The sequence below is a fragment of the Vagococcus humatus genome, from assembly GCF_003950325.1.
GTDB classification, from domain to species: domain Bacteria; phylum Bacillota; class Bacilli; order Lactobacillales; family Vagococcaceae; genus Vagococcus_C; species Vagococcus_C humatus.
The window spans coordinates 346,029-403,699 of record NZ_PXZH01000002.1; the positions used below are offsets into that span (position 1 = coordinate 346,029).

General features: G+C 34.9%; 55 protein-coding genes, 1 tRNA gene, 1 pseudogene and 1 other annotated feature (2 of these 58 cut by a window edge). Of the genes and pseudogenes, 47 read left to right on the top strand and 10 right to left on the bottom strand.

Annotated features, from left to right (window positions below; genetic code table 11):
* On the bottom strand, positions 1-38 hold the 5' portion of the coding sequence (locus C7P63_RS06650) for a fructose-1,6-bisphosphatase (protein ID WP_243640809.1). The gene continues 1,912 nt to the left of window position 1, outside the view; 38 of the gene's 1,950 nt are visible here — the first part of the coding sequence; the start codon lies at positions 36-38; its stop codon lies beyond the left edge, outside the window.
* Positions 39-211: 173 nt separating this feature from the next.
* Between C7P63_RS06650 and C7P63_RS06655 the strand changes: the two genes are divergently transcribed.
* Positions 212-895: an O-methyltransferase gene (locus C7P63_RS06655; RefSeq protein ID WP_125943376.1), complete on the top strand. Its 684-nt coding sequence runs from the start codon at positions 212-214 to the stop codon at positions 893-895.
* 44 nt (positions 896-939) lie between these two features.
* Here the strand turns inward: C7P63_RS06655 and C7P63_RS06660 are convergent.
* Positions 940-1,013, bottom strand: a tRNA-Arg gene (locus C7P63_RS06660).
* Between the two features lie 317 nt (positions 1,014-1,330).
* Here C7P63_RS06660 and C7P63_RS06665 point away from each other — a divergent pair.
* The 14 genes from C7P63_RS06665 to recN all read left to right on the top strand — a co-directional run bounded on the left by C7P63_RS06665 (position 1,331) and on the right by recN (position 11,465).
* Positions 1,331-1,963: a TetR/AcrR family transcriptional regulator gene (locus C7P63_RS06665; protein WP_125943377.1), complete on the top strand. Its 633-nt coding sequence runs from the start codon at positions 1,331-1,333 to the stop codon at positions 1,961-1,963.
* An 87-nt stretch (positions 1,964-2,050) separates the two neighbouring features.
* Positions 2,051-2,127 (top strand) — a sequence feature (ribosomal protein L21 leader region).
* Positions 2,128-2,146: 19 nt separating this feature from the next.
* The gene (gene rplU / locus C7P63_RS06670) at positions 2,147-2,455 is read left to right on the top strand and encodes a 50S ribosomal protein L21 (protein WP_125943378.1); all 309 of its coding nucleotides are present in this window, start codon (positions 2,147-2,149) and stop codon (positions 2,453-2,455) included.
* 21 nt (positions 2,456-2,476) lie between these two features.
* Positions 2,477-2,821, top strand: a complete 345-nt coding sequence (locus tag C7P63_RS06675; protein ID WP_125943379.1) for a ribosomal-processing cysteine protease Prp — start codon at positions 2,477-2,479, stop codon at positions 2,819-2,821.
* Between the two features lie 13 nt (positions 2,822-2,834).
* On the top strand, positions 2,835-3,119 hold the full coding sequence (gene rpmA / locus C7P63_RS06680; protein ID WP_125943380.1) for a 50S ribosomal protein L27: 285 nt from the start codon (positions 2,835-2,837) through the stop codon (positions 3,117-3,119).
* A 121-nt stretch (positions 3,120-3,240) separates the two neighbouring features.
* The gene (locus C7P63_RS06685; RefSeq protein ID WP_207852997.1) at positions 3,241-4,305 is read left to right on the top strand and encodes a M24 family metallopeptidase; all 1,065 of its coding nucleotides are present in this window, start codon (positions 3,241-3,243) and stop codon (positions 4,303-4,305) included.
* A 113-nt stretch (positions 4,306-4,418) separates the two neighbouring features.
* Positions 4,419-4,976: an elongation factor P gene (efp, locus tag C7P63_RS06690; protein ID WP_125943381.1), complete on the top strand. Its 558-nt coding sequence runs from the start codon at positions 4,419-4,421 to the stop codon at positions 4,974-4,976.
* 20 nt (positions 4,977-4,996) lie between these two features.
* Positions 4,997-5,422, top strand: a complete 426-nt coding sequence (locus tag C7P63_RS06695) for an Asp23/Gls24 family envelope stress response protein (protein WP_125943382.1) — start codon at positions 4,997-4,999, stop codon at positions 5,420-5,422.
* The gene (nusB, locus tag C7P63_RS06700) at positions 5,415-5,861 is read left to right on the top strand and encodes a transcription antitermination factor NusB (protein WP_125943383.1); all 447 of its coding nucleotides are present in this window, start codon (positions 5,415-5,417) and stop codon (positions 5,859-5,861) included. The genes C7P63_RS06695 and nusB overlap by 8 nt, the downstream gene beginning before the upstream one ends.
* A 106-nt stretch (positions 5,862-5,967) precedes the next feature.
* A complete protein-coding gene (gene xseA, locus C7P63_RS06705; protein ID WP_125943384.1) occupies positions 5,968-7,308 on the top strand; it encodes an exodeoxyribonuclease VII large subunit in 1,341 nt (446 codons plus the stop codon).
* Positions 7,309-7,310: 2 nt separating this feature from the next.
* Positions 7,311-7,541, top strand: coding sequence for an exodeoxyribonuclease VII small subunit (locus C7P63_RS06710; protein WP_125943385.1), 231 nt, complete (start codon positions 7,311-7,313; stop codon positions 7,539-7,541).
* On the top strand, positions 7,538-8,458 hold the full coding sequence (locus C7P63_RS06715) for a polyprenyl synthetase family protein (protein ID WP_125943386.1): 921 nt from the start codon (positions 7,538-7,540) through the stop codon (positions 8,456-8,458). Before C7P63_RS06710 ends, C7P63_RS06715 begins: the two co-directional genes overlap by 4 nt.
* Positions 8,459-9,280: a TlyA family RNA methyltransferase gene (locus C7P63_RS06720; RefSeq protein WP_125943387.1), complete on the top strand. Its 822-nt coding sequence runs from the start codon at positions 8,459-8,461 to the stop codon at positions 9,278-9,280.
* A 21-nt stretch (positions 9,281-9,301) separates the two neighbouring features.
* Positions 9,302-9,751, top strand: a complete 450-nt coding sequence (locus tag C7P63_RS06725) for an arginine repressor (RefSeq protein WP_125943388.1) — start codon at positions 9,302-9,304, stop codon at positions 9,749-9,751.
* A gap of 16 nt (positions 9,752-9,767) precedes the next feature.
* Positions 9,768-11,465 (top strand): DNA repair protein RecN, encoded by a 1,698-nt coding sequence (gene recN / locus C7P63_RS06730; protein ID WP_125943389.1) that lies wholly within the window; start codon positions 9,768-9,770, stop codon positions 11,463-11,465.
* A 12-nt stretch (positions 11,466-11,477) separates the two neighbouring features.
* Here recN and C7P63_RS06735 read toward each other — a convergent pair whose 3' ends face one another.
* Together C7P63_RS06735 and C7P63_RS06740 are read right to left on the bottom strand one after the other, a co-directional pair.
* Positions 11,478-11,594, bottom strand: coding sequence for a DUF4044 domain-containing protein (locus tag C7P63_RS06735; protein ID WP_125943390.1), 117 nt, complete (start codon positions 11,592-11,594; stop codon positions 11,478-11,480).
* 59 nt (positions 11,595-11,653) lie between these two features.
* Positions 11,654-12,604: a magnesium transporter CorA family protein gene (locus C7P63_RS06740; RefSeq protein WP_125943391.1), complete on the bottom strand. Its 951-nt coding sequence runs from the start codon at positions 12,602-12,604 to the stop codon at positions 11,654-11,656.
* A 145-nt stretch (positions 12,605-12,749) separates the two neighbouring features.
* On the opposite strand from C7P63_RS06740, the gene C7P63_RS06745 reads away from it, so the two are divergent.
* The 17 genes and pseudogenes from C7P63_RS06745 to ileS all read left to right on the top strand — a co-directional run bounded on the left by C7P63_RS06745 (position 12,750) and on the right by ileS (position 30,544).
* Positions 12,750-13,118, top strand: a complete 369-nt coding sequence (locus tag C7P63_RS06745; protein WP_125943392.1) for a DUF3397 domain-containing protein — start codon at positions 12,750-12,752, stop codon at positions 13,116-13,118.
* Between the two features lie 167 nt (positions 13,119-13,285).
* A complete protein-coding gene (gene mraZ, locus C7P63_RS06750) occupies positions 13,286-13,717 on the top strand; it encodes a division/cell wall cluster transcriptional repressor MraZ (protein WP_125943393.1) in 432 nt (143 codons plus the stop codon).
* Between the two features lie 29 nt (positions 13,718-13,746).
* Complete coding sequence (gene rsmH / locus C7P63_RS06755) at positions 13,747-14,694, top strand: 16S rRNA (cytosine(1402)-N(4))-methyltransferase RsmH (RefSeq protein ID WP_125943394.1); 948 nt, start codon at positions 13,747-13,749, stop codon at positions 14,692-14,694.
* 22 nt (positions 14,695-14,716) lie between these two features.
* A complete protein-coding gene (locus C7P63_RS06760) occupies positions 14,717-15,091 on the top strand; it encodes a cell division protein FtsL (RefSeq protein ID WP_125943395.1) in 375 nt (124 codons plus the stop codon).
* On the top strand, positions 15,088-16,980 hold the full coding sequence (locus C7P63_RS06765; RefSeq protein WP_125943396.1) for a penicillin-binding transpeptidase domain-containing protein: 1,893 nt from the start codon (positions 15,088-15,090) through the stop codon (positions 16,978-16,980). Before C7P63_RS06760 ends, C7P63_RS06765 begins: the two co-directional genes overlap by 4 nt.
* Positions 16,981-16,993: 13 nt before the next feature.
* Positions 16,994-17,959, top strand: a complete 966-nt coding sequence (gene mraY, locus C7P63_RS06770) for a phospho-N-acetylmuramoyl-pentapeptide-transferase (protein WP_125943397.1) — start codon at positions 16,994-16,996, stop codon at positions 17,957-17,959.
* Between the two features lie 14 nt (positions 17,960-17,973).
* Positions 17,974-19,350, top strand: coding sequence for a UDP-N-acetylmuramoyl-L-alanine--D-glutamate ligase (murD, locus tag C7P63_RS06775; RefSeq protein ID WP_125943398.1), 1,377 nt, complete (start codon positions 17,974-17,976; stop codon positions 19,348-19,350).
* 2 nt (positions 19,351-19,352) lie between these two features.
* Positions 19,353-20,441: an undecaprenyldiphospho-muramoylpentapeptide beta-N-acetylglucosaminyltransferase gene (gene murG, locus C7P63_RS06780; protein WP_125943399.1), complete on the top strand. Its 1,089-nt coding sequence runs from the start codon at positions 19,353-19,355 to the stop codon at positions 20,439-20,441.
* Between the two features lie 24 nt (positions 20,442-20,465).
* On the top strand, positions 20,466-21,539 hold the full coding sequence (locus C7P63_RS06785) for a cell division protein FtsQ/DivIB (protein WP_125943400.1): 1,074 nt from the start codon (positions 20,466-20,468) through the stop codon (positions 21,537-21,539).
* A gap of 215 nt (positions 21,540-21,754) precedes the next feature.
* Entirely contained in the window at positions 21,755-23,074 is a 1,320-nt protein-coding gene (gene ftsA / locus C7P63_RS06790) for a cell division protein FtsA (RefSeq protein ID WP_125943401.1), read from the top strand.
* A 21-nt stretch (positions 23,075-23,095) separates the two neighbouring features.
* Positions 23,096-24,068, top strand: a pseudogene (gene ftsZ, locus C7P63_RS06795) (cell division protein FtsZ); the annotation flags it as partial.
* A 296-nt stretch (positions 24,069-24,364) separates the two neighbouring features.
* The gene (locus C7P63_RS06800; RefSeq protein ID WP_125943403.1) at positions 24,365-25,039 is read left to right on the top strand and encodes a YggS family pyridoxal phosphate-dependent enzyme; all 675 of its coding nucleotides are present in this window, start codon (positions 24,365-24,367) and stop codon (positions 25,037-25,039) included.
* 15 nt (positions 25,040-25,054) lie between these two features.
* A complete protein-coding gene (locus C7P63_RS06805; protein WP_125943404.1) occupies positions 25,055-25,645 on the top strand; it encodes a cell division protein SepF in 591 nt (196 codons plus the stop codon).
* Between the two features lie 15 nt (positions 25,646-25,660).
* On the top strand, positions 25,661-25,948 hold the full coding sequence (locus C7P63_RS06810) for a YggT family protein (protein WP_125943405.1): 288 nt from the start codon (positions 25,661-25,663) through the stop codon (positions 25,946-25,948).
* Between the two features lie 33 nt (positions 25,949-25,981).
* The gene (locus tag C7P63_RS06815) at positions 25,982-26,764 is read left to right on the top strand and encodes a YlmH family RNA-binding protein (protein WP_125943406.1); all 783 of its coding nucleotides are present in this window, start codon (positions 25,982-25,984) and stop codon (positions 26,762-26,764) included.
* Positions 26,765-26,780: 16 nt separating this feature from the next.
* Positions 26,781-27,476: a DivIVA domain-containing protein gene (locus C7P63_RS06820; protein WP_125943407.1), complete on the top strand. Its 696-nt coding sequence runs from the start codon at positions 26,781-26,783 to the stop codon at positions 27,474-27,476.
* A 269-nt stretch (positions 27,477-27,745) separates the two neighbouring features.
* The gene (ileS, locus tag C7P63_RS06825) at positions 27,746-30,544 is read left to right on the top strand and encodes an isoleucine--tRNA ligase (protein ID WP_125943408.1); all 2,799 of its coding nucleotides are present in this window, start codon (positions 27,746-27,748) and stop codon (positions 30,542-30,544) included.
* A 76-nt stretch (positions 30,545-30,620) separates the two neighbouring features.
* Here ileS and zwf read toward each other — a convergent pair whose 3' ends face one another.
* Both zwf and C7P63_RS06835 read right to left on the bottom strand, forming a co-directional pair.
* Complete coding sequence (gene zwf / locus C7P63_RS06830) at positions 30,621-32,147, bottom strand: glucose-6-phosphate dehydrogenase (protein ID WP_125943409.1); 1,527 nt, start codon at positions 32,145-32,147, stop codon at positions 30,621-30,623.
* A gap of 127 nt (positions 32,148-32,274) precedes the next feature.
* The gene (locus C7P63_RS06835) at positions 32,275-32,925 is read right to left on the bottom strand and encodes a metal-dependent transcriptional regulator (RefSeq protein ID WP_125943410.1); all 651 of its coding nucleotides are present in this window, start codon (positions 32,923-32,925) and stop codon (positions 32,275-32,277) included.
* Positions 32,926-33,105: 180 nt separating this feature from the next.
* On the opposite strand from C7P63_RS06835, the gene C7P63_RS06840 reads away from it, so the two are divergent.
* From C7P63_RS06840 to C7P63_RS06860, 5 genes are all read left to right on the top strand, one after another.
* Positions 33,106-33,858 carry an acyl-[acyl-carrier-protein] thioesterase gene (locus tag C7P63_RS06840; RefSeq protein WP_125943411.1) on the top strand — a complete coding sequence of 251 codons (753 nt, stop codon included), beginning with the start codon at positions 33,106-33,108 and terminating at the stop codon, positions 33,856-33,858.
* Positions 33,859-34,049: 191 nt separating this feature from the next.
* Positions 34,050-35,252: a betaine/proline/choline family ABC transporter ATP-binding protein gene (locus C7P63_RS06845; RefSeq protein WP_165863793.1), complete on the top strand. Its 1,203-nt coding sequence runs from the start codon at positions 34,050-34,052 to the stop codon at positions 35,250-35,252.
* Positions 35,252-35,884 (top strand): ABC transporter permease, encoded by a 633-nt coding sequence (locus C7P63_RS06850; RefSeq protein WP_125943413.1) that lies wholly within the window; start codon positions 35,252-35,254, stop codon positions 35,882-35,884. Before C7P63_RS06845 ends, C7P63_RS06850 begins: the two co-directional genes overlap by 1 nt.
* Before the next feature lies 1 nt (position 35,885).
* Complete coding sequence (locus tag C7P63_RS06855) at positions 35,886-36,821, top strand: osmoprotectant ABC transporter substrate-binding protein (protein ID WP_125943414.1); 936 nt, start codon at positions 35,886-35,888, stop codon at positions 36,819-36,821.
* Between the two features lie 8 nt (positions 36,822-36,829).
* Positions 36,830-37,483, top strand: coding sequence for an ABC transporter permease (locus C7P63_RS06860; protein ID WP_165863796.1), 654 nt, complete (start codon positions 36,830-36,832; stop codon positions 37,481-37,483).
* 20 nt (positions 37,484-37,503) lie between these two features.
* Here the strand turns inward: C7P63_RS06860 and C7P63_RS06865 are convergent, their stop codons facing one another.
* Positions 37,504-38,103: a CDP-alcohol phosphatidyltransferase family protein gene (locus tag C7P63_RS06865; RefSeq protein WP_125943416.1), complete on the bottom strand. Its 600-nt coding sequence runs from the start codon at positions 38,101-38,103 to the stop codon at positions 37,504-37,506.
* Between the two features lie 242 nt (positions 38,104-38,345).
* On the opposite strand from C7P63_RS06865, the gene nagA reads away from it, so the two are divergent.
* Complete coding sequence (nagA, locus tag C7P63_RS06870) at positions 38,346-39,497, top strand: N-acetylglucosamine-6-phosphate deacetylase (protein ID WP_125943417.1); 1,152 nt, start codon at positions 38,346-38,348, stop codon at positions 39,495-39,497.
* Positions 39,498-39,509: 12 nt separating this feature from the next.
* Positions 39,510-40,112, top strand: coding sequence for a sugar O-acetyltransferase (locus tag C7P63_RS06875; protein WP_125943418.1), 603 nt, complete (start codon positions 39,510-39,512; stop codon positions 40,110-40,112).
* A gap of 66 nt (positions 40,113-40,178) precedes the next feature.
* On the opposite strand, the gene C7P63_RS06880 is transcribed toward C7P63_RS06875, so the two are convergent.
* The gene (locus C7P63_RS06880; protein ID WP_125943419.1) at positions 40,179-40,703 is read right to left on the bottom strand and encodes a hypothetical protein; all 525 of its coding nucleotides are present in this window, start codon (positions 40,701-40,703) and stop codon (positions 40,179-40,181) included.
* 25 nt (positions 40,704-40,728) lie between these two features.
* Positions 40,729-41,433, bottom strand: a complete 705-nt coding sequence (locus C7P63_RS06885; RefSeq protein ID WP_125943420.1) for a DNA/RNA non-specific endonuclease — start codon at positions 41,431-41,433, stop codon at positions 40,729-40,731.
* 135 nt (positions 41,434-41,568) lie between these two features.
* Here C7P63_RS06885 and C7P63_RS06890 point away from each other — a divergent pair, with 135 nt between their 5' ends.
* From C7P63_RS06890 to clpB, 7 genes are all read left to right on the top strand, one after another.
* On the top strand, positions 41,569-42,270 hold the full coding sequence (locus C7P63_RS06890; RefSeq protein ID WP_125943421.1) for an ABC transporter ATP-binding protein: 702 nt from the start codon (positions 41,569-41,571) through the stop codon (positions 42,268-42,270).
* Between the two features lie 15 nt (positions 42,271-42,285).
* On the top strand, positions 42,286-45,705 hold the full coding sequence (locus C7P63_RS06895) for an FtsX-like permease family protein (RefSeq protein WP_125943422.1): 3,420 nt from the start codon (positions 42,286-42,288) through the stop codon (positions 45,703-45,705).
* Positions 45,706-45,864: 159 nt separating this feature from the next.
* Positions 45,865-47,346 (top strand): aldehyde dehydrogenase family protein, encoded by a 1,482-nt coding sequence (locus C7P63_RS06900; RefSeq protein WP_125943423.1) that lies wholly within the window; start codon positions 45,865-45,867, stop codon positions 47,344-47,346.
* Positions 47,347-47,480: 134 nt separating this feature from the next.
* Positions 47,481-48,350, top strand: a complete 870-nt coding sequence (locus C7P63_RS06905) for a class II fructose-bisphosphate aldolase (protein WP_125943424.1) — start codon at positions 47,481-47,483, stop codon at positions 48,348-48,350.
* A gap of 182 nt (positions 48,351-48,532) precedes the next feature.
* Complete coding sequence (locus C7P63_RS06910; RefSeq protein ID WP_125943425.1) at positions 48,533-49,003, top strand: Rrf2 family transcriptional regulator; 471 nt, start codon at positions 48,533-48,535, stop codon at positions 49,001-49,003.
* A gap of 20 nt (positions 49,004-49,023) precedes the next feature.
* A complete protein-coding gene (locus C7P63_RS06915; protein WP_125943426.1) occupies positions 49,024-51,741 on the top strand; it encodes a YhgE/Pip domain-containing protein in 2,718 nt (905 codons plus the stop codon).
* A 106-nt stretch (positions 51,742-51,847) separates the two neighbouring features.
* Positions 51,848-54,448, top strand: coding sequence for an ATP-dependent chaperone ClpB (clpB, locus tag C7P63_RS06920; protein ID WP_125943427.1), 2,601 nt, complete (start codon positions 51,848-51,850; stop codon positions 54,446-54,448).
* Positions 54,449-54,522: 74 nt separating this feature from the next.
* Here clpB and C7P63_RS06925 read toward each other — a convergent pair whose 3' ends face one another.
* On the bottom strand, positions 54,523-55,749 hold the full coding sequence (locus C7P63_RS06925) for a GNAT family N-acetyltransferase (RefSeq protein WP_125943428.1): 1,227 nt from the start codon (positions 55,747-55,749) through the stop codon (positions 54,523-54,525).
* Between the two features lie 169 nt (positions 55,750-55,918).
* Here C7P63_RS06925 and lepA point away from each other — a divergent pair, with 169 nt between their 5' ends.
* Positions 55,919-57,671, top strand: partial view of a translation elongation factor 4 gene (lepA, locus tag C7P63_RS06930; RefSeq protein ID WP_125943429.1) — the 5' portion only. It continues 83 nt past the right edge of the window; only the first 1,753 of its 1,836 coding nucleotides appear in the window; its start codon is at positions 55,919-55,921; the stop codon falls past the right edge of the window.

The following is a 57,671-nucleotide window of genomic DNA, read 5'->3' on the forward strand; positions in this document are numbered from 1 at the left end:
GTCATTCCTTTTTGAAACCAATCTATTTTATTTTTCATAAGTCACCTCAAGCATACCAATTTTTTACTGACGTTTATATAATAGGGTGTTTATCTAATTATGTCAACTATACCATTTATGTATTTTATACCTTAATTCTTTTACTTATTTAGAAATTGCGCTTTGAAATAGTTTTTCGTATAATAACAACGTATGTAAAGGAGAGAAATGAATGCAAAATAGAATGATGGACTTACCTGTTGTCCAAAAAAATGTGTTAGAGGCAATGCGAACGAAACAAAAACCTTTAACAGGCAAGTTAAAAGAATTAGAAGAACGAGCTCATGAAGAAAGAATTCCCATTATTCCTCATGAAACAGTGGTGTTTTTACAGTTTTTATTAACACAAGTGAAACCTAAACGTATTTTAGAAATTGGAACAGCGATTGGGTTTTCTGCTAGTTTAATGGCAGAATGTTTACCAGAGGATGGACAAGTGGTGACCATTGACCGATTTGATGTAATGATTAATAAAGCTAAACATACGTTTAAACAAATGGATAATGAAGACAAGATAACTTTGTTAGAAGGCCAAGCTTCTGATATTCTGCCAGAAATAAAAGAGATGTACGATTTTATCTTTTTAGATTGTGCTAAATCAAAATATATTGAATTTTTACCTATTTGTTTAGAACATTTACGAGTAGGTGGTGTCATCATGATTGATGATGTTTTTCAGGGCGGAACAGTTTTTGAGCCGATTGAATCTATTCACCGAAGTCAAAGGGCGATTCACCGAAAACTAAATGAGTTATTTGATAAAACCTTAAACCATCCGGATCTGACTGCTAGTTTATTACCATTAGGGGACGGGGTGTTACTTTTAACAAAGTTGCAAGAGGATATTGTGTTATAAAAATAAAAAAAGAGTTTGGCTTAAGCCAAACTCTTTTTTTATGACGTCACAGGAGGGATTCGAACCCCCGACCGTTCGCTTAGAAGGCGAATGCTCTATCCAGCTGAGCTACTATGACAAATTTTTAACAACAGGTATATTGTATGCAATAAAACAAGAAATGTCAACAAAAAAAATAAAAAAATGTTTTTTTATTTTTAACCTGGATAATTTAAAAGTAAATAAACAGCTCATTTATACTTGGACAAGTGAGAAAGTAACTAGACAATTATTAGAAATTGGTCTAGCTATCAGATAGTTTAAGATTGTGTTACAATGTTTGGAAAATGTAGACAAATCGCTTTTTCCCCTATATACTAGTTAAGAAATTATGAGAAGCTTTTTATGTTCATTCTCATAGTTAACGCTTTATAGAAACAGAGAAGAGGAACAAAGATGATAAAAGTTGATCCACGTGTTATAAAAACTAGAAACAAATTACGTGAAGCCTTTTTAGACTTGTTAAAAACCCATAAACTTAGTCAAATGAATGTAAAAGATGTGACCAATAGTGCTCGTGTTACTCGAGGAACTTTTTATTTGCATTTTAAAGATAAAACTGAATTTGTCCATGTGATGATGGAAAGTCTAATTGAAGATTTTGTCCAAGCTCTTACAACTCAGTCAAACAAGTCGTCGTCTTCATTATCAGATGATTTGTCAGACACTCAACCAACTGCTGAGTATCCTGTCATCTATTTACAAAATGCCTTTGATTTTGCAGAACAACATCCTACTTTTATAAGTGCTCTACTAACAGAGGAAGCTCGTCCTTATTTTTTAGTGATTAAAAACAAATTAGGTGAATTGATACAAGAGTACATGAGCTTTCAGGAAAAAAGTAATAAAAAATATCCAGAAGATTTATTGTATAGTTATTTGACTTATACCTTAATTGGCGGCTTAAATAGCTGGCTAAAAGAAGGTAAAATTTATGCTAAAGGCTATATGGCACAAAATGTGTATGATATTTTACAGTCCAATATGATTCATGACTTACATTTAACAGAATTTTTTCAAATATCTTAGAAAAAGAAATGAAAAAGAGCAAACTGTCAAATTATTCATTGACTTGTCTGCTCTTTTTTGGTATGATTTTTTTGTTGTATTGTGGGCACCACACTACAACCGCACAAAATAAGTATTCAGTACACAAACCTGTGTCGCTTACGCTGGCGAGTCTAAGTAAATTATAAGGAGGTGCTTTGAATAATGTACGCTATTGTTAAAACTGGTGGTAAACAAATCAAAGTTGAAGTAGGTCAAGCTATTTATATCGAAAAACTTGACGCTGCTGCAGGCGAAAAAGTAGTATTTGATGAAGTTATCTTAGTTGGCGGCGAATCTACTAAAGTAGGTACTCCAGTCATCGAAGGAGCAACTGTTGAAGGAACTGTTGAAAAACAAGGAAAACAAAAGAAAGTTGTTACTTACAAATACAAACCAAAAAAACATACTCATCGTAAACAAGGTCATCGTCAACCATATACAAAAGTTATGATTGATGCGATCAACGCATAAGAATGAAAGAAGGCAATGGATATGATTCAAGGGAAGATTATTCGTGAAACTGATGGTCGTGTCGTTAGTTTTGAACTAACAGGTCACGCAGAGGCTGGTCCTTTTGGCAGTGATATTGTATGTGCAGCTACTTCTGCTTTAACAATTAACGCAGTCAATGGGGTAGAAGCTTTAGCTGGCTTTACTCCGCTGGTGGAAACAGATGAACAAAATGGAGGTTATCTTCGTTTTGAAACTGTAGAAGATATCACCCAAGAACAATCTAATATTGCCCAAATCATTCTAGAGAATTTAGTGTTAGGTTTAACTAACATTGAAGAACAATATTCTGAGTATATACAGATTCAGACATATACTAAGCACTAAGGAGGTGCAACACATGTTAAAAATGAATTTACAACTTTTTGCCCATAAAAAAGGTGGCGGTTCTACTGCCAACGGACGTGATTCTCAATCAAAACGTCTAGGGTCTAAAAGTGCTGATGGCCAAACTGTAACAGGTGGATCAATTTTATACCGTCAACGCGGAACTAAAATTTACCCAGGTGTGAATGTTGGTAAAGGTGGAGACGACACATTATACGCAAAAGTTGATGGTGTTGTTCGTTTCGAACGTAAAGGCCGGGATAAAAAACAGGTTTCTGTTTACCCAGTTGCCCAATAATAATGACTAAAACTAAGAGTAACCTTTAAAAAGGTTGCTCTTTTTTGTTTGGTAGTGTTAATCTGGTAGCTATTTTGATATAATGAAAATGATATAAAAAAGTAGAAAGAGGGTAGACTAGATGATTCATCGTATTGAAAAATTAAGAACTGAAATGAGACAAAAGAACATCCCGGCTTTCTTAGTAACTAGTCCATATAATTTACGCTATGTTACTGGCTTTACAGGGACAACTGGTTTAGCCGTTATCACTTTAGATAAAGCGTATTTTGTCACTGATTTTCGTTATACAGAACAAGCAAGCAGTCAATGTGAAGGATATGAGATTGTCCAAAATAAAGGACCTATCTATGATGAAGTAGCTGATATCATTGATCAAGATCATTTAGAAGGAATAGCCTTTGAGGAAGATCATGTGTCTTTTGCTACCTATACTCGCCTAGATGAGATGTTTGGTTGTGAGTTAATTCCTGTTGCTGGCATTATTGAAACGTTAAGAGAAGTGAAAGAAGAAGTAGAAATTTCTACCATTAAACAGGCTTGTGCTATTGCAGATGAAGCCTTTCAACATATCTTAACCTTCATTAAGCCAGGTGTAACAGAAATAGAAGTAGCTAATGAGTTAGATTTTTATATGCGCTCTAAAGGAGCTTCAGGTGTTTCCTTTGAAACCATTGTAGCAAGTGGTTTACGTTCAGCTATGCCTCATGGTGTGGCAAGTGAGAAAGTCATTGAACGTGGAGATTTAATCACGATGGATTTTGGTTGTTACTACAAAGGTTATGTGTCAGACATGACTAGAACGGTTGCTTTAGGAGATCCAGGAGAGAAATTAAAAGAAATCTATCAATTAGTATTAGATGCTCAGTTGAAAGTGATTGACGTCGCAAAACCGGGTATGACTGGTGTAGAATTAGATGCTGTTGCGCGTGATTATTTTGCTTCTAAAGGGCATGCAGAAGCTTTTGGCCATTCTTTAGGTCATGGCATTGGATTAGAGATTCACGAAGGACCAAATGTTTCTAGATTAGCTGAAAAGAAATTTGTTCCAGGAAATGTAATTACAGACGAACCAGGCCTTTATTACTCAGGACTTGGCGGGGTAAGAATAGAAGATGATTTATTAATCACTGAAACAGGTAATGTTGTATTGACCCATTCACCGAAAGAATTAATCATTTTATAAACTTAACTAAAGTAAGAGAAGTAGGGCTGATTTAATTAAGTAAAGTTTTTCATGGCAATGGTAAAAAAATCATGATAAACTAAGCTACAGATTAGTTTAGTAGGAGGAAATATATGATTTCTGTAAATGACTTTAAAACAGGTTTAACAATTGAAGTAGATGGCGGAATTTGGCGTGTGGTAGATTTCCAGCACGTTAAACCAGGTAAAGGTGCTGCATTTGTTCGCTCAAAATTAAAAAATTTACGAACAGGTGCTGTCCAAGAAAAAACTTTCCGTGCAGGTGAAAAAGTTGCTAAAGCACAAATAGACAATCGTCAAATGCAATATTTGTATGCTGATGGAGATAGTTATGTTTTCATGGATACAGAAAATTATGAACAAATTTCATTAAGTGAAGATCAAATTGAAAATGAATTGAATTACTTGTTAGAAAATAGTACATGTCAAATCATCATGTACGGAACAGAAACAATTGGTGTTTCATTACCTAACACAGTTGAATTAGAAGTAAAAGAAACAGAACCAGGTATTAGAGGAGATACATCTTCTGGTGGTTCAAAACCTGCAACAATGGAAACTGGCCTTGTAGTACAAGTTCCTTTCTTTGTTAATGCTGGGGATAAACTAATTATTAATACAGATGATGGGTCTTATGTTTCTCGTGCTTAAAAAGATAAGGAGGGGTATGTATGGCAGTTGATACAAACCTTGTGCTTGAGAACGGACAAGAAAATTTAGAAGGCGAAATTATTATTGCGCCTGAAGTGATTGAAGTAATTATTGGAATTGCAGCCAGCAAAGTTGAAGGGGTCTACGCAATGCGAGGCAACCTTGCGAGTAATGTTGGAGAGTTATTTGGTAAATCAGCTCATGGTAAAGGCGTTTATTTAGACGTTGAAGAAGATGGGTTAAAAGTTAATTTATATTGTTATCTAGATTATGGAGTATCTGTACCAAAAGTTGCATTAGACATGCAAGATAAAGTAAAAGAACAAGTTTTATTTATGACAGATATTGAGTTAGTAGAGGTTAACGTTCACGTTGTGGGCATTGTACCGGAAAAAATAGCTAGTCCTAGTTTAGAAGACTTATTAGGTACAGAAGAGGATGAATAGTGTGAAGTTAACTCGTAGAGAAATTAGAGAGAAAGCTCTTCAAGCTTTATATCCATTTGATTTTAATCAAGAACTAACTAAAAGCGAAACAATTCGCTATGCTCTTGAATATAATCAAGAAGAGATCATTAGTGAAGATCAAGAAGAGTTTATCCCTCAGTATTTGGATCAATTAGTTTCAGGTGTTTGTGAGCATCAAAAAGAATTAGATGAAAAAATACAAGCTAATCTAAGAGGTTGGTCTTTACCAAGACTAGCTAAAACTGATGTCATTATTATGCGAATTGCTATATATGAAATGCTTTATGTGGAAGATGTTCCTACTAAAGTAGCTTTAAATGAAGCAGTAGAATTGGCTAAAAAATATAGCGATGATAAATCAAGAAAGTTTGTTAATGGTGTTTTATCTAATGTTGCGAAAATTATAGAAGAAGCGTAATAAAAAGCACGTACATTTTTTGATGTATGTGCTTTTTTTATGGCGTAGTTAGTGAGAAGATATGCTAGAATATAAGACGACATGGATTTTAGAAAGAGGTGAGTAAATGGAAACTAATTATTTAACGGTAAGTGCTTTAACTAGCTATATTAAATATAAATTTGATGCTGATCCTTATTTAGGTAAAGTTTTTTTGACTGGGGAAATTTCTAATTTTCGCTTACGGGCAAATGCCCATCAATATTTTAGTTTAAAAGACGATCGAGCTAAAATTTCCGCAATTATGTTTAAGCAAGCTTTCCAAAAGTTACCATTTGAGCCAAAAGAAGGAATGAAAGTTTTGGTAGTTGGTAGAATCTCTCTTTATGAGCCTAGTGGCAATTACCAAATTTATGTAGAACGAATGGAACCAGATGGAATCGGTGCTTTGTATCAAGCTTTAGCTGAGAGAAAAGAAAAATTACAAAAAGAAGGCTTATTCTCAGGGCCTAAAAAGATATTACCTCGTTATCCTAAAAAAATAGCCATTGTGACAAGTCCAAGTGGGGCAGTTATTCGAGATATCATCACAACAGTCAAGCGGCGCTATCCAATTGTTCAATTGGTACTATATCCAACAGTGGTGCAAGGAGATAAATCTGCTAGTAGTATTTGTCAAAATATTCAAAGAATCGAAGCAGATGGCAGCTATGATACCTTGATTTTAGCTAGAGGTGGCGGCTCTATAGAAGATTTGTGGCCGTTTAATGAAGAACAAGTGGCTAGAGCTATTCATGAAGCTAGTGTACCTGTTGTTTCATCAGTAGGGCATGAAACAGATACGACTATTGCTGATTTGGTAGCGGATGTTCGTGCTGCAACCCCTACTGCAGCTGCAGAATTGGCTGTTCCTGTTTTGTCAGAAGAGCTGCAAAAAATTAACTTACTTGAAAATAGATTGACGCAAGCTTTTTCTTATCAGTTAAAAAAAGCGAATCAACAGTTAATGACTTATCAGCATTCATATATATTTGAGCAACCTCAACGGCTATACGAAGGATTTTTGGTTAAGTTAGATTTATATAATCAACAACTAAATCGGCAATTTTCTAAACATATCGGAAAAAATAAAGAGGAGTTAACTCAATTAGACCGTCGACTTATTCACTTAAATCCTCAACCTAGTTTAGACAGACAGGGGCAACAACTTGCTTACTTAACCGAACGTCTACAAAAAAGTATGGAACACTTGCTAGTTTATCAGCAAGATCGACTAGCCAATGAAATCGCCAGCTTAGATATGCTAAGCCCTTTAAAAACAATGGCAAGAGGCTATACTTATGTGACAGATGATAAAGAACAAATCATATACTCAGTTCAAGATATGAAAGAAACAGATACGATTACTATCCATCTTCACGATGGACAAGTTACCGCGAATGTATTACAAACTAGAAAGGATGACTAAATATGAAACAAGATATGACGTTTGAAGAAGCCATGGCTTCTTTAGAACAAATCGTTCAATCTCTTGAAAAAGGAGATGTGCCTTTAGAACAAGCTCTTACTCAGTTTCAAGAAGGAATGAAATTAAGTAAGTTTTGTCAGGATACCTTAAATCATGCAGAAAAAACGTTGACTCAAATGATGACTGAACAGGGGGAACCTGTTATTTTTGATAAAAATGAGGAAATCGAATGATTACTCAAAAAATATTTCAAAAGGAATTAGTCGCATTAGATGAATGGCTAGTAACCTATTTAACTAAAACAAGTACAGAGCCGGTTTTATTAGAGTCCATGCTTTATTCTATTCAGGCAGGAGGTAAACGATTTAGACCGTTACTGTTAATGGGAACTGTTGACTTTTTTGGTGGAACCATTCATCCAGGAGTTATTCAAGTGGCGGCGGCTCTTGAGATGATTCATACCTATTCTTTGATTCATGATGATTTACCTGCGATGGACAATGATGATTTAAGAAGAGGAAAACCAACTAATCATATTCAGTACGGAGAGGCTATCGCTATTTTAGCAGGAGATGGCCTACTAACTGAAGCGTTTCAAATGATTGGAGAAAGTCTGGATTTGACAGAACAAGAAAAAGTTTGGTTAATGACTGGTTTAGCTAAAGCAAGTGGCACTAAAGGAATGGTTGGGGGACAAGTAGGAGATTTAGCTGGAGAACATCAGCAGCTTACTGTTGAACAGTTGGCTAGCATTCATCACCGAAAAACAGGTGCGTTAATCGAATACGCTGTTGGAGCTGGAACTTATTTAGGGTTACCACAGGAAAATTTTACCTGTTCTAATCATCAGATTATGGAAGATATGACGTGTTTTGCCCAACATTTAGGATTAGCTTTCCAAATTAAAGACGATATTTTAGATGTGACAGGTTCAGAAGCCTTGTTAGGTAAACGAGTACAAAAGGATCAAACCTTAGAGAAAAATACTTATCCTGCTCTACTCGGTTTAACAGGGGCTAAGGCTAGTTTAACCAATGAATTAGCTAGTGCTAGAAAAGCACTTCAAACAGTAGAGAGTCTAATAAAAACCAGTAGTAATCATTATTTACATCAATTAATTGATGGTTTAGAAGAGAAAGATGGCGAATAAATGAAAAAAGAACGAGTAGATGTATTGGTGTTTCAACAAGGATTAAGCGAAACACGGGAACAAGCGAAACGATTAGTTATGGCTGGTTTAGTTTATGATATGAAAAATGAGCGTATGGATAAACCGGGAGACAAAATTCCAGAGGGAACTGTTCTGCAGTTAAAAGGAGAAGGTATTAAATATGTTTCTCGTGGCGGGTTAAAACTAGAGAAAGCCTTAGAAGTGTTCGATATTAGTATGCAGGATAATATCTTGTTAGATATTGGAGCTTCTACAGGAGGTTTTACAGATGTTGCCTTACAAAATGGGGCTATCATGAGTTATGCTTTAGATGTTGGATATAATCAACTATCTTGGAAATTAAGACAAGATCCTCGGGTTATAGTTATGGAACGAATGAATTTTAGATATGCTAAGCCAGCAGACTTTACCGAAGGAGTACCAGACATTGCAACGATTGATGTGTCTTTTATTTCTCTAGAACTTATTCTACCGGTACTTAAAACTATCTTAAAAAGTGAAGGAGATGTGGTGGCATTAATAAAACCACAATTTGAGGCAGGTAAAGAATTTGTTGGAAAGCATGGGGTAGTAAGAGATAAAGAAGTTCATGATTTTGTTATTCGGAAAATATTGAATTTTGCGATATCAGAAGGCTATGAAGTGCTAGCTCTTGATTACTCTCCTATTAAAGGTGGAGAAGGAAATATTGAGTTTTTAGTCCATTTACGCTGGCATGAACAATTTGTGCCAACTGAAATCAAGGTCGAGGAGCTAAGTCAACAAATTGTTACGAAAGCTCACGAGCAGCTTCGTAAATAAAATAAATAAGGGGAGTGTTATATGAAAAAGTCAGAACGTCATGAGTTAATGCGTCAGTTAGTGACAGATTATCAAATTGAAACCCAAGAAGATTTTGTCCTTTTATTAAACCAAAAAGGAGTCCTTGTGACGCAAGCAACGATTTCAAGAGATATTAAAGAATTACAGTTAGTCAAACAAAATCATAACGGACGTTTTTACTATACACTCCCCGTAGTGAAGCCTTTAGGCAATAAACAAAAGTTGCATAAAATGTTACAAGATTCCTTAATTCAAAACAAACAAATGGATAAATTAGTTGCTTTAAAAACAATCCCAGGAAGTGCTCCAGCTTTGGGGTTGTTGATTGAAGACATTTATGATACCCAATTATTTACCCTATTAACAGACGATAGTAAAGTTTTGATAATCTGTTATACAGAAGAGTCTGCTAAAAACCTACACGATATATTTGAACAAATAAGAGTTTAATGAAGGTGATTGAGTTATGTTACAAGAATTATCTATTCAAAATTTTGCTATTATTTCAAGTTTGTCCGTATCTTTTCAGCAAGGAATGACGGTATTAACAGGAGAAACAGGGGCGGGTAAATCAATTATTATTGATGCAGTCGGCTTACTTGTTGGTGGTAGAGGTTCTGTGGATTTTATTAGAGAAGGGGCCAACAAGTGCATTATTGAAGGTCAGTTTCTTTTACCAAAGCAAACAGAATGTTTAGATTTACTAGAAAAACTAGAAATTGATACCTCAGATCAGATGTTAGTGATTCACCGCTCCATTGATAAAAATGGTAAAAATGTTTGCCGAGTGAATAATTCCTTGGTAAATATTGGCACATTGAAACAAATTGGTGTTTATTTGATAGATATTCATGGTCAACATGAACATCAGGAATTACTTAATCCAGAGAGTCATTTAAATTTATTAGATACATATGGTACGTTGAAATTAGCGTCACTAAAAAAAGAGTATCAAGACGTATATGTTAAGTATGTGGAAAGTCATAAGAAAGTTTCACATTTAAAAAATAATGAACAAGCTTTTGCTCAGCGTTTAGATATGCTGCATTATCAATGTGAGGAAATCGAAGCTGCCGAACTTCAAGTGGGAGAAGAGGCTGCCTTAGTTGAGGAAAGACACCGCTTATTGAATTTTCAAAAAATTGCCGATGCTCTAGGGAAAAGCTATGCCGCTTTACAAGAAGGTGAATTAAGTGGGATAGACCGAATTGGTGTAGCTATGAATGAGATGCTAGACATTGAATCTTTGGATTTAGAATTTAAAGCTATTTCAGAGTTACTACAAACTAGCTATTATCAATTAATGGAAGCCTCTAGTCAGATTTCAGGCTCTTTGGAAAACATGGAAATGGATCAAGAACGGTTGGAAGATATTGAAGGACGTCTAGATTTGTTAAGACAATTAAAAAGAAAATACGGTCATACAGAAGAAGACATATTGGCTTATTATGAAAAAATCACAGAGGAATTAGCTGTTGTTCAATCAGATGAGTCTCATTTGGATGAATTAGAGCAAGAATGCCAGTTGCTTTTTGCTCAAGCTAAAGAGTTAGCAAGGAAACTAAGTGATAAAAGACAAGAAGTCGCTAGAGAATTAGAAAAAGAGTTAATGAAGCAATTGCAAGAGTTGTATATGGAAAAAACGGTGATTCAAGTTCAGCTAAAAGCACAGCCAGACAAACTAACTGATAGTGGTTTTGATAAGGTTGAATTTTTTATCTCGACAAACTTAGGAGAGTCGTTAAAACCATTGGCGAAGATTGTTTCCGGAGGGGAATTATCTCGAATTATGTTAGGGATGAAAACCATTTTTTCTAAAAAACAAGGTGTTACGAGTATTATTTTTGATGAAGTGGACACAGGCGTGAGTGGACGTGTAGCCCAAGGGATTGCTAATAAGATTTACCGAATTTCTAAAAATTCTCAAGTGTTGTGTATCACTCATTTACCTCAAGTTGCAGCTATGGCAGATACTCAGTATTATATTGCTAAACAAGTTGAAAAAAATCGAACTATTACCCAAGTAAGCCAATTAACCAAAGAAGAACGAATTCAAGAGCTATCTAGAATGTTAGCTGGGGAGCAGATTACTCATTTAACCCAAGAACATGCAGAAGAATTATTACAATTAGCTGATGCAGAAAAGAAAAAGGAAGAAGCCTAGGCTTCTTCCTTTTTAATTCATAATAGCAATAATCGCAGAGACAACAGCTGAACCTAACATGGAAATTAACATAATCCAAATAACAATTTTAGTAATTTTTTCTAATTTACTTGGTTTCTTCTTGTTCATAGACGCACTCCTTTATATACACCTAAATTATACCGATAAACTGATTTTTCGCAACTAAATTAAAAAAATTTATGGAATCTTAACCACCAAATAGTTAAAATACTTAGAGCGAAAGTGGCAAATGTGAGCCACCAAAACATATTATCTTCATTAGCAAAAGGTAATTTAACATTCATGCCGTAAACCCCACCAATAATCGTTGGAATGGTTAACACAATAGTAATAACAGTTAAAACTTTCATGACAATGTTCATGTTATTAGAAATAATGGCAGAAAACATATTGCCTAATTGATTTAAGACTTGAGCTTGAATGTCTGCTGAACTGATCGCTTGTTTAGTTTCAATCATAATATCAAATAATAAAGCATGTTCTTCTTTAGTATGGAATAAAATAGGGGAAGTACTCATTAAGCGGTAAATCGCTAAGTTTTGTTCTAAGGCCGCATCAAAGTAAATCAAGCTTTTTTGCATATCCATGAGTTGATATAATTGCTTGTTCTCAGTGGCATTTTGCAATTCTGCTTCTAGTAAATCTGTTTCAGCACTAATCGTTCGAATGTAGTAGTTAAAAAGACTAGCAAAATACCAAGATAATTTTAGGGTAACCGCTTCATATAAGTCGATATTTTGCGGTAGTTTTAATTTTGAGGCAAACATCTCTTGAATAGAAAGAGATGTATTAGAACTAGTAACAATAATATTTTGGGTAAAAATGATACTAAATGGCAAAGTTTCAAATTGTTTATAACCGCTTGGACTAGTTCCGGCTGTAGGGTATTGTAAAATTAATAAAACAGGATGATCAAAGCTTTTTTGGTTCAAGTGCTCTTGTCTGGAAATTTCTTGATTATCTAACACAGCGGTTAAGTAGTCCAAAGGTAAATGATAAGTCGAAGTTAATTCTTCTATTTCCTCTAGAGTTGGTTTTTCTAAGTGAATCCAATTAGTTTTTTCAGGAGTGGACTCACTTAATTGAAGCTGCTTATTTAAGGCATAATAACTTTTCATTAGTTGCTCACCTCTTGAGTATGATAGTATAAATGGTCATTAGGGAATTTTTTTGTTTTTATTACAACCTAGTCATCTAATTGATACAATTTTGTAACCAAGATTGGGTATACTAGGTTAGTATAAATTAGAAAGGATCATGTATATGAAATCTGTTTCATTTATTTTGCTTTTTTGGTATATATTTCCAGCAATTTTGTTATTTGCTTGTAATTATATTGTCCAAAGAATGTCTTTATTTAAAAAATATAAAATTAAATCACCAGACATAGCTACGCCATTTCTTTTTATTGGGTTAAGTCAAATATCAACCTTAACATTTTCTGTATCAGCAATCCCTTATCTAGTGCTAATGATTAGCTTGTTAGGAATCATTATAGCAGTTAGCTATGCTAGATATTACGGATATATTCAGTATAAGCGTTATTTTAAATTGTTTTGGCGAAGTGTGTTCCTACTAGTTTGTTTATTTTACTTGATATTAATCGTAACAAGTCTATTCTATCACAAATAAACATCTAATAATAAGTAACTAATCAAGTTAAGTTACTTGTTGTTTAAATAATCAAAAAACCCTCTTTTTATTTTTTAAAGTTTTTCTTTTTCTTCTAATACTATGTGGTAGAAAGTGGGGGAATGTGGTAGACTAGATTTATTAAGTGGATAATTGAGGGAATCTATATGTTTATGGGAGAATTTCAACATAATATAGATACAAAAGGAAGACTAATTATACCTGCTAAATTCCGTGATGAATTAGGGGCTCAATTTGTTATTACTCGAGGCATGGATGGTTGTTTGTTTGGCTATCCTTTAACAGAATGGCAAAAACTTGAGAAAAAATTACAAAGTCTCCCTTTAACTAAAAAAGATGCTCGCGCTTTTGTTCGTTTTTTTTACTCAGCTGCAACTGAAACTGAGTTAGATAAACAAGGACGAGTCACTTTACCTTTAACACTTAGAGAATATGCAACTTTAACTAAAAACTGTGTCATTATCGGGGTTTCTAACCGAATAGAGATATGGAATGAAGAAAAATGGCAAGAATTTTCAGCTGCAACAGCTGAAAACTTTGATGAAATTGCCGAAACAATGATAGATTTTGATTTTTAAATGCAAATTTAGAAGGGATTATCGACATAATGGAAGAGACTTTTGAACATAAGACAGTTCTGTTACATGAAACAGTAGATCAATTAAATATTAAAGAAGATGGCATCTACGTTGATTGTACATTGGGGGGAGCAGGACATAGTCGGTATCTATTGTCTCAGTTGTCTGATTCTGGACATTTATATGCTTTTGACCAAGATAAAACCGCAATTAAACATGCTGAAATAGAATTAAAAGAGTTTGTAGACCGAGGAATGGTAACCTTTGTTCATGCTAACTTTAGACAGATCAAGGAAAAATTATCTGAATTGTCTGTTACAGAAGTAGACGGTATTTTATATGATTTAGGTGTATCTTCTCCGCAGTTGGATGAGGCAATGCGTGGTTTTAGTTACCACCAAGAAGCGCCTTTAGACATGAGAATGAATCAAGAAGCAGCTTTAACTGCTAAAGAAGTAGTGAATCATTATACCTATGAACAACTAGTTAAAATTTTCTTCCGTTACGGAGAAGAAAAATTTTCTAAACAAATTGCTCGTAAAATCGAAAAAAGACGGATGGAACAGCCGATTGAAACGACAGGAGAGTTGGTAGAGTTAATCAAAGAAGGTATACCTGCTCCAGCCAGACGTAAAGGTGGTCACCCAGCTAAGCGTGTGTTCCAAGCAATTAGAATTGAGGTAAACGATGAGCTTTCTGCTACTGAAGATTCTCTTGAACAAGCGATTGAGTTGTTAAAACCTACTGGACGGATTAGTGTAATCACTTTCCACTCTTTAGAAGACCGCTTAGTTAAAACGATTTTTAGAGAATACAGTCAACCGAAAGACACACCACCAGGTTTACCGGTGTTACCAGAAGACTACCAAGCTATTTTAAAACTTATTAATAGAAAGCCAATTCTTCCAAGTGAAGAGGAATTGATTCAAAATAACCGAGCTAGAAGTGCAAAACTAAGAGTTGCTGAGAAGCAATAAAAATTAGAAAGGGGACACACCAGTGGCTGAACTAAAACAACAACATCATTTTGAATACAACAACACCCCCCTTCCACGAGAAGAACAACAATTAGAAGTAAAACAACATCCGAAACTGATAAAAAATAAATTTTCCAAATTAGAAAAAGTAATCGTATCCGTTATTTTAACGGTCTTTTTGATGTTAGCAGTAGCAACTGTAAGATTAACTACCACTATAGCCAAATCTGAAGAAACTATTTCTCAAATTCAGTCAGATATTTCAACTAAAGAACATCAAATTAGTGAGTTAGAACAACAAAAAAATGAATTGTCTAGTGTTGAAAGAATTAAACAAGCAGCTGAAAAATCTGGCTTGGAAGCTCATGAAGAAAGCATAAGGAAAGTGACAAAATGATTTTTTTGAAAGAAATACCAAACTATGTTAAAAAACATATTAAAGAGAAAAAATTGCCTGCAAGTGAAAATAGGTATCGTTTTGGCTCTCTTTTAATTTTACTCAGTGGCCTTATCTTTTTTTTCTTTATTGTCAGATTTGTCTATATTGTATCTGTTGGCCGTGTAGGAACAGCTTCATTGAATGAAAAAACCCAACAACTATATCAAGGTAGTAGCGTTGTTAAAGCAAAACGGGGCACCATCTATGATCGGAATGGTGAACCAATTGCTCAAGACGCTACTTCTTATTCGTTATACGCAGTATTAGATAAAAAACACTTAGGAATAGCCCAATCTAATGGTAAACGAGAAAAACTGTATATTCAAGAAAAGAGCATAGAAGATGTAGCCAAGGTACTACATAAAATTTTAGGCATAGATAAAAAATTAGTGCGTAAACAACTTGCACAAGGTAAAAATGGGGTTAAGCAAGTCGAGTTTGGCTCTAAAGGGAAAAATATTTCATTTGCTAAAAAACAAGAAATAGAAAAAGCGTTGCAGAAAAGTCAAATCAAAGGGATTTACTTTAATGATCACCCAGCTAGAATGTATAAAAATGAAGTATTTGCCTCTCATTTAATTGGTTATGCACGATTTGCAGATGAAGATAATGAAGAAAAAGGGCTAGTTGGCGTGATGGGACTTGAGCAAGCTTACAATAAAGAATTAAGTGGAACAGACGGAAAAGTCGTGTACCAAAAAAATAACCGCCAAGAGCGCTTGCCTGGAACTGTAGTAGTAGATAAAGAAGCAGTAGATGGTAAAGACGTGTATACAACTCTTGATACTGGAATGCAAATTTATTTAGAAGACTTGATGAGTCAGGTTTATGATGAATATCAACCAGAAGGAATTACCGCAACTTTGATGGAAGCTAAGACAGGTAATATCTTAGCAGCTAGTCAGCGCCCTACTTTTAACCCACAAACAAAAGAAGGATTAGAAGGAGGAGAAAGTGCACCTTGGCGTAATTTGCTGATTGAGGAGCCTTTCGAACCAGGTTCAACGATGAAAGTATTCACCGTTGCCTCAGCAATTGATCAAGGAAAATTTGACCAAAATGCAGGGTTTATGACAGGTAAAATCGATGTGGACGGGACACCTATTAATGATCACATCATAGGTGGACGTGGTTGGATGTCCTTTAGACAAGGATTTGCTTGGTCTAGTAACGTTGGAATGGTTCATGTTGAGCAAAATATGGGGGCAGGTTGGCAAGAATATCTTAAACGTTTTAAATTTGGCCAAAGTACTAATTCTCATTTAGCCAATGAAAATGCTGGATTAATTCAAACTAAAACTAGTGTAGATAGAGCCATGACCTCCTTTGGACAAGCAATTTCTGTAACTAATTTTCAAATGCTACAAGGATTTACAGCGATTGCTAATCAAGGTAAAATGATGAAGCCGAATTTTGTGGATCGAATTGAAAGTTCTACTGGTAAGAAAAAAATGATTGGACCACAACAAGTTGGCCAACCAATTAAGTCAAGTACTTCTAAAGAAGTGTTAGATATGATGACAGATGTTGTAGAAGATGAAAATTTCGGAACAGGTTATGGCGTGTATAACATTGATGGTTATAGAGTATCAGCTAAAACTGGAACAGCCCAAATTTTTGAAAATGGGCGCTATATTCCAGGACATTATTTACAATCAGTGGTCCAAATAGCTCCTACTGAACACCCAGAATATATTGTCTATGTAACGATTAAAAAGCCAGCAGTTGGCGCTCCTGCTTCTAAAATGGTTGCTACTATTTCTAATGCTATGTTGAAACGGGCTTTAGATACAGATGTTAGTCATTTACATACAAAAGTCAAATATCAAAAAGAAAAAAGTAAGTAATGGGAGATTAGTTATGGAGTGGACAAAAATTTTTTTACCAATTGCAATTAGCTTTGCAATAACAGTGACAATTATGCCGTTTTTTATCGGCTATTTTCACAAGAAAAAACAAGGACAGTCAATTAGAGAAGAAGGACCTAAATGGCATCAAGTTAAAGCAGGTACCCCTACAATGGGAGGGTTTGTATTTTTAGTTGCTATTTTAGTGACCTCAATTATTTTTGCTTTTGCTTTTCGTGTGTTTAGTCCAAGTTTATTAATGGTGTTGTTTATTTTAGTTTTATATGGAGCTTTGGGTTTTTTAGATGATTTTATTAAAATATTCAAACATCGGAATATGGGACTGAATTCTAAGCAAAAATTAGTCGGACAAATTGTAGGTGGAGTAGTTTTTTATTTTATCTTTAAGCTACAAGGGTTTCCAGATGTTCTTTACCTACCTGGCTTAGGAGATATTCATTTAAGTCTGATATATGGGTTGTTTATGCTATTTTGGTTAGTTGGTTTTTCTAATGCAGTCAACCTGACTGACGGACTAGATGGTTTAGTTGCCGGTTTAGGAACAATTTCTTTTGGAACTTACAGCATTATTGCTTGGAACCAACAACAATTAGATGTGTTCGTTATCTGTTTAGCTACAATGGGTGGTTTACTAGGTTTCTTTTTATTTAATAAAAAGCCTGCCAAGATATTTATGGGAGATGTAGGGTCTTTAGCTTTAGGTGGTATGTTAGCAGCTATTTCGATTTTACTACACCAAGAATGGACTCTTTTATTAATAGGTTTGGTTTATATAATAGAAACTTTAAGTGTGATGATTCAGGTTACTTCGTTTAAGTTAACAGGTAAACGAGTGTTTAAGATGAGTCCAATTCATCATCACTTTGAGATGTCCGGTTGGTCAGAATGGAAAATTGATATTGTTTTTTGGATAGTAGGATTAGTGATGTCCACTATTACTTTAATGATTTTATACTAAGGGGAGTAAACATAATGAAATCAGTAACAACATATGAAAATGAAAAAGTTTTGGTATTAGGATTAGCTAAAAGTGGCGTAAGTGCAGCCAAATTGCTTCATCAATTAGGAGCAATTGTAACAGTCAACGATGCTAAAAAATTTGAAGATAACCCAGAAGCGCAAGAGCTTTTAGAACTGGGTATTCGTGTTGTTACTGGTGGACACCCAGTAGAATTATTAGATGAAGATTTTTCTTTATTAGTGAAAAATCCAGGGATTCCTTATACGAATCCTATTCTCGAAAAAGCAATGGAACAAGGAGTACCGATTATGACAGAGGTTGAGTTAAGTTACCAAGTTTCTGAAGCGCCTATTATTGGGATAACTGGAACAAATGGTAAAACCACTACGACAACCATGATAGGCAAAGTTTTAAATCAGGGAGAAGAAACACCTAAAGCTTATTTATCTGGTAACATTGGCATTCCTGCAAGTGAAGTGTGTCAAAAAGTTAGTCAGAAGGATTTATTAGTGATGGAGCTATCTAGTTTTCAATTACTAGGAATCGATAGTTTTCATCCTCATATCGCTGTGATAACTAACTTATATGAAGCTCATTTAGATTACCATGGAACTAGAGAAGAGTATGTTAAAGCAAAATGGCGCATACAACAAAATATGACAGAGAAAGATTATTTAGTGATTAATGCTAACCAAGAAGAATTAAGAGAGCTATCTAAACAGACTAAGGCGACAGTTATTCCATTTTGTACCAATGGGTGGTCTGAGCAAGGAGCCTATGAATTAGGGGGAGAACTTTTTTACCAACAAGAAAAAATTATGTCTGTATCTGATTTAGGAGTTGTAGGTCAACATAATGTGGAAAATGCATTAGCTGCTATTGTGGTAGCTAAATTAAATCACACAGCTAACGCTTCTATTAAAGAAGCGTTGTCAACGTTTACTGGAGTACCTCACCGTACTGAGTATTTAGGTATGAGTCAAGGCCGAAAATTTTATAATGATTCGAAAGCAACCAATATTTTAGCGACTGAGAAAGCGTTAAGTGGTTTTGATAATACTAAAGTGATCCTATTAGCTGGTGGATTGGATAGAGGAAATAGCTTTGAAGAATTAGAACCTAGCTTGGCTGGTCTTAAAGGCTTAGTTGTCTTTGGTGAAACGCAAGATAAACTAATAACAGCAGGGCATCATGTTCAGCTGCCTTTTATGAAAAAAGTTAACACAATGGAGGAAGCTGTTCAAGTAGCGGTTGACTATAGTCAGTCAGGAGATACTATTTTACTATCTCCTGCTTGTGCAAGTTGGGATCAATATCCTAATTTTGAAATTCGTGGAGATCGGTTTAGACAAGCAGTAGAAAAAATAATGAAAGAAATGAGTCTATAAATATGAGAGTAGTTGTATCAGGGGGAGGAACTGGTGGACATATTTATCCAGCTGTTGCTCTAGTTAAATATATTCGTCAAGTAGATCCCAAAGCTGAATTTTTATATATCGGTACAGATAGAGGACTAGAAAGTAAAATTGTGCCAGAATTAGGTATTCCTTTTAAAACCGTTAAAATTCAAGGGTTTCGTAGAAAATTATCTTTAGATAATTTTAAAACTATTCATTTGTTTGTTAAAGCAATTGCTAAATCAAAAGAAATATTAAAGGAGTTCCAACCAGATATAGTAATTGGAACAGGGGGCTATGTGTGTGCTCCTGTTGTCTACGGAGCCCATCAATTAGGCATAGCAACCATGATTCATGAACAAAATAGTGTGCCTGGTTTAACCAATAAATTTTTAGCCCGATATGTGGATAAAATAGGCATTTGTTTTGAAGAAGCTGCTGAGTTTTTTCCAAAAGAAAAGGTTAGTTATACAGGAAATCCTAGAGCTCAAGAAATTGCTAGTGAACCTAAAAATCAGTTATTAACAGAACAATTTGGTTTAACTAAAGCATTACCGACTGCTCTTATTTTTGGTGGTAGTCAAGGGGCATTAAGAATAAATGAAGCTACAATGGAACTTTTACCTAAGGTTCCAAACAAACCTTATCAAGTTTTATATGTAACAGGTAAACGTTACTATGATGATGTTATGAAAAAGTTTCCTAATGAAATATCTCATGTTAAAATTGTTCCTTTTATTTCTAACATGCAACAAATTTTACCTAATGTGTCTGTAGTAGTAGGACGAGCAGGTGCAACCTCCTTAGCAGAAATCACTGCTTTAGGTTTACCTTCCATATTAATTCCAAGTCCTAATGTTACAAATGATCATCAAACTAAGAATGCTATGAGCTTAGTGCAAGCTAAGGCTGCTAATATGATAAAAGATCAAGAACTAACAGGAGATAACTTACTTAATGCTTTAGATGAGATTTTACTGTCCCCTGATACTTGTGAAAAGATGGCTATAGCCTCTCAAACATTAGGCGTACCAGACGCATCAGAGCGTTTATATCAGCTTATAAAACAGGTGATAGCTTAATATAACAAAAAGGAGGTAAGCATCATGGATAAGGAAGTGGAGTCAAACAAGCCTGGGGAAGAATCAAACGACAAGATGCTTACACCTTGGCAAAAAGCCAATATGACTTATTTAAAAGAAAAAGGGAAAAAGCCTACTTGGTTAAAAAAAACTGAGACAGAAGCAGCAGATGAAGCAGTAGAACAAACTCAAGGGGAAGTAACCCAAGCTCCAACTAACACTTGGAAGAATTTACCTAAAAAAATTTCTTTTGCTGATAAATTACCTAAACTTAAAACTTACCGGCAAAAACAATTACGAAAAAAATTGTTTCCAGTTTTTCTGGTGTTTGGGTTAGGCGTGATTATTTCTCTTTATTATATCTCACCCCTATCTCGGTTAGATACAGTAGTTGTAGCTGGTAATGCTACTGTACCGAAAGAAGCCATTGTTCAGGCAACTTCTCTGAAAAAAAACATGGATTTTTGGCAAGCACGACTTGATCAAGATATTCCAACAGAAATTAAACAAGAACTTCCTCGTATTAAATCAGTCAAGGTTTCAACTACACACCTAAATAGTGTGAAGTTAACAGTGGAAGAATATGATGAAGTGGCTTATGTTAAAACCAAACAAGGGTACCAACTAGTTTTAGAAGACGGTACGCTAGAGAGGTCTGTTATAAATGATCAAAAACTAAATCAGACCTATCCTATTTTGATTGGATTTAAAAGCAACAAAATGCGAGTTAAGTTAATCCAAATGTACAACCAAATCAGTCCTTCTATTCAAAAAAAGATTAAGGAAATCCATTATACACCTACTAAAAAGAATCAAGAAAAAATCACTTTATATATGAAAGATGATAATCAAGTTATTGGGTCAATTTTTGATTTAAATGACAAAATTGGTTATTATCCAGAAGTGGTTAGAGAAATGGAAAAAAATGGAGACATTCCTGGAGTTGTAGATATGATTGTAGGGATTTATTCTTATTCTTTAGAAACTAAAGAAAAAGAAGAGTTGGAAAAAAAAGAAGCTAACAAAGAAAAAGAAGATAATGAAGCAGTTCAATCTACTTTAGAAGATACAAATGAATTAAATGACCTCAATCCATAAAAAATAAAGAACGATTTAAGATAGTCAAGGTTAAAGTATGGAAAATTAACGAATAATTTATGATTTCTTCTTTTGTATTGTTACTAATTTATGGTAGAATTGGTAAGAGTAAGATGTATTTTAATACTTGGGTATTTATATATTTTTATGCTTAGGATAATAATAACTAAAGATTAATGAAAAAGATAATAAGTATGTAGGAGGGATTACCTTTCATGGCAAAAACTGGCATTTATGTTGGCCTTGATATTGGCACAACATCAGTTAAAGTTGTTGTAGCTGAATATATTGAAGGACAAATTAACATTATTGGAGTAGGTAATGCGAAATCAGAAGGGTTAAGTCGAGGAATTGTTGTAGATATTGATAAAGCAGTACAATCAATTAAACGAGCAATTGCCCAGGCTGAAGAAAAATCAGGTATCCAAATTAAACAAGTGAATGTTGGTTTACCTGCTAATTTATTAGAAGTTGAAAATTGTGAAGGTATGATTGCTGTTAATTCTGAAGCAAGAGAAATCACAGATGAAGACGTTCGAAACGTGGCTTCTGCAGCGATTGTCCGCTCTACACCGCCAGAACGTCAAATTATTACGTTAATTCCGCAAGAATATAAAGTTGACGGATTTGATGGAATCAAAGATCCTAGAGGCATGATTGGCGTGCGTCTAGATGTGAAAGGATTAGTTTATACTGGACCTAAGACCATTGTGCATAACATTAAAAAGTGTGTCGAAAAAGCTGGCTTGGAAGTAGCAGAATTAATCATTACTCCTTTAGCTTTAGCTGAATCTGTCTTATCAGATGGGGAAAAAGATTTTGGTACAATTATTGTAGATATGGGTGGAGGCCAAACCACTACTTCTGTTATGTACGGGGACGAATTACGCTTTACTCATGTTGAGCAAGAAGGCGGAGAATTTGTAACAAAAGACGTATCAGTCGTATTAAATACGTCATTAAATAACGCCGAAGCATTAAAAATTAATTACGGAGATGCTTATCCAGATAGAACGTCAGAAAGCGAAGAATTCCCAGTGGATATCATTGGTCAAAATGAACCAGTTAAAGTAGATGAACGTTACTTATCTGAAATTATTGAAGCCCGTATGGAACAAATTTTTGCTAAATCTCGCAATGCAATTGGTAGTATCGATGCCCTTGATTTACCAGGTGGCGTGATTCTTTCTGGAGGAAATGCAAGTATTCCAGGAGCGGTAGAACTAGCTACTGAAGTATATGGCACACATGTAAAATTACATGTGCCAAATCATATGGGGTTACGAAACCCAATTTTTGCTAATGTTATTAGCATTGTGGAGTATGCAGCTGAGTTAAGCGATATTTATCATATTTCTAAATCAGCGGTGACAGGTGTTAGAACGACTAAAAATGAAAATGTTCGTTATGAAAAAGCACCAGTTATTGACATGCCAACAGAAGTTATGGACATGGAAGAACCAAAAGAAGAACCTAAATCAAGTGAAAGTGTCACGGATAAATTAAAAGGGTTCATTTCAAATATATTTGATTAAATCACTAGGAGGATTAGAAACATGGAATTTTCTATAGATAATAACGTAGAAAAAGGCGCAGTAATTAAAGTTATTGGTGTCGGTGGTGCGGGTGGTAACGCTGTGAACCGCATGATTGAAGAAAACGTTAAAGGCGTTGAGTTTATTGTTGCCAATACAGATGTACAAGCTTTAAAAGATAGTCAAGCTGAAACAGTGATTCAATTAGGACCCAAGTATACACGTGGTCTAGGAGCTGGTTCTCAACCAGAAGTTGGACAAAAAGCTGCTGAAGAAAGTGAAGAACAAATTTCAACTGCCCTAGAAGGAGCAGATATGATTTTTATTACAGCTGGTATGGGTGGCGGAACTGGAACAGGTGCTGCACCGATTGTCGCTCGAATTGCTAAAGACTTAGGTGCTTTAACTGTTGGTGTAGTTACTCGTCCATTTAGTTTTGAAGGACCTAAACGTGGCAGATTTGCTGCTGAAGGAATTTCCTTATTAAAAGAACATGTAGACACACTTTTAATCATTTCAAACAACCGTTTATTAGAAGTAGTGGACAAAAAAACACCTATTTTAGAAGCTTTCAAGGAAGCTGATAATGTGTTACGTCAAGGGGTACAAGGAATTTCAGACTTAATTACAGCTCCTGGCTATGTCAACTTAGACTTTGCTGACGTTAAGACTGTAATGGAAAATCAAGGAACTGCTTTAATGGGAATTGGTTCAGCTAGCGGTGAAAATCGTGTGATTGAAGCAACTAAAAAAGCAATTGCTTCTCCTTTACTTGAAACCTCAATTGATGGGGCAGAACAAGTCTTGTTAAACATTACAGGTGGCTTAGATATGACATTATTTGAAGCACAAGACGCTTCAGATATTATTACAAATGCAGCCGCTGGTGATGTGAATATTATCTTAGGAACTTCTATTAATGAAGACTTAAATGATGAAATTGTTGTGACAGTTATTGCAACAGGTATTGATCCAACAAAAAAGGAAAAAAAAAATTCTCAACACGCTAGAATTTCACCCAACAAAGCGGTAAATCCGACTAATTCTATGCCATCACGTCCAACAATGGATTTTGATCCAGTTCCAACAACTGATGAAGAAGATAGTTCTTTTGGAGATTGGGACATTAGACGTGAACCAAGTCAACGTCAAGTAGTAGAAGACCCACAACTTGATGCAGTTGATCAAACAGAATTAGAAAGTTTTCAACCTGAAGAAAAGAAAAAAGAAGATGAATTAGATACACCACCATTTTTTAGAAAAAAACGATAAACAAAGGAGCTAGAGAAGATGCTTGAGAAAAATCTGGAAGTTATTCAAGAAACTGTTTCTAAAGCATGTGCCTCAGTTAATCGTTCTCCTAAAGAAGTGACATTAATCGGTGTCACTAAGTCAGTCACAAGTAATCAAGCTAGGTTGCTTGTGCAACAAGGAGTAACGAACTTGGCTGAAAATCGTGTGGATAGTATGCTTGAAAAACAAGCTCAGTTAGTTGATATACCAGAGATTACTTGGCACTTAATAGGCACTTTACAACGAAGAAAAGTAAAAGATATTGTTAATCAGATTGATTATTTTCATGCGCTAGATAACATAAAATTAGCTAAAGAAATACAAAAAAGAGCTGATCATTGTATTGCTTGTTTTGTTCAAGTTAATGTGTCAGGTGAAGAATCTAAACATGGTTTAAATCCTCCTGAAGTCTTGGAGTTTGTCAAAGAGTTACAAAGTATGGACCGGATTAAAGTAGTAGGATTGATGACCATGGCACCAATCGATGCAACAGAAGAAGAACTGTTGCAGTATTTTACACAATTGAAAGACTTGCAACAACAAGTGAAAGATTTAGAGTTATCTTCAGCACCTTGTTTAGAGTTAAGCATGGGAATGAGTCAAGATTATCCAATTGCAATTAAAGCGGGTGCTACCTGTGTCAGAATTGGACGCGCTTTTTTTAAAGAATAGAAATTGAGGGATGAAATGATGGATCTATCAACTGCTACAGAAAAATTACAAAAATTTTTTGGGCTGAGTGATTCTGATGATGGAGACACTTCCTATGTAGTACAAGGGAACACAGCGCCCAAAGTGAATCAGTCACAGGATAAGCAATCTCGCCCATTTCAACCAAGCCGTCAAGAAGAACGTCAAACTAATTATGTGAAGTCTAATCCACCAAAAAGTCGTGTGAAAGAAACACCGGCAACAGATATGTCTTCCTCATTTATGAATAATAAAGTTGTACAAATGAATCGTTCATCTCACACTTCTCGATCTGAAAAAACTAAAGCTACTTCACAAAAAATTACTTTAGTTGAGCCTCGTACTTATATGGAAGCTAAAGAAATCGCCAAGGGAATTTTTCGTTCTGAGATAGTTATTGTGAATTTTAGATTAGTGGAAGAAGCTCAAGCAAGACGGATTGTTGATTTCCTAACAGGAGCAGTTTATGCTTTGGACGGAGATATTCAACGTATTGGGGATGAAATGTTTATCTGTACACCACCTAATGCTGAAATTGATAGCAAAGTGGCAGAAAATTTAATGCAATCACAGTTTACGGAATTTTAAGGGAAGTGGAAAGTTATGACTGGACTACTATTTAATTTAGCTCGCTTAATTCAACGTTTAGCCGAAATTTATTCTTTAGCTTTAATGTTATATGCATTGTTGTCCTGGTTTCCAGGAGGTTATCAATCAGGAATTGGGCAATTTTTAGCTAAGATATGTGATCCGTTATTGAAAAAATTACAACGATTTAATTTAAGTATTGGCTATGTTGACTTTACTATTGTTGCAGCTATGATAGGGGTTAACTTTATAGCTCGCATAATTAGTCGCATTATATATAGTCTAGCAGGCTTTGGTTTTTAATTAAATTTGAATGATGAGAAAGGATGTATCTAAATGAATGTCAATGTTTATCAACATTTTCGGAAAGAAGAGCATCCTTTTGTTGACTTTGTTTATGGCTCTTTAGAACAAGTGGATTCTCAATATTCTCCTTATTTAACAGATTTTTTGGATCCAAGACAGCAATTTATTTTGGAAACGATTGTTAGAAATCGAGAAGAGTTTCGTTTTAGCCTGTTTGGAGGCTATCCAGATGCAGAACGAAAGCGAGCACTGATTTATCCAGACTATTTTGAAGTGAAAGAAGAAGATTTTGAAGTTTCATTGTATCAAGTGAACTATCCTATGAAATTTACAGAATTATCTCACGGAAAAATATTAGGAACGCTTATTGGAACAGGGATTACTAGAGAACATTTTGGTGATATTATTACTGATGGTAAGCAATGGCAAATTATGATGGATGAAAAAATTGCTTCTTATGTCGAATTACAAATGGATAAGATTGGCAAAGTAAGTGTTCGGTTAGAAAAATTAACAGCTTTAGACCGATTAAATCCGACCAATGATTGGGAAACAGAGGTGAATACCTTTAGTTCACTTCGAGTGGATACGGTAATCTCTACTTTGTTTAATATTTCCCGTCAACGAGCCAAAACATTAATTGAGTCGGGAAAAGTTAAAATTAATTGGACAGAAACAACTAGACCAGATAGTTTATTAGCCATTAAAGATATGATTTCAGTGAGAGGGTTTGGCCGAATTCAATTAGTTGAATTTTTAGGTGAAACCAAAAAAGAAAAGCTTCGGATAGAAGTTAGTATAATTCGAAAATAATTAAGAGGTGGTAAATGTGGCTTTAACTCCATTAGATATTAAGAATAAAACATTTGAAAAGAAAATGCGGGGCTATAATACCGATGAAGTAGATGATTTTTTAGACATTATCATTAATGACTATGAACAACTGTTAAAAGAAAAAAAAGACAGTGATAAATCATTGAAACACGCAGAAGAAAAATTAACTTATTTTAATGAATTAAAAGATGCTTTAAATCAATCGATTATTGTGGCACAAGACACAGCAGATAAATTAAAAGACAGTGCAGAAAGAGAATCTGATATTGTTGTAACAACTGCTAATGCAGATGCTAAAGCAATTATTGCTGCAGCGAATGCAGAGGCTGAAGCGACCATTAGAGATGCTAATAACCGAGCAGAAGAGATTCTAAATGATGCTACTAACCGAGCTATGCAATTAGCTCACGAAACAGATGATTTGAAGAAAAAAACAAGAGATTTCCATCGCAATTTAACTTTATTATTAGAATCTCAATTAGAGATTGTTCGTAGTAAAGAGTGGAAAGAAATTTTAAAACCATTTGCTAGTTATATGGATGACTCTCATGTTAATGTAAAAGAATTACTAGATAGTGGACTTGACAAAGAAATGTCTTCTCATGTAAAATCAGAAGGACATACTGAAGCAATTGATTTATCTGATGTGTCAGATAAATCAGAGGAAGATACTTCAACTATTACAGATTAATATCAAGCTATTATTGGAACAGAAAAACTTTCTACCATCCTTACCAGCGAGCTACTGATAGTGAAAGAGTAGTAGGCCCTAGTAGAAAGAAAGATCCTCCAATTAGACGTAACTCTGAATGTTTTAGTAAGAGTTGCCGAGTCATTCACGTTACGAATTCAAGAGAGAATGGCAACATTCTAAATTTGGGTGGTACCACGAGCACTTCGTCCCTTTACCGGGAAGGAAGGGCTCTTTTTTTGACAAAAATTTAAAAGGAGTTGCAGTCCATGAAAGTTAAAGATACATTAAATTTAGGAAAAACTGCTTTTCCGATGCGTGGAAATTTGCCAAATCGTGAAGCAGATTGGCAAAAAGAATGGGAAGAGAACAAGGTCTATGAGCGTCGCCAAGAATTAAATGAAGGAAAACCAACATTTATTTTACATGATGGACCTCCTTATGCAAATGGAAATATTCACATTGGTCATGCTTTAAATAAAATTAGTAAAGATATCATTATTCGTTCTAAATCTATGTCTGGTTTTAGAGCACCTTATGTACCAGGATGGGATACTCACGGTTTGCCTATTGAACAAGTATTAGCTAATAAAGGGGTAAAACGTAAAGAATTGCCGCGAGCTGAGTATTTAGAAAAATGTGAAGAATATGCTTTGTCACAAGTAGACAAACAACGAGCAGATTTTAAACGTTTAGGAGTAGCTGGGGATTGGGATCATCCTTACGTGACGTTAACTCCTGATTATGTAGCAAACCAAATCCGAGTATTCGGTAAAATGGCTGAGAAAGGCTATATTTATAAAGGATTAAAACCAATTTACTGGTCACCATCTAGTGAATCATCTTTAGCAGAAGCAGAAATTGAATATAAAGATGTTAAATCTCCTTCTATTTATGTAGCATTTGGAGTGAAAGATGGTAAAGGGTTATTAGATTCAGATACTTCCTTTATTATTTGGACGACAACACCTTGGACATTACCTGCTAACTTAGGGATTTCTGTTAATGCTAATTTCCAATATGTGTTGATTGAGGCAGACGGACGTAAATTTGTTGTAGCTAAAGACTTACTGGAAAAAGTAGTTGCAGAAATTGGTTTCGAGCAAGTCACTGTCTTAAAAGAGTTTAAAGGGGAAGAAATGGAATACATGACTGCTATGCATCCATTTTATGACCGGACATCTCTTGTAATGTTAGGAGACCATGTAACTTTAGAAGCTGGGACTGGTTTAGTTCATACTGCTCCAGGACACGGGGAAGATGACTATATTGTTTCTAAAAAATATGGGATTGAACCTTTATCTCCAGTTAATGCAAGAGGACTTATGACCGAAGAAGCACCAGGATTTGAAGGGGAATTTTATGATAAGATTAATCCAAAAGTAACGGATTTATTAAAAGAAAAAAATGCCTTATTAAAATTAGAATTCTTTACGCATAGTTATCCTCATGATTGGCGCACAAAAAAACCAGTAATTTATCGAGCAACAACCCAATGGTTTGCTTCTATTGATAAATTTAGAGAACAAATTTTAGCAGAAGTTGAAAAAGTTGATTGGTTAAATCCATGGGGACAAGTTCGTCTTTATAACATGGTTAGAGATAGAGGAGACTGGGTTATCTCTCGTCAACGTGCTTGGGGAGTTCCTTTACCTATTTTTTATGCTGAAAATGATGAACCGATCATGACAGAAGAAACAATTGAACATGTGGCTCAGTTATTTGAAACACATGGTGCAAAAGTTTGGTTTGAAAGAGAAGCTAAAGAGTTATTACCAGAAGGCTTTACTCATCCAGGTAGTCCAAATGGTGAATTTAGAAAAGAAACAGATATTATGGATGTATGGTTTGACTCAGGTTCTTCTCATGAAGCTGTGTTAAAACAACGACCTCAACTAAGTTTTCCTGCTGATTTATATTTAGAAGGTTCTGACCAATATCGTGGTTGGTTTAACTCAAGTATTACCACAAGTGTAGCGATTAACGGAGTAGCTCCCTATAAAGCGGTGCTATCTCAAGGTTTTACTTTAGATGGTAAAGGTCGTAAACAAAGTAAATCACTAGGTAATACTATTGATCCAAATAAAGTTAACAACCAATTTGGAGCAGATATTTTACGTTTATGGGTTTCTAGTGTGGACTATGAATCAGATGTTAAAGTGGATATGGATATTTTAAAACAAGTGTCAGAAGTATATCGTAAAATAAGAAATACTATGCGTTTCTTACTAGCTAATACCTCTGATTATGATGTAACACAAAATCGAGTTCCATTCCAAGAATTACGTTCAGTTGACAAATACATGATGATTCGTCTAAATGACGTGATTAAAACCATTCGCGAAAAAGGCTATGAAGCTTATTCATTCTCAACTGTCTATAAAACATTAGTTAACTTTTGTACAGTTGATTTATCAGCTTTCTATTTAGATTTTGCTAAAGATGTGTTATACATTGAAGGGGAAGATAATCATGAACGTCGTTGTATGCAAACTGTTTTCTACGAAGTTTTAGTTGCATTGACTAAATTGATGACACCAATCTTACCTCATACAGCAGAAGAAATTTGGGTATTTTTACAAGAGGAAGAAGAGTATGTTCAGCTAGCTGAATTACCAGAAGTAACAGTCTATCCAAATCAAGCAGAATTATTAGATATGTGGCAAGCCTTTATGGCATTTAGAGATAACGTGTTAAAAGCGTTAGAAGAAGCTCGTAATGCTAAATTAATTGGTAAATCATTTGAAGCTAAATTAACGATTTATCCAAGCGAAACCATTCAAGCTTTACTAAATGAAATTAATGTGAATTTAGCACAAGTCTTAATTGTGTCTGATTTAGACATTGCTAAAGTGGGAGAAACAGTTCCAGAGGCAGCTATTTCCTTTGATGATGTTGCCATTTTAGTAGAAAAAGCTGAAGGAGAAGTTTGTGACAGATGTCGCGCAGTGAAAACATCAGTTGGGACTCATGATTCCTTACCAATGATGTGTGATCGTTGTGCTGAAATTGTGGAAGCTAACTACCCAGCAGCCGTTGAAGAAGGTCTTGAAACTAAAGATAACTAGATTTTTCTCAATGAGAGATTAAGCTAGTGTTATAAAAAAATAACCTACTAGAAAATTTTCTAGTAGGTTATTTTTGTTAAGGTAATTGATTATGTTCTCGGTACCAGTTATCTGGTTGCCAAACCCACTGGAAACCATCTCGTTCTAATAATTCAAAAGCAGCATCAGGCCCCATCGTTCCACTAGCATAGTTAGGAAAATCTACTTCAGGTTGTGAATCCCAAGCTTGCCTAATAATATCTACGATTCGCCAAGATTGTGCCACTTCATCCCAATGAGTAAAGTTAGTAGCATCGCCTTTTAACGCATCTAGTAACAGTTTTTCATAAGCTTCTGGAGTATTATCCAAAGTATCAGAAGAGTGGCGGTAATCCAATTTGATAGGACGTAACTGATAGTCTCCACCGATTGTTTTACCGTTAAGGGTTAAAGAAAATCCTTCAGTTGGCTGAATATAAATAGTTAACACATTGCGTAAGCCTGTATCATTTTCATCAATTGGTGCATTTGCTTCTCTAAATACATTAATAGGAGTCGGTTTAAATACAATATGAATCCGTGTTCCTTTTTCGGTTAGCCGTTTACCAGTTCGAATGTAGAATGGAACTCCTTTCCAACGAAAATTATCAATCAATAATTTTCCTGCTACAAAGGTTTCAGTTGTAGAACGAGGATTAACGTTAGGTTCATCTTGGTAGCTAGAAAATTCTTTAGCTCCTAATTTTCCTTCAGCATATTGTCCTCGCACAAAGTTTTTTTGTGCTTCTTGTTCTGTGTATAAGCGAATAGATTCTAATGCTTTTATTTTTTCATAGCGAATATTTTTATCAGTGAAAACAGTAGGAGCTTCCATGGCTAGAAGGGCTACAATTTGTAAAATATGATTTTGTACCATATCTTTTAAAGCACCACTTTGGTCGTAATAGCCGCCTCTTTCTTCTACCCCTAAAGATTCAGCTAAAGTCACTTGTACATTGTCAATATATTTATGATTCCAAAGAGATTCAAAAATATTATTCCCAAACCGAACAGCTGAAATATTTTGGACCATTTCTTTTCCAAGATAGTGGTCAATTCTAAAAATATCATCTTCGTCAAATACGGAGCGAATCTCTTCATTTAATTGCTCAGCCGAGTGATAGTCTGATCCAAAAGGTTTTTCAATAATAAGACGGTGGAAACCATTTGGGGTAACAATGTTTTCACTATGGAGATGACCAGCAATCGTCCCAAAGAATTGAGGTGCCATTGCTAGATAAAATAATTGATTACCAGCTAAATGATACGTTTCATCTAATTGAGTTGCTAAAGTTTTAAGAGCAGCATATTGCTCAGGCTCAGACACATTCAGAGCTTGATAGTAAAAATGGCGAATGAAGCTTTGTAGCTCTTGTTCTGTAGGATGGAGTGCTTGAATAGATGAGGCAACAATTTCTTGAAAGGTTTCCTGTGTCCATTCTCTTCGAGCTGTTCCGATGACAGCAAAGTGTTCGTTTAAATACCCCTTCCTATATAAGCGGAAGAGTGAAGGGTATAATTTTCTTTTGGCTAAGTCACCACTTGCACCAAAAATAGTGAGCAATGCTCGTTGTTCGTTTGTCATATAGATTAGCTCCTTCTTATTTATCTACTAAAAAAACACAATTAGTCTTATTTTACAATTAATAGTTAGGTACTTCAAGCAAATAGGTACATAAAAAAGCCTCAGATCAAGCTTATGAGACTTTTAGTTACAGGACTGAGATAAAAATATTGTTAGCTGCTTTTCGACTGATTTGATAAGTGTGGTTAGCTTGATCAACTAAAGTAATAGGTCCTTCGTAGGCCCCAATCTCTGTGAGAGTTAGAATCGTATTAATTTCAAGTGAAATACTAGCTAAATAATCTAGAAGTTCACGCTCATCTAGTACTCGTTCAATTTTTAAGGTAGTGCCAACAGGAACATCATTTAAGGTTTGAGTATTTATTTCAGAAATAGATTGATTGTGTTGGGGAATAATACCACCATGGGGACAATTTTTAGGAAAATTAAGAAATACTTCTAAGCGGTTAGCTAGTTCTTCTGAGGTAACATGTTCTAACACTTCTGCTTCTGCATGAACTTCATGCCATTTATACCCTAATTTATTAACTAAAAATACTTCCCAAAGACGATGTTTTCGAATTAAAGCACTGGCTTTGTTTAAACCATTAGCAGTTAGTTGAACCCCTTGATAAGGTGAGTGGCTAACAAAGCCATCTTTTTCAAGTTTTGAAATCATTTCACTAACTGAGGCAGCTGAAACATTTAAGCTAGCAACAATTGCTTTATTCGGCACTTTTTGATCATAACCACCTAATTCAAATATAATTTTTAGATAGTCTTCTTTATTAGGAGTCATTAAATCTTTCCTCACTTTCTTATTCATCTTATTTTATCAGAAAATAGGGCAAGGGTACAATGAAACTTTTTTGAAAACGCCTACTTAATGAAAAGCTTAAAAACAGGTAGGAATTGTCGCAGAAATCATCTTTTTTGCTTATAATAATAAAGAAATAAGAGAGGTTAGGGAGGAATTTAAATGGCGAAAAAATTTAATGAGATACATGAAGTGACTTTTTATGAATGTGATATTAATGGGACGATGACGTTGCCTATGCTTTTAAATAGTGTTATTAAAACATCTGAAGCTCAAAGCGAACAATTACAGGTAAGTACAGACCAGCTACAAAAATTAGGCATAACCTGGGTGATTACTCAACATGAAATGAATATTCACCGTCTACCTAAAGTAGGACAACTGATTAAAATTACTACCCAGGGAACTAGTTACAATAAATACTTTTGTTACCGAGAGTTTTGGGTACAGGATAAAGAAACAGGGGAACAGTTAGCTCATATTTTTTCAACTTTTGTCTTGATGGATTTAACCACACGAAAAATGATTAGTGTGCCAGATGATCTATTAGTTGCTTTTGAAAGTGAAAAAATAAAAAGAATTCATAGAGGGCCACATTTTCATCAACCAACAGACGGCGCTTTTCACCAACCTTACCGAGTTCGTTTCTCTGATATTGATAGTAACAAACATGTGAACAATGCTAAATATTTGGACTGGATGGTAGATTGTTTGGACTATGATAAATTGACTCAATACCTACCTCAAAAAGTTTGGATTAAATTTGAAAAAGAGATTTCTTATGGTCATACGATTGACAGTTTTTTTAGTCAACGTTTATTAGAAGAACATGATCAATTTTGGACGGATCATGAAATTTTTGTGGAGGGAAATCGATGTGCTAGTGCCAATATTTTATGGAGAAAAAGAAAATAACAAAAAGAGAGATAATCTACTTATAAAAAAGTGAATAAATATATTAAAAAAAGGATGGTTATTTATTTAAAAATAACTGGATAATAGATGAATCAAGTCGCCCTTACGCCACGATAGTTGCTTAAAAAAACTATTTGTTGCATAATTATTACAGATACTTATTTGTACTTAAATGAAAGGGAGTGGACATATTGATTGAATTTAAACATGTAACAAAAATCTTTAAAGGCGGAAAAGTCGCTGTAGATGATGTTAATATTTCATTTAATAAAGGTGAATTTATCTGTTTTATTGGAACGAGTGGTAGTGGAAAAACAACCACCATGCGAATGTTGAATCGTATGCTAGACCCAACTAAAGGACAAATCTTAATAGATGGACAAGATATACAGAAGAAAGATCCTGTTCAATTGCGCCGTGAAATTGGCTATGTGATTCAAAATATTGGTTTAATGCCTCACATGACTATTAGAGAAAACATTGTTCTTGTTCCTAAGCTACTAAAATGGCCAGAAGAGGAACGCAACCGGATTGCAGAAAAAATGATTGACTTAGTGGAATTACCTCGTGAAATGTTAGATCGTTATCCTAGTCAATTATCAGGAGGACAGCAGCAACGGATTGGGGTTGTTCGGGCATTAGCTGCGGATCAAGATTTAATTCTAATGGATGAGCCTTTCGGTGCACTAGATCCGATTACCCGGGAGTCTTTACAAGAATTAATTAAAGAACTACAAGAAAAAATGGGGAAGACAGTCGTCTTTGTAACCCATGATATGGATGAAGCATTAAATTTAGCTAACCGCATTTTAATTATGGATGAAGGTAAACCTATCCAGTTTGATACTCCAGACAATATTTTACGTCATCCAGCCAATAAGTTTGTTGAAAATTTAATTGGTGAGGAACGTCTTATTCAAGCACGTCAAAATGAGACACAAGTGAAACACGTGATGCTAACTTCGCCAATTTCGATTACTCCAGAAAAATCAATTTCTGAAGGAATTAGTTTAATGCGGCAAAAACGAGTAGACAGTCTTATTGTGGTAGATGGACAAGGCAACTTAAAAGGAATTGTGGATTTAGAAGACATTAATGTTCACCGCAAATATGCGACAAGCATTGGGGATATTATGAATACGAATGTTTTTTATGTAGAAAAAGAGTCCTTATTAAGAGATACGTTGCAAAAAGTTTTAAAACGTGGCTTTAAGTATGTGCCAGTAGTAGACGATCATCAAAAGTTAGTTGGCATTATCACCCGTTCTTCTCTTGTAGATATTGTGTATGATGCAGTATGGGGAGATGAACAGCAAGAGGAAGCAGAAGAAGGAGACAATAAGGAGTTACAAGAAGCGACACCCACCTCTTCTAAAAGTCAGGAGGGAGTGTAATGCAACAATTTCTATTAGATCATGGCCAAGAGCTGTTGGTAAAAACAGGAGAGCATTTAAATATTTCAGCTATTTCCTTATTGTTAGGAGTGGTGATTGCTGTCCCTATAGGTATTTTACTAACACGAGCGCCTAAAATTTCAGGTTTTGTCATTGGTTTAACTAGTTTACTGCAAACTATTCCTTCACTAGCTTTATTAGCATTAATGGTTCCTATTTTTGGAGTAGGCCGTGTACCAGCGGTTATTGCACTGTTTATCTACTCGTTACTCCCAATTTTAAGAAATACCTATATAGGGATGGACTCAGTTGATAGAGATTTAGTAGATGCTGCTAAAGGAATGGGAATGACTAATTTTCAATCTATTTGGATGGTTGAGCTACCGATGGCCTTGCCAACTGTTATGGCAGGGATTCGTTTATCAGCTGTTTATGTGATTGCCTGGGCAACCCTAGCTTCTTATATTGGAGCAGGTGGTCTAGGGGATTTAATTTTTAGTGGTCTTAATAACTATTTACCAGAATTAATTATTGGGGGAACTATCCCTGTTACTTTCCTAGCCTTGTTAACAGATTTTCTATTTTCAAAGTTAGAGGAAAAATTATCTCCTTTAGCTAAAGGAGGGGAATAGTATGTTGAAAAAATGGACATATAAATTTGGCTTAATGTTAATGATGAGTTTAATTTTTTTAGCAGGTTGTTCCTTCCCTGGTTTACCTAGTGGCAATAATGAAAATACCTTGTCAGTAGGCAGTCAATCTAGTACAGAATCACAAATACTAGCTAATATTGTCAAAGAGATGCTTTTATTTTATACAGATATCCAAGTTAACTTGGTGAATAATTTAGGTTCTTCAACTGTTTCTCACCAAGCGATGTTAAACGGAGATATTAGTATTTCTGCCTCTCGCTATACAGGAACAGACTTAACTGGTGCGCTGCAAATGTCACCTGAAAAGGATCCGGAAAAAGCGATGGAGATTGTTCAACATGAATTCAAAACACGTTACAATCAAAAATGGTATCCATCTTATGGTTTTGCTAATACCTATGCCTTTATGGTAACTAAGGAGACAGCTGAAAAATATCATCTGACAAAAGTAAGTGACTTAAAAAATGTTGCCTCTGAATTAAAGGCAGGATTTGACTCGGCTTGGCTAGACCGTAAAGGGGACGGATATGAAGGGTTCGTAGAAGAATATGGCTTTGACTTTGGCAAAGTGTTCCCTATGCAAATTGGGTTAGTTTATGATGCTGTTAACGCAGGGAAGATGGATGTAGTCTTAGGTTATTCAACTGATGGACGAATTGCTAGTTATGATTTAGTCGTATTAGAAGATGATTTACATTTCTTCCCACCTTATGACTGTTCCATTGTAGTTGGGGAAGACTTATTGAAACAAGTGCCTGAATTAGATGGTATTCTAAGTAAATTATCAGGTAAAATTGATACCAAAACGATGCAAAAGCTGAATTATGAGGTAGATGATAATTTATTAGAACCAGAAACTGTGGCTAAACGTTTCTTACAACAACATCAATATTTTAAAAAGGAGGCTGATAAATAATGAAAGATATGAGTGTATGGGAACAATTCTTTTATTACTTTACCCTTAATGGTAGTTATGTCTTTAGTCAATTTGTCAGACACTTTTTAATTTCGATTTATGGCGTGTTGTTTGCAGCGGTGGTTGGGATTCCAGTTGGGATTTGGATAGCTAGACGTAAAAAACTAGCTAAATGGGTGATTGGAATGGCTAATGTTATTCAAACAATTCCTTCTTTAGCTATGCTGTCCATTTTAATGTTAGGATTAGGTTTAGGTGTTAACACAGTAATTGTCACAGTCTTTTTATATTCTTTATTACCTATCATTTCCAATACGTATACAGGAATGATTCAAGTGGATCCTACTATTTTAGATGTAGGAAAAGGGATGGGAATGACTAAGTTCCAATTGCTTTTTCAAGTAGAATTACCTTTATCAATTTCAGTTATTATGGCCGGTATTAGAAATGCTTTAGTTGTGGCGATTGGGATTACAGCCATTGGTTCTTTTGTTGGAGCAGGTGGCTTAGGGGATATCATTACTAGAGGAACCAATGCTACTAACGGCACTTCTTTGATTTTAGTTGGAGCTTTACCAACAGCTTTAATGGCCATCGTAGTAGATTGGCTGCTAGGTTTATTAGAGAAAAAATTGGACCCAGCTATGCGGGCTAAAAAATAAAAAAATAAACACCAACTTTTTTAAGCTTGGTGTTTATTTTTTTTAGCTTCTTTGAATAAGTAATAATATTCTCGGCCATAAAGTAAAAAGGATAAGAGTAAAAAGAATAAGGTTAAACCAATAACTCCATATAAGATAGATTTAGGGGCTTTAGGGAATAAAAGTAAGATAAACATACTGGCATAAAAGACAGCAGTTGAGACTTTTCCAAACCATTTAGCTCCGTCAAGTTTTTGATCATATTGCAGTAACAACCAACCTGAAATTAACATAAATAATTCTTTGATAACTAAAACAATCACTAGTAACCACATTGCTGGATAGTAATGAACTAAACTAATAGCAATGGCTAGCTGGGTTAGTTTATCAGCAACTGGATCTAATAATTTTCCTAGCTCAGTAATCTGATTAAATTTACGAGCAATCAGTCCATCTAACATGTCTGTTAAACCAGAAAACAAAATAAGTCCAGCTGCGATATAAAAATCTGTTTTAGAAGTAGCATTTAGGATAATTTTCAAGTAAATAGGCAAAATTAAAATCCGAACCATAGATAAAATATTGGGAATAGTAAACACGTCTTTTTTTAAATCCCAATCTTCTGTTGAAAAAAGTTTCATAGGTCTCTCCTTTCTAAATAATCATACATGATTGATTATAGCATAAATTTTTCTAGATATTTTCAAAACTTTTTTTATCAATTTGACTGAAAAAGGTCAACAGATTTATGATATTATATATTTAAAGTTAAAATAGATAAGACTAAATAAAAGTAGTGTTCTTTTATTGGTATACACCAATCTTGACATTTAGCGAGAGAAGGCGTACTTTTAGAGTAGAAAAAAAGAAAGAAGGCTGGATGATGACAACCTATATTTATGCAGATAAGTTTTTCTTAAAAAATGGCACGGAGGGACCAGGTTACTTAGCAATTGAAGAGGGTCGATTTGGTTCCTATATGAAAGCAGTTCCAGAAGGAGCAGAAGTTAAAGACTTTAGTGGTAAATGGATTGCTCCCGGTTTAGTGGATACTCATATCCATGGTTTTCAAAACCATGATGTGATGGATAATGATCCTGAGGGGCTAAAAGTTATGTCAGAAGGATTATTATCTTGCGGGGTAACGTCTTATTTAGCAACAACATTAACTTCTTCAAGAGAGTTACTAACACAAGTAGCCCAAACAATTGGGGATCACTATAAAGAAATGCCTGGAGCAAAAATTCAAGGGATTTATTTTGAAGGACCATTCTTTACAGAAAAATATAAAGGAGCTCAAAACCCAGGTTATTTTTCTGATCCAAGTTTAGAGGTCTTTAATGAGTGGCAAGAGGCATCTGGTGGTTTAATTAAAAAAATTGCGTTAGCTCCTGAACGCCAAGGGGTTTCTGAATTTGTCCGAGAAGTGACCAAACAAGGAGTAGTAGTAGCGTTAGGACATAGTGATGCTACTTATGAGCAAGCTAAAGAAGCTGTAGAAGCTGGAGCTTCTGTTTTTGTTCATGCTTTTAATGGAATGAGAGGACTTCATCATAGAGAACCTGGTATGGTAGGAGCTGCTATGAATTTACGAGATGTCTATGCAGAGTTAATAGCGGATGGCCATCACGTTCATCCAAAAGCAATCGACGTGTTAATGAAAACAAGAGGACATGATCATGTGGCGTTGATTACTGACTGTATGATGGCAGGTGGTATGCCAGACGGAGCTTATATGTTAGGAGAGTTTCCAGTAACGGTGGCTGAAGGTACTGCTCGGTTAGAAAGTGGTAGTCTAGCTGGAAGTATTTTAAAATTAAAAGAAGGTATTAAACATGTGGTTGATTGGGGACTAGCTACTCCTGAACAAGCTATTTTAATGGCTACTTGGGTTCCAGCAGTAAGTTGTAATATTGAAGATAAATGCGGTGCTATTAGTTATGGTAGAGATGCTGACTTTATTGTGTTGAATAAAGAAATGGAATTAGAAGCAACTTATTTAGATGGTCAATTAAGATACGACGCAACTAAATAGTTAGGTGATGATATGACTAAAACTCAAAAGCAACGGTTATTATCTGGTATGGCTTATCAAGCTTCAGATCCAGAATTAAAAGCTGAACGTATTCAAGCTAAAAAACATTTATATCAGTTTAATCAACTAGAACCAGAGGCTAATAGCCAAAGGGAACAAGTGTTGAAACAACTTTTAGGAAGTACAGAAGAATCAGTTTACATAGAGCCGCCTTTTTACTGTGACTATGGATATAACATTCATTTAGGCAAAGATTTTTATGCAAACTATCATTTAACGATTTTAGATTGTTGTAAGGTTAGTATAGGAAATCAGGTTATGATTGGCCCAAATGTAGATATTTATACAGCTTGTCACCCAATAGATGCTTCGTTAAGACACGAAGCTGGTTATGAATTTGCCAAACCTGTTTCTATTGGTGACCAAGTTTGGATAGGTGGGCGTACGGTAATTAATCCTGGAGTGAAAATAGGCAGTCAAACAATTATCGGGTCCGGTAGTGTGGTAACGAAAGACATACCTGGAGGAGTGATTGCAGTAGGCAACCCTTGTCGTGTGTTAAGAACCATTACTGAAGCTGATTGGACAGCTTTTTCAGAAGAAAATCCCCATTAAGATAAACAAATAACAAAATGCCAAGAGGCTCTTTAAGGAGAACCTTTTGGCATTTTTTCTGGTTTGTTAGGACAACCACTTTTTCCACCAACTTTTTTTACGGTTATCTTCACTTGTTGATTTGGCTTCTGTTAAGCTGTTTTCAGTTTGGGTATCCTCTTTGGACTCTTCTGTTTTTTCCCAAAGCTCATGAACCGGTGTTTGATTAGAGGTTGGGATTAACTGGGACTGAAGTGTTTGGTTTTCATAAGATACAAAAAAATCTATCACAGTGACTGGATGTTTTTCGATATCTGCTTCGATTAAGGTGCTTTCAATGACATAAGTTTCAGAGTCATTACCTAAAATAAAATCTCCGTCAATGGTCATGCTAACTAAAGTTAGATGATGGAGCTGAAGATAATCCTTAGAAATAGTAATTTCTGAAACCAAACCTTCTATAGCTGTTTGGAAACTGTGGTTGATTTGTTCCTGTGTAAAAATAAAAAAATTGTCATATTGAGTAATACAGCGTTGGTCCAAGTAGTTAAGAAACGTCGCTACTTTTTTATCAGGTAATCGGTATTGAATCGTCGTAAACAATTGTTCCATGAAAAAACCTCCTGTTAGTTGCTCATTATTTTTGATTTAAAATACTAACATTAAACTGAATGCGACCATTTTTGTTTAAACTTTGACCTTCCATATGGACTTCAGTTGGCATTAAATCTTTGTCATTATAAACAGGTGTTACTCGGTAACGAACAGTTTCTCCGTTATCTACTGCCTGTCTAATCATATTTTCGTATTTGGTCATTAAAGGGGTGTTAACTGGATTTTGATACAAGGTAACTAAATTACGTGGGTCATCTCCACTACCACCAAATTGTCTACCAATTAAATGTCCTCTAGCGTGACCATGAGGATCCAGTCCAGAGATAAAGCCTGGTGGTCGCACGTTAGGATTTGCTTTTGTTCCAGTGTTGATCATTGGCTTTTTGATCAAGGCATTGGCTTGGGAGGGTCTACCTAAAGTATCCATTTCACCGTATTCAATCCAGCCTTTAGAACTGTTTGTCAGCTCTTCAGCAGTAAATGTAGGTAGTCCATGGTCAATCGGCCCTGGATTTTCAGTTGATTTTTGCGAAGTGTCCTTTTGGTTAGGCTCTTTTTTCTCCGGTTCAAACTGCTGGGTTTTAGGTGAATTAGTCCCAAAGTAGTCTTGAATAACTTCAGGTACTTGGAAACCTAAAGCACCTAAAATCAAAATAACAATAACCCCTAATGTCATAAAGGTTGGATTTTTTTGTAAAGAACTAGTTTTCTTTTTTTTCTTTGCCATATATTCCCTTCTTTCTACGGGACTTATTATACGTAATTTTGAGAAATAATACAAAGTAAGCTTCTTTGATTTTAGTGTCTTAGTTAAACTATGCTAAAATAAAGAAGACAAGGATGAGAAAGGAAGTGGAAGTGGATGAGTTATGTTGAACTAAAGAAAGTTTCTAAAAAATATCAAATGGGTGAAACAGAGATTATTGCTAATGATCAAGTTAGTTTTTCCATTAATCAAGGAGAATTTGTGGTTATTTTAGGGCCTAGTGGTGCTGGAAAATCGACAGTTCTAAATATTTTAGGTGGCATGGACAGTTGTGACGAAGGAGAAATTTTAATTGATGGTCTAGATATTGCTCAGTTTAGTGAGAAAGAACTAACCACCTATCGTCGGTACGATATTGGCTTTGTTTTTCAATTTTATAATTTAATTCCTAATTTAACAGCAAAAGAAAATGTTGAACTAGCTTCTCAAATTGCTAAAAATCCATTAGATGTGGATCAAGTCTTACGACAAGTTGGTCTAAAAAAAAGACAAGATAACTTTCCTTCGCAACTATCAGGAGGAGAGCAACAACGGGTAGCGATTGCTAGGGCATTGGCTAAAAATCCTAAGCTACTTTTATGTGATGAGCCAACAGGAGCGTTAGACTACGAAACAGGTAAACAAATTCTCCAACTTCTTCAAGATAGTTGTCAAAAGACAGGGACCACAGTGGTAGTCATTACCCATAACACAGCTATCGCACCAATGGCAGACCGAATTATTCATATTAATGATGCGAAAGTTAGAAAAATCATAAAAAACCGACGACCTATGCCTGTTTCAGAGATTGAGTGGTAAGAAAGGAGAAGCATTATGAGCAAAACTTCTTTATTTAAAAATACAACTCGTGAATTCTTACGGTCTAAAGCTCGGTTTTTATCTATACTTGGGATTATTTTTTTAGGTGTTACTTTTTATGCGGGAATTAAAGCGACAGGACCAGATATGTTAAAAACAGCTACCCATTATTATGAGCAACAGGCTTTAATGGATTTAAAAGTGATGAGTGATTTAGGTATTAATCAGGATGATATTGACTGGTTAAAGAAAGAAACTACCGTCCAAAAAGTTATGCCTGTTTACAGTCAGGATATTAATTTGATAGAGAAAAATAAAGTGGTAAAACTCTATTCCTATCATGAAAACACAGAAAAGCAACTTAATCGTTTAGTACTGACTAAAGGTAGACTACCTAAAAAAAATAATGAAGTCCTGCTTGATTCACGGATGCTTGACGCAAAGGAGTATCAGATTGGAGATGAGTTTAAGCTTAAAACCAATGAGGACTTGACGAATGTATTAAAAAGAACTGACTATAAAATTGTTGGTTTTGTTAATTCACCTTTATATATTGAGCATATCAGCCGAGGTAATACTCAAATTGGCAAAGGGAGCTTAGATTTTTTTGCTTATGTTCCTGAAGCTAATTTTAAATTACCAGTTTATACAGAAGCTTATATTCAATTAAAACAACCAGGGATAGCCTATTCAAAGGAATATGAAACAACTGTTAAACAAGTAAAAAAACAGTTAGTTTCAGGTAGTCAAAAGCAAGGAGAGCAGCGAGTTAATTCTTTTTTAAAACAGTTAGATAAAGAAACAAAGCAAGCCAAACAGGATTTAGCTGTTGGGGATAAAAAAATTAAAGAAGCTCAAGAAACTCTACAACAAGGACAAGAAAAATTAGCCAAAGGTAAAGAGGAATATCAACAAGGGCTTCAACAATTCCAAGCAGAGATCCAATCAGGGAAAGAACAATTAACAGCTAAAGAAGCGCAGTTAGTCCAAAGTGAACAAGATATAAAAACAAAAGAACAACAACTAAATGCTAGTCAACAACAATTGGATCAACTAAAGGCTCAGTTAGGCACTAGTACGATTAATTTAGAGCAAAATTTAGCAGGCTTATCCCAAAGTATACAACTATTAACCGCTCAACAACTTGCTTTTGCTAAACAATTGCAGCAGTTGACACTTATTCAAGAAGGGATAAAAGCTACTATTCAACAAGTGTCAGTCGGAGAAGTAATCCCAACAGATGTTTTAGAAACCTGGATAGCAGGTTTAGATAATCCAGTGGTAGATTATTCTAGCCAACAGAATTTTTTAAGACATTTAATTGGAAAACCAATTACTTTAGAGGAATTAACTCAAATAAAGGTGTTAGGAGTAGAAATATCTCAAGGGAAACCTATCATTCAACAAAATGTAACCAATATCTCGCAACAATTAGCGGAAAAACAAACTGCTTATCAAGGATTGAAAACCTATCAAGAGAAGGCTCAAGCATTAGAAACCTTTAGACAAGGACTTTTAGCTGGTAAAATGCAGTTAGCCAGTGGTAAACAAGCCATAAAAGAAGGAAAAGATAAGTTGAATGATAAAGAAAAAGAAGGAGAAGAGACATTAGCAGCTAGTAAAGAACAACTAGCGACTAGTGAAGCGGAGTTAAAACAAGGAGAAAGTAAGCTAGCAAAAGAAACAGAAAAGTTAGCTACAGGTAAAAAGAAATTAGCGACTGCTTTAAAAGAAAAAGAGAAAATAACCTCGCCAACGTATTATGTCTTTACGCGAGATGACTTACCTGGGTACAGCGAATTTAAAGAAAATGCTAACCGAATTTCTTCCATTGCGACTATTTTTCCAGTATTTTTCTTTATGATTGCGGCTTTGGTGAGTTTAACCACCATGACAAGAATGGTAGATGAAAAACGGAGCGAAATTGGGACCCTTAAAGCATTAGGCTACACCAACCGAGAAATCTCACAAAAATATGTTATCTATGCAGCTGTGGCAGCTATTGTGGGAACTGTTTTAGGTTTAGCTGTTGGTTTTTATGTTTTCCCAACTGTTATATTTGATGCTTATCGGACGATGTATAATTTACCAAAAGCATTGATTCATTTGTATCCTAGCTACTCAATTCAGTCTTTAGTTGTGGCACTACTTTGTACTATTGGTGCTAGTTTAATAGTTCTTCGAGTCGATTTGGTCAGTGTGCCAGCGAACCTAATGCGACCGAAAGCTCCTAAAATAGGCAAACGTATTTTACTAGAACGAGTACCATTTATTTGGAATCGGTTTAATTTTAATCAAAAAATTACAGCACGTAATCTTTTCCGTTATAAACAACGGATGCTTATGACCGTGTTTGGTATTGCAGGATGTATGGCTTTGTTAGTCACTGGTTTTGGCTTAAAGGATTCGATTGTTGATATTGTTGATTTACAATTTGGAAAAATTTGGACCTATGATAGCTTAGTTATCCAAAAGGAAGGTGTTACCAAGAAGGAACAGGAAAAATATATAGAAAATTTGGAACAGTTGCCTAACTATCAAGATCATCTTAATATCGCAAGAGAAACTTACCAAGTTAAAAAAAGTGGTCAAACTACCCAAGAAGTGACGATTGAAGTGCCTAAAGACACAGAAAAGTTATCGCAGTTTATTCAATTTAGAGACCGTCAAACACAAAAAAAACAGCCCCTAACAGAGAAGGGCGTCTTAATAACTGAAAAACTAGCTAAATTATTCCAAGTAAAAGTTGGAGATACAATCACGGTTAGAGACAAAAAAGATGTTAGCTATCAGTTAAAGGTATCAGGAATTGTGGAAAATTATGCGATGCATTTTATTTATATGACCCCGTCTTATTATCAAAAAATCTTCCAACATGTACCTGTATACAATGGGGATTTAATTACTTTTGACAAAACTTTATCTAAACAAAAGGAAAATCGATTAGCTGAGAAGTTAATGAAGGATCCAACAGTTGTGAATGTTTCTTTTGTGTCTGAAATGAGTGAAGCAATGGAAGAAACGATTAAAAGTTTAGATGTTGTTATGACAGTTATCATTATTTCTGCAGCTCTTTTAGCTTTTATTGTCTTGTATAATTTAACCAATATCAATATCTCCGAGCGGATACGGGAATTGTCGACTATAAAAGTTTTAGGTTTTTATAACTTAGAGGTAACTCGCTATATTTACCGAGAAAATGATTTGCTAACTTTATTAGGTATTTTAGTTGGGTGTTTAGTAGGAAAATGGCTACACTATTTTGTACTACAAACCTCTGAAGTAGATATGATGATGTTTTCTCCAGTGATTCACTTGACTAGCTATCTTTATGCTGGTTTGTTAAGTCTTTTATTCTCTTTATTAGTCATGCTAGTGATGCATCAGCGACTTAGAAAAATTGATATGATTGAAGCGTTAAAATCAGTGGATTAGAAAAAAACTACCAGTTTAGGCTGGTAGTTTTTTTATTGGTATAGGTATAAAAAAGAATTAATTTTTATTTAATTCACAAACAAAAAGATTGCTAATGAAAAATGAAAGCGATACAATGTGAGTAATGACAAAGAAATAGTTTAGAAGGGAGATATAAAAATGGTTGAATTTCCGAAAATTAAGCAAGAATATGGTTTGTTTATTGGTGGAGAATTTATAAATGGTACAGATGGTAAACGATTAGAGGCTATTAATCCTGCTTCAGGTGAAAAATTAAGTACCTTTATTGACGCTACTAATGAAGATGTGGATTATGCAGTAGAGGTAGCCGCTAAAGCACAAGAAACTTGGGGGAAAACTAGTTTAGTTGAACGTAGTCAAATCTTACTTCAACTTGCTGATGTGATTGAAGAAAATGCTGATTATTTAGCAATGATTGAAACCTTAGATAATGGTAAACCTTTTAGAGAAACAAGAAATATCGATATAGTTGAAGGAGCAGATCATTTTAGATACTTTGCAGGAGTGTTGCGAAGTGAAGAGGGAGCTGCTCAAGCCTTTAGTCAAGATCAATTAAGTATTGTCTTGCGCGAGCCAATTGGTGTGGTAGGTCAGATTATTCCTTGGAATTTTCCTTTTTTAATGGCAGCTTGGAAGATTGCTCCAGCATTAGCAGCTGGTGACAGTATTTTAATTCATCCTTCTTCTTCCACTTCTCTTAGTTTGTTAGCCTTTGCAGATTTAATTAAAGAAATTGTGCCAAAAGGTGTTTTAAATATAATAACTGGAAAAGGGGCTAAATCAGGGGATTACATGTTACATCACCCAGGTATTGCTAAATTAGCATTTACCGGTTCTACAGAAGTAGGGTATAACGTAGCAAAAGCGGCAGCAGATCGTTTAATTCCAGCTACACTAGAGTTAGGTGGTAAATCAGCTAATATTTTCTTTGATGATATGCCATTTGATAAAGCAATCGAAGGCGCTCAAATGGGTATTTTATTTAATCAAGGACAAGTCTGTAGTGCAGGATCTAGGATATTTGTTCAAGAAGGCATTTATGATAAATTTGTCCCAGCATTAATCGACGCGTTTAAACAAGTAAAAGTAGGACTACCTTGGGAGCCAACTACTCAAATGGGGTCACAAATAAATGAACGTCAATTAGAAAAAATTCTTTCCTATGTAGAAGTTGGACAAAAAGAAGGAGCTAAAGTAGCCGTTGGAGGAAAACGTATCACAGAAGGACCACTAGGCAAAGGTTGCTTTATGGAACCGACTTTACTAACAGATGTAACTAATGATATGCGAGTTGCTCAAGAAGAAATTTTTGGCCCAGTTGCTGTGGTAATTAAGTTTAAAGAAGTAGAGGAAGTTATAGAAATGGCTAATGATTCCGAATATGGTTTAGGTGGAGCAGTTTGGACGAAAGACTTATCTCGCGCTATTAAAGTCGCTCGTAGTATTCAAACAGGTAGAGTCTGGGTAAACACTTATAATCAAATTCCAGCAGGGGCTCCTTTCGGTGGTTATAAAAAATCAGGAATTGGCCGAGAAACTTATAAAACTATGCTAGACGCTTACAGCCAGATGAAAAATATCTTCATTGATACGGCTGAAAATGGGCCAGGTCTTTACTAAAATTTCATGAAAACTGAAAAACTTTTCACGATTATGAGATAAAGGTAGCATTGTACCAATATTTTTGCTAAAATAGACGTGTCAGTTAAGTAAAAACTTAACCAAAATGATTTCCATATTAGGAGGAATTATAAATGCCATTAGTATCAGCAACAGAAATGTTACAAAATGCTCGTAAAGGTCACTATGCCATTGGTGCATTCAACACAAACAACTTAGAGTGGACAAAAGCTATTTTAAAAGCGGCTGAAGAAGCAAAATCTCCAGTTATTATCCAAACTTCTATGGGTGCTGCCAAATACATGGGTGGTTACAAAGTATGCCTTAATTTAGTTCAAAACTTAATGGAATCAATGAATATCACTGTTCCAGTGGCTATTCACTTAGATCACGGTGAATATGATCATGCTATGGAATGTATTGAAGTAGGTTATACATCAGTTATGTATGATGGTTCTCACTTACCATTTGATGAAAACTTAGAAAAAGCAAAAGAAGTAGTCGCAGCAGCTCACGCTAAAGGCGTATCAGTTGAATGTGAAGTAGGTAGTATCGGTGGAGAAGAAGACGGTATTATCGGTTCTGGTGAATTAGCAGATCCAGAACAATGTAAACAAATGGTTGAAACAGGAATTGATTTCCTTGCAGCAGGTATTGGAAATATTCATGGTTCATATCCTGAAAATTGGGCAGGTTTAAGTTTTGACCGTCTAAAAGAAATTGCCGATGTAACTGATGGAATTCCAATGGTATTACACGGTGGATCAGGTATTCCTTTAGATCAAATCCAAAAAGCTATTTCTCTAGGTGTTTCAAAAATTAACGTGAATACTGAATGTCAAGAAGTGTTTGCAGCAGCAACACGTAAATATATTGAAGAAGAAAAAGATTTACAAGGTAAAGGCTTTGACCCTCGTAAATTATTAGCACCAGGAACTGATGCTGTTGTTGAATTAGTAAAACAACGTATGGAATGGTTTGGTTCAACAGGTAAAGCTGAATAATGCATAGTTATTTGATGCAATAGATTGAAGACTAGATGAGTTAACTCATCTAGTCTTTTTTTGCGTATTAGTAGTCAAAGGCTGAATAAAAAAGATATAATAAAAAAGAGTAGAAAAGGTTGCATGGTGGATAAAAAAAGTCTATAATGGCTTTTTGTAATCAACAAAAAGGAGATGATTGAGTGCGCTTAACAAACGCAACGGAACAGGCGATTGCTATCATGGCAATTATTGCAACCCAAGAACCGTCTTCATTGGTTTCCTCTGAATGTATTTATAGCAAGCTGTCTGTTTCACGTTCTTATATCAAAAAACTTTTAAGAAAATTAGTGGTTTCCAATATTATTGAAGGTATATCTGGTAATAGCGGTGGATTTTCTTTAAATAAACCCTTAGATCAAATAACTTTATACGATATTGTGGAATCCATTGAAGGTCCTTTAGAAACATTTCCAGACATGGGAGTCTTACAACGCGCTTTTTCTGAATTTGATGAAATTGCACAAAATGGACATAACATTGTTTCGTCTTATTTTAATATTGCAGATCGCGCTTGGGAACTAGAGTTACGAAAAGTTACGATTCAAGAAGTATTAATGCAAGTGTTCAATCAGGAAGCAGTGATTCCTAGTAGAGATTGGAACCAATCATAAGATGAAAGAAGATGATAAAAATGAATGTGAAATTAAAACATGTTAAAGAACTGTATAAATTAGACTGGAAACGGATATTCCGTAATAAATTAACCTTATTCTTTATAGTAGCCTTAATGGTCATCCCTTCTCTTTATGCTTGGTTCAATATTGCGGCACTTTGGGATCCTTATGCTAACACTGGAGATATAAAAATTGCAGTCTACTCTTCAGATGAAGAAGTAGAGGTCATGGATAAAAAAGTCAATGTAGGGAAAAAAATTGTTAAAAACCTACGGACTAATGATGCGATTGGCTGGCAATTTGTGGATTCTAAAAAAGAACTAGATGATGGGGTAAAAAGTGGTAAATACTATGCAGGAATTTATTTACCTAAAAACTTTTCAGAAAATTTAGTTAGTTTCGTTAATGGTGAAATCAAAAAACCAGAAATTGAATACAGTGTGAACCAAAAGATTAATGCGATTGCTCCTAAAATTGCAGACAAGGGAGCAGGAACCATCCAAGAAACCATTAGTAAAGAGTTTATTGGTGTGGTAAGTAAAACCTTGCTCAAAACTTTTAACGAAATAGGTTATGACTTAGATGCTAATTTACCAAGTATTAATAAGTTAACTAGTAAAATTTTAGAGATTGATGATAATTTAGACAAAATTGAAGGTTATACAAAAGAAGTTCAAGATTTAAATAAAAAAATGCCTGAATACAAAGAAAAATTGGCGAAAGCCAACGAATTTATTGACTACTTACCAGAAGTTACCAAAATGGGAAATAAAGTAGTGCAAGTAAATAATATGTTGCCTGAAATCAGAGAATCGGGAAAAATGATCATTAGTTTGCAAAACAAAATTCCGCAGATTCGTAGTGCTGGTGCTCAGTTGAACATGATTGATAGTGACTTTGATAAAGTAACTAAAATAATGGATGAGGCTATTACGGAAGCAAATAAAGGATTAAGTATTATGACCGAAGCCCAACAAGTGTTACCTCAAGTAGCTTTGGTGGCTAATGCAGCAAATCAGCTGATTCCAGAAGTGAAAGATAACGTTCAAAAAATTCAAGATGCTATGCCTCAAGTAGCTTCAGGTATAGGGATTGGGACTCAGCTAATTGGAACAACTGCCTCTGATATTAGTCGAATTAGTGAAGATTTAGCTCAATTAGTTAACAATCATGAGCTAACTCCAGAAAAGAAAGCAGACATTCAGTCAGTTTTAGCTAAATTAGCTACAAGTTTAGAAACGCTTAATCGGTTAATTGACTCTACTACTACCTCGTTAACCCAGTTACAAACAATAACAGGGAGTAATAAGTTGCAAGATGTTATTGATCAATTAGGCAAAGCTAAACGAATGATCCAACCTATCATTCAAGATATTTACTTTATTAGCAATAACTTGGATTATGTGTCAACTGACGTTATTATTAATCGGTTGTTAACCATTAGTGAGCAAAGTAACCGACTAGCAGAAACGTTAGATGGTATTAATCCTCAAGCAATTCAAACACGAGTAAATTCTATGTTAGATAAAGTTCAAACGATGTTAGCCGGAGCTCAAAAGTTAACAAGTCAGATAGATAATCAAAAGATTAATGATATTAATCGCTTGTTAGATAGTACCAGTCAAACGGTAAGAGAAGCGATTGCTTTACTACAAAAATATCAGCAGCAATTACCAGCAATGAAGCAAGAAGTTCACTCTGCTAATGTGCTAGTTAATAGTAATATGGAACGAATTGTTGGGGCTATTAATAAAGCAGCCTACATGTATCAAAATGATTTACCTAACTTAGAGCAAAAATTATCTAAAGCTTCCTCTTTTGTTATTAATGATTGGCCAAATATTGAACATGACTTAAAACGAACTATGAGTATGGTGAATGAAAAAGTACCGGAAGTGGAAGAAGCTTTAACAATGGCAGATGATATGATTCAAAATGATTGGCCTAATATCAGAACAGGTATTGAAAAAGCTGCTGATGGTATTAGAAAAGGTCAAAAAGATTTTGATCTAAAAGAAGTCATTAAATTATTGAAATCAGATGTAAATAAAGAAACTAATTTTATTAAAAATCCAGTTAAAATCGCTCAAAAAGATGTCTATCCTGTACCAAACTATGGGTCAGCTAGTACACCTTTCTATACAACTTTGTGTTTATGGGTAGGTGCTTTACTGTTATCTAGTTTAGCTACAACAGATGTTCACTTGAGAGGTCGTCAGCTTAAACGTTATAGTAAACGAGAACAATTTTTATCTCGGATGATGACGTATCTGACTATTGGATTTTTCCAAACCTTAATTGTTACATTAGGGAATTTATGGTTATTAGATGTTTATGTGGTAGATTCTTTCTACAGTGTGTTATTTGCGTTCATTGTAGGGTTAGCCTTTATGATGATTGTTTATGTGCTAGTAGCCCTGTTTAACAACTTAGGAAAAGGAATGGCGATTATTATTTTAGTTCTGTCCATTTCTGGTGGGGGAGGTAACTTCCCTATCCAAATGTCAGGACCTTTCTTTAGATTTATTAATCCACTGTTACCTTTTACTTACGGAGTTAATTTACTTAGAGAACCTGTTGGAGGAATTTACTGGCCAAATGCTAAAAAATACATCTTTGTATTAATCTTATTTACAGTTGTCTTCTTCTTATTAGGCTTTATTTTATATCCATATGTAAAAGATAAAGTAAAAGCATTAGATGAAAAAATGCATGGAGGACGAATTATCCATTAGACGAAAAAATCACCTGGTAGCAGGTGATTTTTTTAATGGGTTTCATTTGACCATTTTTGACCAAAAGGCGTATAATAGAATATGTAATAAAAGGAGGGATTAACGGATGAATCCAGAAAAAATGACCACAACGTTACAAGAAGCACTTGCTGAAGCTCAACAAGTTGCAATGGTTCGGAAACATCAAGAGATTGATATTGCTCATTTATGGCGAATTTTTATTCAACCAGATCATTTTGCTTATCGCTTGTACCAAGACTTAGGGGTAGACATGACTGCTTTTGATCAGAAGGTAGATCAAGTCTTAGATAGTCTGTCTATAGTGGAGGGCAGTTCTGTTCAATACGGCCAAAGCTTTAGTCAGAATTTATTTCATCTGTTACAAGCTGCAGATCAGTTAAAAAATACCTTTCAAGATGAGTACCTCGCAACTGAAATAGTTTTATTAGCATTGATGACATTAAAAAATTATCCTCTGACTAAATTTCTAACAAGTCAAGGACTAACTGAAGAAAAACTAACAGACAAAATTAAAAAAATGCGAGGAGGAGATTCTGTGACATCGCAAAATCAAGAAGAACAATATGAAGCTTTAGAAAAATATGGTGTGGATTTAGTTAAGCAAGTAAAAAGCGGTAAACAAGATCCTATTATTGGCCGAGATGAAGAAATTAGAGATGTTATTCGAATTTTATCTCGTAAAACAAAAAACAATCCAGTTTTAATTGGGGAACCAGGTGTAGGTAAAACTGCTATTATTGAAGGGTTAGCTCAAAGGATTGTTAGAAAAGATGTGCCAGAAAACTTAAAAGATAAAACTATCTTTTCGCTAGATATGGGAGCACTTATAGCCGGAGCTAAATTCCGAGGCGAATTTGAAGAGCGTCTAAAAGCTGTGCTAAAAGAAGTGAAAAAAAGTGATGGACAAATTATTTTATTTATTGACGAAATTCACAATATTGTAGGAGCTGGTAAAACAGAAGGGTCAATGGATGCAGGTAACTTATTAAAACCTATGTTGGCTAGAGGAGAGTTGCATTGTATCGGAGCAACTACGTTAGATGAGTACCGAGAATATATGGAAAAAGATAAAGCTTTAGAGCGTCGTTTCCAACGGGTTTTAGTTCAAGAGCCTACTGTAGAAGATACAATTAGTATTTTAAGAGGATTAAAAGAGCGATTTGAAATTCATCATAGCGTTAATATCCATGATAATGCACTAGTAGCGGCAGCGACTTTATCTAACCGATATATAACTGATCGTTTTTTACCAGATAAAGCTATTGACCTAGTAGACGAAGCCTGTGCTACTATTCGGGTAGAGATGAACTCGATGCCAACAGAACTGGATCAAGTAACACGGCGAGTGATGCAGTTAGAGATAGAAGAAGCTGCTTTGAAAAAAGAACATGATGATGCTAGTAAAAAAAGATTGGAAAATCTTCGAAAAGAACTAGCTGAATTACGAGAAGAAGCTAATGACATGAAACTTCGTTGGGATACTGAAAAAGAAGAAGTTAATCAAATTAGCCGAAAACGAGAAGAATTAGATCAAGCTAGACATGCTTTGGAAGAGGCGGAAAGCGATTATGACTTAGAAAAAGCTGCAGTACTACGTCATGGTACTGTACCTAAATTAGAAAAAGAATTAAAAGAGTTAGAAGCGAAAAATCATGAACAAGAAGATAGATTAGTGCAAGAATCTGTGACTGATAATGAAATTGCTCAAGTAGTAGCTAGATTAACAGGTATTCCGATTACTCGTTTAGCAGAAGGAGAACGGGAGAAGATTTTACGCCTAAATGAAACACTACATGAACGAGTGATTGGGCAAGATGAAGCAGTAGATGCTGTATCTGATGCTGTTATTCGCTCAAGAGCAGGGTTACAAGACCCTAATCGACCTCTAGGCTCTTTCTTATTCTTAGGTCCTACTGGTGTAGGTAAAACAGAACTAGCTAAAGCTTTAGCAGAAAATCTATTTGACGCAGAAGATCACATGGTTCGAATTGATATGAGTGAGTACATGGAAAAACATAGTGTTTCTAGATTAGTCGGAGCTCCTCCAGGTTATATCGGTTACGAAGAAGGAGGACAATTAACAGAAGCAGTTAGACGAAGTCCTTATACGATTGTCCTCCTTGACGAAATTGAAAAAGCTCATCCAGATGTGTTTAATATTTTGCTGCAAGTCTTAGATGATGGTCGTTTAACAGATTCTAAAGGCCGAGTCGTTGACTTTAAAAACACTGTCTTAATTATGACCAGCAATATTGGTTCTCAGTTATTACTAGAAGGAGTATCAGAAGATGGTCAGATTGCATCAGAAACTAGTGAACAAGTATTAAGACTGCTACAAGCTCACTTTAAACCTGAATTTTTAAATCGGGTAGATGATACCATTTTATTTACTCCTTTATCTTTAGATAATATGAAAGAAATTATTGTGAAGATGACGCAACAATTAGGAGACAGATTAGCGGTTCAAGACATTCACTTAACTATTTCAGAAAAAGCGAAAGATTGGATTGCTGAAAAGGCTTATGATCCTATCTACGGAGCGCGGCCATTAAAACGTTTCTTAACAAAAGAAGTAGAAACACCTTTAGCGAAAGAAATTATCGCTGGTAGAGTAGGGCCAAAATCTAAGGTCACTATTACGATTCAATCAGATGAGTTATATTTTGAATCAGAAAAATTAAATTAGAGTATAAAAAGACACACAAGGGTAGGCACATGAAATTAGTCTACTCTTGTGTGTTTTATTGATAAAAAATTGTTTTAGAAATAGTCGCTAAAATAAGCTGTTTCATTAGAAATTAATCCTTCTAAATGTTTTAAAGTTGTGCTATCTGTTTGGAGACGCTCAATTTTATGCAAATAAGTAGGACGTTTATAGCTCATTAGAAGGCTGGTTAAGGTTTGGATATCTAAGGTGACTGGTTGACCTACAGGAGTATCTCCTAAAGTTAATTCTCCCTGTTCATCCCAAGTTAAACTAATCATTCGGTTGTTCCAGTCTGCAATAGGATCTGTAATAACAAAATGGAAAGGTTCTGTGGTGGTTTGGAAAGGATAATGTTGAATGAATTTTTCTGCATCCACAATTCTTGCCATAAAGTAAGGGGTAATGGTCTCGGTAATTTCGCTATCATCAAATAAAAAGGCGATTGGTTCATTTTTATAAGTAGTTCCTTCTACATAGTGAATCATTGAAAAATGAGCAGTAATGAAATTCCACAACCCTTTTCTTGCTTCTTGATTTAAATAAATTAATTCTTTAATATGGAAAATTTCTTCTGCAATCCAGTAAAGGCAAAAGCCAGTTGGTTGGTTGTTGGCATCATAATAAATAGCGGCAATTCTTTCTTCTTCATTTTCCCAACGCCAGTATTCTTCCCAAGCAAGCTCATCACGAATCATCGCACCGTGATTTTGTTTAGCGAAGGCATTATAAATATGAGGCACGTCTGGATGGTCAATTGGTTCTCTTTCTACAGTACCAGGTACATTAATAGCTTTAGGAAGCTGGGAATCTCTAATTTTAAAAGTCATGCGGTCAGAGATGATTTCCCAGCCTTTTCTACGGTAATAGGGAATGTTATACGGGTATAAATAAGAAATCCACTGTTCTTTTTCACGCATTTTAGTTAAACCTAAAGAAATCAACTCTTTCATTAACCCTAGATTGGCATATTCTGGATAAGTCCCAACCCCAGTTAACCCTGCCATTTGGTAGATTTTACCGTGAATATTGACTTGGCAAGGATAAATCGCCAGTTGAGAGACGAGTTGATCATCTTTTTTATCAAACCAACCAATCACATCTGCGGCTTTTAAAACAGGTCGTTTAGCTTTAGCTATTTCTTGATCGTCTTCATATCCTCCTTCTTCTAAGTCAGATTCTGTCACTTGAAACACATAGCGTAATAGTTCATTGAACTGATTTAAGTGTGTTAAAGTAACAGGTTTAATCATTAATTTTTCGCGAATTTTTTTTCGGTCCATATGTTTATCTCCTATTAATTAATACCTCCATTATAACAAATTTTTCATTGAAATAAAAAATGTGGTATCTTTATAAAGAGAAGGGTTGCGAGAGATGAAAAGTCTTTTCATTCCCAGATAACCTTGTTATAATCAAACTTGCTGAGTGAAAAGAAAGTAGGAATAAGAAATGGATATAAAAAAGTTGAAAGAAAGACAAGAAAAAATTCGGAATTTTTCGATTATTGCTCATATTGATCATGGTAAATCAACACTAGCCGATCGTATTTTGCAATTAACTGAAACAGTTTCTGATCGTGAAATGCAGGAACAGTTATTGGATTCTATGGACCTTGAAAGAGAACGAGGCATTACGATTAAATTAAATGCAGTCGAACTAAGCTATTCAGCTAAAGACGGAGAAGAATATATTTTTCACTTAATAGACACACCGGGACACGTGGATTTTAGTTATGAAGTGTCTCGAAGTTTAGCGGCCTGTGAAGGAGCTATTTTAGTTGTCGATGCAGCACAAGGGATTGAAGCTCAAACCTTGGCTAATGTCTATTTAGCTATTGATAATGATTTAGAAATTTTGCCTGTGATTAATAAAATTGACTTACCTGCAGCTGACCCTGAACGTATTCGTCAAGAAATTGAAGATATTGTGGGAATTGATGCTAGTGAAGCAGTATTAGCAAGTGCTAAATCAGGAATAGGGATTGAAGATATTTTAGAACAAGTGGTGCAATATGTGCCAGCTCCTGTTGGGGATGTAGAAGCTCCTTTAAAAGCGTTAATTTTTGACTCGGTTTACGATAGTTACCGTGGAGTCGTTTTAAATGTGAGAATCGTTGAAGGAATGGTTAAACCAGGAGACGAAATCATGTTGATGCAAAATGGTAAAAAATTTGAAGTGACGGAAGTCGGTGTGTTCTCTCCGAAAGCTGTGGCTAGAGATGTTTTATCTGTAGGAGATGTTGGCTACTTAACAGCAAGTATCAAAACAGTACAAGATACGCGAGTTGGGGATACTATTACCTTAGCGGATAATCCAGCACAAGAAGCGTTACCTGGTTACCGAAAAATGAATCCTATGGTTTATTGTGGCTTGTATCCGATTGATACCTCTAAATATAATGATTTAAGAGAAGCCCTAGAAAAATTACAATTAAATGACTCGGCTTTAGAGTTTGAACCAGAAACTTCTCAAGCCCTAGGTTTTGGTTTCCGGTGCGGTTTTTTAGGCTTACTTCATATGGATGTTGTACAAGAACGATTGGAAAGAGAATTTAATCTTGAACTGATTACGACAGCACCATCTGTTATTTACCATGTAGTGAAAACAGACGGCACTAAAGTTGTAGTAGATAACCCTGCTGAATTTCCTGAACCAGGAGTGATTGAAAGTGTAGAAGAACCCTATGTAAAAGCAGCTATTATGGTGCCAAATGAATATGTAGGAGCTGTTATGGAGTTATCCCAAAGAAAACGGGGAGACTTTATTACTATGGACTATTTAGATGATTACCGAGTAAATGTGATTTATGAATTACCTTTATCAGAAATTGTGTTTGATTTCTTTGACCGGTTAAAATCTAATACAAAAGGATATGCTTCTCTTGACTATGAAATTATTGGTTATAAACCAAGTCGACTAGTTAAAATGGATATTCTGTTAAATGGTGAAGTAGTGGATGCGCTAGGTTTCATTGTCCATAAAGATTTTGCTTATGAGCGAGGAAAAGCCATTGTTGAAAAACTGAAAAAATTAATTCCACGTCAACAATTTGAAGTGCCAGTTCAAGCAGCTATCGGACAAAAAATTGTGGCAAGATCTGACATTAAAGCTTTACGTAAAAATGTATTAGCTAAATGTTACGGTGGAGATGTGTCTAGAAAGCGTAAATTACTAGAGAAACAAAAAGAAGGTAAAAAACGTA

Coding starts and splice junctions, on each gene's coding strand:
- C7P63_RS06655 (WP_125943376.1), top strand. CDS start 212: ATGCAAAATAGAATGATGGACTTACCTGTTGTCCAAAAAAATGTGTTA.
- C7P63_RS06665 (WP_125943377.1), top strand. CDS start 1,331: ATGATAAAAGTTGATCCACGTGTTATAAAAACTAGAAACAAATTACGT.
- rplU (WP_125943378.1), top strand. CDS start 2,147: ATGTACGCTATTGTTAAAACTGGTGGTAAACAAATCAAAGTTGAAGTA.
- C7P63_RS06675 (WP_125943379.1), top strand. CDS start 2,477: ATGATTCAAGGGAAGATTATTCGTGAAACTGATGGTCGTGTCGTTAGT.
- rpmA (WP_125943380.1), top strand. CDS start 2,835: ATGTTAAAAATGAATTTACAACTTTTTGCCCATAAAAAAGGTGGCGGT.
- C7P63_RS06685 (WP_207852997.1), top strand. CDS start 3,241: ATGATTCATCGTATTGAAAAATTAAGAACTGAAATGAGACAAAAGAAC.
- efp (WP_125943381.1), top strand. CDS start 4,419: ATGATTTCTGTAAATGACTTTAAAACAGGTTTAACAATTGAAGTAGAT.
- C7P63_RS06695 (WP_125943382.1), top strand. CDS start 4,997: ATGGCAGTTGATACAAACCTTGTGCTTGAGAACGGACAAGAAAATTTA.
- nusB (WP_125943383.1), top strand. CDS start 5,415: ATGAATAGTGTGAAGTTAACTCGTAGAGAAATTAGAGAGAAAGCTCTT.
- xseA (WP_125943384.1), top strand. CDS start 5,968: ATGGAAACTAATTATTTAACGGTAAGTGCTTTAACTAGCTATATTAAA.
- C7P63_RS06710 (WP_125943385.1), top strand. CDS start 7,311: ATGAAACAAGATATGACGTTTGAAGAAGCCATGGCTTCTTTAGAACAA.
- C7P63_RS06715 (WP_125943386.1), top strand. CDS start 7,538: ATGATTACTCAAAAAATATTTCAAAAGGAATTAGTCGCATTAGATGAA.
- C7P63_RS06720 (WP_125943387.1), top strand. CDS start 8,459: ATGAAAAAAGAACGAGTAGATGTATTGGTGTTTCAACAAGGATTAAGC.
- C7P63_RS06725 (WP_125943388.1), top strand. CDS start 9,302: ATGAAAAAGTCAGAACGTCATGAGTTAATGCGTCAGTTAGTGACAGAT.
- recN (WP_125943389.1), top strand. CDS start 9,768: ATGTTACAAGAATTATCTATTCAAAATTTTGCTATTATTTCAAGTTTG.
- C7P63_RS06735 (WP_125943390.1), bottom strand. CDS start 11,594: ATGAACAAGAAGAAACCAAGTAAATTAGAAAAAATTACTAAAATTGTT.
- C7P63_RS06740 (WP_125943391.1), bottom strand. CDS start 12,604: ATGAAAAGTTATTATGCCTTAAATAAGCAGCTTCAATTAAGTGAGTCC.
- C7P63_RS06745 (WP_125943392.1), top strand. CDS start 12,750: ATGAAATCTGTTTCATTTATTTTGCTTTTTTGGTATATATTTCCAGCA.
- mraZ (WP_125943393.1), top strand. CDS start 13,286: ATGTTTATGGGAGAATTTCAACATAATATAGATACAAAAGGAAGACTA.
- rsmH (WP_125943394.1), top strand. CDS start 13,747: ATGGAAGAGACTTTTGAACATAAGACAGTTCTGTTACATGAAACAGTA.
- C7P63_RS06765 (WP_125943396.1), top strand. CDS start 15,088: ATGATTTTTTTGAAAGAAATACCAAACTATGTTAAAAAACATATTAAA.
- mraY (WP_125943397.1), top strand. CDS start 16,994: ATGGAGTGGACAAAAATTTTTTTACCAATTGCAATTAGCTTTGCAATA.
- murD (WP_125943398.1), top strand. CDS start 17,974: ATGAAATCAGTAACAACATATGAAAATGAAAAAGTTTTGGTATTAGGA.
- murG (WP_125943399.1), top strand. CDS start 19,353: ATGAGAGTAGTTGTATCAGGGGGAGGAACTGGTGGACATATTTATCCA.
- C7P63_RS06785 (WP_125943400.1), top strand. CDS start 20,466: ATGGATAAGGAAGTGGAGTCAAACAAGCCTGGGGAAGAATCAAACGAC.
- ftsA (WP_125943401.1), top strand. CDS start 21,755: ATGGCAAAAACTGGCATTTATGTTGGCCTTGATATTGGCACAACATCA.
- C7P63_RS06800 (WP_125943403.1), top strand. CDS start 24,365: ATGCTTGAGAAAAATCTGGAAGTTATTCAAGAAACTGTTTCTAAAGCA.
- C7P63_RS06805 (WP_125943404.1), top strand. CDS start 25,055: ATGATGGATCTATCAACTGCTACAGAAAAATTACAAAAATTTTTTGGG.
- C7P63_RS06810 (WP_125943405.1), top strand. CDS start 25,661: ATGACTGGACTACTATTTAATTTAGCTCGCTTAATTCAACGTTTAGCC.
- C7P63_RS06815 (WP_125943406.1), top strand. CDS start 25,982: ATGAATGTCAATGTTTATCAACATTTTCGGAAAGAAGAGCATCCTTTT.
- ileS (WP_125943408.1), top strand. CDS start 27,746: ATGAAAGTTAAAGATACATTAAATTTAGGAAAAACTGCTTTTCCGATG.
- zwf (WP_125943409.1), bottom strand. CDS start 32,147: ATGACAAACGAACAACGAGCATTGCTCACTATTTTTGGTGCAAGTGGT.
- C7P63_RS06835 (WP_125943410.1), bottom strand. CDS start 32,925: ATGACTCCTAATAAAGAAGACTATCTAAAAATTATATTTGAATTAGGT.
- C7P63_RS06840 (WP_125943411.1), top strand. CDS start 33,106: ATGGCGAAAAAATTTAATGAGATACATGAAGTGACTTTTTATGAATGT.
- C7P63_RS06850 (WP_125943413.1), top strand. CDS start 35,252: ATGCAACAATTTCTATTAGATCATGGCCAAGAGCTGTTGGTAAAAACA.
- C7P63_RS06855 (WP_125943414.1), top strand. CDS start 35,886: ATGTTGAAAAAATGGACATATAAATTTGGCTTAATGTTAATGATGAGT.
- C7P63_RS06860 (WP_165863796.1), top strand. CDS start 36,830: ATGAGTGTATGGGAACAATTCTTTTATTACTTTACCCTTAATGGTAGT.
- C7P63_RS06865 (WP_125943416.1), bottom strand. CDS start 38,103: ATGAAACTTTTTTCAACAGAAGATTGGGATTTAAAAAAAGACGTGTTT.
- nagA (WP_125943417.1), top strand. CDS start 38,346: ATGACAACCTATATTTATGCAGATAAGTTTTTCTTAAAAAATGGCACG.
- C7P63_RS06875 (WP_125943418.1), top strand. CDS start 39,510: ATGACTAAAACTCAAAAGCAACGGTTATTATCTGGTATGGCTTATCAA.
- C7P63_RS06880 (WP_125943419.1), bottom strand. CDS start 40,703: ATGGAACAATTGTTTACGACGATTCAATACCGATTACCTGATAAAAAA.
- C7P63_RS06885 (WP_125943420.1), bottom strand. CDS start 41,433: ATGGCAAAGAAAAAAAAGAAAACTAGTTCTTTACAAAAAAATCCAACC.
- C7P63_RS06890 (WP_125943421.1), top strand. CDS start 41,569: ATGAGTTATGTTGAACTAAAGAAAGTTTCTAAAAAATATCAAATGGGT.
- C7P63_RS06895 (WP_125943422.1), top strand. CDS start 42,286: ATGAGCAAAACTTCTTTATTTAAAAATACAACTCGTGAATTCTTACGG.
- C7P63_RS06900 (WP_125943423.1), top strand. CDS start 45,865: ATGGTTGAATTTCCGAAAATTAAGCAAGAATATGGTTTGTTTATTGGT.
- C7P63_RS06905 (WP_125943424.1), top strand. CDS start 47,481: ATGCCATTAGTATCAGCAACAGAAATGTTACAAAATGCTCGTAAAGGT.
- C7P63_RS06915 (WP_125943426.1), top strand. CDS start 49,024: ATGAATGTGAAATTAAAACATGTTAAAGAACTGTATAAATTAGACTGG.
- clpB (WP_125943427.1), top strand. CDS start 51,848: ATGAATCCAGAAAAAATGACCACAACGTTACAAGAAGCACTTGCTGAA.
- C7P63_RS06925 (WP_125943428.1), bottom strand. CDS start 55,749: ATGGACCGAAAAAAAATTCGCGAAAAATTAATGATTAAACCTGTTACT.